Annotated in this window: 42 protein-coding genes and 2 pseudogenes (2 of these 44 only partly in view); 28 read left to right on the top strand and 16 right to left on the bottom strand. The window is 69.4% G+C overall.

Going from position 1 to position 57671, the window contains the following annotated elements:
* From pglW to NOSIN_RS11255, 5 genes are all read left to right on the top strand, one after another.
* A protein-coding gene (gene pglW, locus NOSIN_RS11275; protein ID WP_236743348.1) for a BREX system serine/threonine kinase PglW crosses the window boundary here: on the top strand, positions 1–1774 show its 3' portion. It extends 2573 nt beyond the left edge of the window; the window shows 1774 of its 4347 coding nt (coding positions 2574–4347); its start codon lies off the left edge, out of view; the stop codon is at positions 1772–1774.
* Positions 1775–2063: 289 nt separating this feature from the next.
* The gene (locus NOSIN_RS11270) at positions 2064–2561 is read left to right on the top strand and encodes a hypothetical protein (protein WP_143832922.1); all 498 of its coding nucleotides are present in this window, start codon (positions 2064–2066) and stop codon (positions 2559–2561) included.
* A gap of 759 nt (positions 2562–3320) precedes the next feature.
* A complete protein-coding gene (locus NOSIN_RS11265) occupies positions 3321–3578 on the top strand; it encodes a hypothetical protein (RefSeq protein ID WP_143832921.1) in 258 nt (85 codons plus the stop codon).
* 219 nt (positions 3579–3797) lie between these two features.
* Positions 3798–4187, top strand: a complete 390-nt coding sequence (locus NOSIN_RS11260; protein WP_077690689.1) for an effector-associated constant component EACC1 — start codon at positions 3798–3800, stop codon at positions 4185–4187.
* Positions 4184–6097, top strand: coding sequence for a caspase, EACC1-associated type (locus tag NOSIN_RS11255; protein ID WP_077690688.1), 1914 nt, complete (start codon positions 4184–4186; stop codon positions 6095–6097). Before NOSIN_RS11260 ends, NOSIN_RS11255 begins: the two co-directional genes overlap by 4 nt.
* A 171-nt stretch (positions 6098–6268) precedes the next feature.
* Here the strand turns inward: NOSIN_RS11255 and NOSIN_RS11250 are convergent, their stop codons facing one another.
* Positions 6269–8596, bottom strand: a complete 2328-nt coding sequence (locus NOSIN_RS11250) for an AAA family ATPase (RefSeq protein ID WP_077690687.1) — start codon at positions 8594–8596, stop codon at positions 6269–6271.
* A 396-nt stretch (positions 8597–8992) separates the two neighbouring features.
* On the opposite strand from NOSIN_RS11250, the gene NOSIN_RS11245 reads away from it, so the two are divergent.
* On the top strand, positions 8993–9559 hold the full coding sequence (locus NOSIN_RS11245) for a hypothetical protein (RefSeq protein WP_143832920.1): 567 nt from the start codon (positions 8993–8995) through the stop codon (positions 9557–9559).
* A gap of 88 nt (positions 9560–9647) precedes the next feature.
* On the opposite strand, the gene NOSIN_RS11240 is transcribed toward NOSIN_RS11245, so the two are convergent.
* Together NOSIN_RS11240 and NOSIN_RS11235 are read right to left on the bottom strand one after the other, a co-directional pair.
* Positions 9648–9818: a DUF397 domain-containing protein gene (locus tag NOSIN_RS11240; protein ID WP_236743464.1), complete on the bottom strand. Its 171-nt coding sequence runs from the start codon at positions 9816–9818 to the stop codon at positions 9648–9650.
* An 11-nt stretch (positions 9819–9829) separates the two neighbouring features.
* Positions 9830–10690 (bottom strand): helix-turn-helix domain-containing protein, encoded by an 861-nt coding sequence (locus NOSIN_RS11235; RefSeq protein WP_077690684.1) that lies wholly within the window; start codon positions 10688–10690, stop codon positions 9830–9832.
* Between the two features lie 232 nt (positions 10691–10922).
* On the opposite strand from NOSIN_RS11235, the pseudogene NOSIN_RS11230 reads away from it, so the two are divergent.
* From NOSIN_RS11230 to NOSIN_RS11190, 9 genes and pseudogenes are all read left to right on the top strand, one after another.
* A pseudogene (locus NOSIN_RS11230) lies at positions 10923–11485 on the top strand (ATP-binding protein).
* A 289-nt stretch (positions 11486–11774) separates the two neighbouring features.
* Complete coding sequence (locus tag NOSIN_RS28105) at positions 11775–11969, top strand: hypothetical protein (RefSeq protein ID WP_309232685.1); 195 nt, start codon at positions 11775–11777, stop codon at positions 11967–11969.
* Between the two features lie 178 nt (positions 11970–12147).
* Positions 12148–15843 (top strand): BREX-2 system adenine-specific DNA-methyltransferase PglX, encoded by a 3696-nt coding sequence (gene pglX / locus NOSIN_RS11220; RefSeq protein ID WP_077690682.1) that lies wholly within the window; start codon positions 12148–12150, stop codon positions 15841–15843.
* A gap of 300 nt (positions 15844–16143) precedes the next feature.
* Positions 16144–19962: a phage resistance protein gene (locus NOSIN_RS11215; protein ID WP_077690681.1), complete on the top strand. Its 3819-nt coding sequence runs from the start codon at positions 16144–16146 to the stop codon at positions 19960–19962.
* Between the two features lie 53 nt (positions 19963–20015).
* Positions 20016–22805 (top strand): BREX-2 system phosphatase PglZ, encoded by a 2790-nt coding sequence (gene pglZ, locus NOSIN_RS11210; RefSeq protein ID WP_077693541.1) that lies wholly within the window; start codon positions 20016–20018, stop codon positions 22803–22805.
* A 2-nt stretch (positions 22806–22807) separates the two neighbouring features.
* On the top strand, positions 22808–24133 hold the full coding sequence (gene brxD / locus NOSIN_RS11205) for a BREX system ATP-binding protein BrxD (RefSeq protein ID WP_077690680.1): 1326 nt from the start codon (positions 22808–22810) through the stop codon (positions 24131–24133).
* A complete protein-coding gene (locus tag NOSIN_RS11200) occupies positions 24130–26292 on the top strand; it encodes a DEAD/DEAH box helicase (protein ID WP_077690679.1) in 2163 nt (720 codons plus the stop codon). The genes brxD and NOSIN_RS11200 overlap by 4 nt, the downstream gene beginning before the upstream one ends.
* A 39-nt stretch (positions 26293–26331) precedes the next feature.
* On the top strand, positions 26332–28113 hold the full coding sequence (locus NOSIN_RS11195; RefSeq protein WP_077690678.1) for a GmrSD restriction endonuclease domain-containing protein: 1782 nt from the start codon (positions 26332–26334) through the stop codon (positions 28111–28113).
* A 49-nt stretch (positions 28114–28162) separates the two neighbouring features.
* Positions 28163–28762 (top strand): Shedu anti-phage system protein SduA domain-containing protein, encoded by a 600-nt coding sequence (locus NOSIN_RS11190; RefSeq protein WP_170293644.1) that lies wholly within the window; start codon positions 28163–28165, stop codon positions 28760–28762.
* 97 nt (positions 28763–28859) lie between these two features.
* Here NOSIN_RS11190 and NOSIN_RS11185 read toward each other — a convergent pair whose 3' ends face one another.
* Positions 28860–30167, bottom strand: a complete 1308-nt coding sequence (locus NOSIN_RS11185; RefSeq protein WP_077690676.1) for an ISL3 family transposase — start codon at positions 30165–30167, stop codon at positions 28860–28862.
* A gap of 163 nt (positions 30168–30330) precedes the next feature.
* Here NOSIN_RS11185 and NOSIN_RS11180 point away from each other — a divergent pair, with 163 nt between their 5' ends.
* Positions 30331–30840, top strand: coding sequence for a DinB family protein (locus NOSIN_RS11180; protein WP_077690675.1), 510 nt, complete (start codon positions 30331–30333; stop codon positions 30838–30840).
* 51 nt (positions 30841–30891) lie between these two features.
* Here NOSIN_RS11180 and NOSIN_RS11175 read toward each other — a convergent pair.
* A pseudogene (locus NOSIN_RS11175) lies at positions 30892–31032 on the bottom strand (ISL3 family transposase); the annotation flags it as partial.
* Between the two features lie 825 nt (positions 31033–31857).
* Between NOSIN_RS11175 and NOSIN_RS11170 the strand changes: the two are divergent.
* The gene (locus tag NOSIN_RS11170) at positions 31858–34380 is read left to right on the top strand and encodes an alpha-L-arabinofuranosidase C-terminal domain-containing protein (protein ID WP_227014380.1); all 2523 of its coding nucleotides are present in this window, start codon (positions 31858–31860) and stop codon (positions 34378–34380) included.
* A 282-nt stretch (positions 34381–34662) separates the two neighbouring features.
* On the opposite strand, the gene NOSIN_RS11165 is transcribed toward NOSIN_RS11170, so the two are convergent.
* Positions 34663–34881, bottom strand: a complete 219-nt coding sequence (locus NOSIN_RS11165; RefSeq protein WP_077690673.1) for a helix-hairpin-helix domain-containing protein — start codon at positions 34879–34881, stop codon at positions 34663–34665.
* Between the two features lie 286 nt (positions 34882–35167).
* Between NOSIN_RS11165 and NOSIN_RS11160 the strand changes: the two genes are divergently transcribed.
* Positions 35168–36376, top strand: coding sequence for a PLP-dependent cysteine synthase family protein (locus NOSIN_RS11160; protein ID WP_077690672.1), 1209 nt, complete (start codon positions 35168–35170; stop codon positions 36374–36376).
* An 84-nt stretch (positions 36377–36460) separates the two neighbouring features.
* Here NOSIN_RS11160 and NOSIN_RS28005 read toward each other — a convergent pair whose 3' ends face one another.
* Genes NOSIN_RS28005 through NOSIN_RS11140 form a run of 4 tightly spaced genes read right to left on the bottom strand, consistent with a single transcriptional unit; the run spans position 36461 to position 40492 of the window.
* The gene (locus NOSIN_RS28005; protein ID WP_077690671.1) at positions 36461–37129 is read right to left on the bottom strand and encodes an SWIM zinc finger family protein; all 669 of its coding nucleotides are present in this window, start codon (positions 37127–37129) and stop codon (positions 36461–36463) included.
* Between the two features lie 58 nt (positions 37130–37187).
* The gene (locus tag NOSIN_RS11150; protein WP_309232686.1) at positions 37188–39629 is read right to left on the bottom strand and encodes an ATP-binding protein; all 2442 of its coding nucleotides are present in this window, start codon (positions 39627–39629) and stop codon (positions 37188–37190) included.
* Positions 39622–40230: a DUF6879 family protein gene (locus NOSIN_RS11145; protein WP_077690670.1), complete on the bottom strand. Its 609-nt coding sequence runs from the start codon at positions 40228–40230 to the stop codon at positions 39622–39624. Before NOSIN_RS11145 ends, NOSIN_RS11150 begins: the two co-directional genes overlap by 8 nt.
* Entirely contained in the window at positions 40223–40492 is a 270-nt protein-coding gene (locus NOSIN_RS11140) for a hypothetical protein (RefSeq protein ID WP_077690669.1), read from the bottom strand. The genes NOSIN_RS11145 and NOSIN_RS11140 overlap by 8 nt, the downstream gene beginning before the upstream one ends.
* 455 nt (positions 40493–40947) lie before the next feature.
* On the opposite strand from NOSIN_RS11140, the gene NOSIN_RS11135 reads away from it, so the two are divergent.
* Entirely contained in the window at positions 40948–41637 is a 690-nt protein-coding gene (locus NOSIN_RS11135; RefSeq protein ID WP_077690668.1) for an SMI1/KNR4 family protein, read from the top strand.
* A 63-nt stretch (positions 41638–41700) separates the two neighbouring features.
* Here the strand turns inward: NOSIN_RS11135 and NOSIN_RS11130 are convergent, their stop codons facing one another.
* Positions 41701–42198 (bottom strand): hypothetical protein, encoded by a 498-nt coding sequence (locus NOSIN_RS11130; RefSeq protein ID WP_171986580.1) that lies wholly within the window; start codon positions 42196–42198, stop codon positions 41701–41703.
* Positions 42199–42366: 168 nt separating this feature from the next.
* Positions 42367–43335 (bottom strand): NAD(P)-dependent alcohol dehydrogenase, encoded by a 969-nt coding sequence (locus NOSIN_RS11125; protein WP_077693538.1) that lies wholly within the window; start codon positions 43333–43335, stop codon positions 42367–42369.
* Positions 43336–43454: 119 nt separating this feature from the next.
* Between NOSIN_RS11125 and NOSIN_RS11120 the strand changes: the two genes are divergently transcribed.
* From NOSIN_RS11120 to NOSIN_RS11110, 3 genes are all read left to right on the top strand, one after another.
* Positions 43455–44210, top strand: coding sequence for a TetR/AcrR family transcriptional regulator (locus NOSIN_RS11120; protein ID WP_227014381.1), 756 nt, complete (start codon positions 43455–43457; stop codon positions 44208–44210).
* A gap of 299 nt (positions 44211–44509) precedes the next feature.
* A complete protein-coding gene (locus NOSIN_RS11115) occupies positions 44510–45202 on the top strand; it encodes a DUF1028 domain-containing protein (RefSeq protein ID WP_077690666.1) in 693 nt (230 codons plus the stop codon).
* Between the two features lie 139 nt (positions 45203–45341).
* Positions 45342–46592 (top strand): DUF5685 family protein, encoded by a 1251-nt coding sequence (locus tag NOSIN_RS11110; protein ID WP_077690665.1) that lies wholly within the window; start codon positions 45342–45344, stop codon positions 46590–46592.
* Positions 46593–46628: 36 nt separating this feature from the next.
* On the opposite strand, the gene NOSIN_RS11105 is transcribed toward NOSIN_RS11110, so the two are convergent.
* Positions 46629–47549, bottom strand: a complete 921-nt coding sequence (locus NOSIN_RS11105) for an isocitrate lyase/PEP mutase family protein (protein WP_077690664.1) — start codon at positions 47547–47549, stop codon at positions 46629–46631.
* Positions 47550–48178: 629 nt separating this feature from the next.
* On the opposite strand from NOSIN_RS11105, the gene NOSIN_RS11100 reads away from it, so the two are divergent.
* From NOSIN_RS11100 to idi, 4 genes are all read left to right on the top strand, one after another.
* Complete coding sequence (locus NOSIN_RS11100) at positions 48179–49582, top strand: family 2B encapsulin nanocompartment shell protein (protein ID WP_077690663.1); 1404 nt, start codon at positions 48179–48181, stop codon at positions 49580–49582.
* A gap of 35 nt (positions 49583–49617) precedes the next feature.
* On the top strand, positions 49618–50961 hold the full coding sequence (locus tag NOSIN_RS11095) for a family 2 encapsulin nanocompartment cargo protein terpene cyclase (protein ID WP_375539645.1): 1344 nt from the start codon (positions 49618–49620) through the stop codon (positions 50959–50961).
* Positions 50962–51074: 113 nt separating this feature from the next.
* Complete coding sequence (locus NOSIN_RS11090) at positions 51075–51929, top strand: geranyl diphosphate 2-C-methyltransferase (protein ID WP_077690662.1); 855 nt, start codon at positions 51075–51077, stop codon at positions 51927–51929.
* Between the two features lie 77 nt (positions 51930–52006).
* Positions 52007–52624: an isopentenyl-diphosphate Delta-isomerase gene (gene idi / locus NOSIN_RS11085; RefSeq protein ID WP_077690661.1), complete on the top strand. Its 618-nt coding sequence runs from the start codon at positions 52007–52009 to the stop codon at positions 52622–52624.
* Positions 52625–52740: 116 nt separating this feature from the next.
* Here idi and NOSIN_RS11080 read toward each other — a convergent pair whose 3' ends face one another.
* Positions 52741–53835, bottom strand: coding sequence for an NADH:flavin oxidoreductase/NADH oxidase (locus tag NOSIN_RS11080; protein WP_077690660.1), 1095 nt, complete (start codon positions 53833–53835; stop codon positions 52741–52743).
* A gap of 139 nt (positions 53836–53974) precedes the next feature.
* Between NOSIN_RS11080 and NOSIN_RS11075 the strand changes: the two genes are divergently transcribed.
* On the top strand, positions 53975–54301 hold the full coding sequence (locus NOSIN_RS11075; RefSeq protein WP_077690659.1) for an ArsR/SmtB family transcription factor: 327 nt from the start codon (positions 53975–53977) through the stop codon (positions 54299–54301).
* Between the two features lie 164 nt (positions 54302–54465).
* On the opposite strand, the gene NOSIN_RS11070 is transcribed toward NOSIN_RS11075, so the two are convergent.
* The gene (locus tag NOSIN_RS11070; protein ID WP_077690658.1) at positions 54466–54801 is read right to left on the bottom strand and encodes a hypothetical protein; all 336 of its coding nucleotides are present in this window, start codon (positions 54799–54801) and stop codon (positions 54466–54468) included.
* A gap of 312 nt (positions 54802–55113) precedes the next feature.
* Between NOSIN_RS11070 and NOSIN_RS11065 the strand changes: the two genes are divergently transcribed.
* Positions 55114–55908: an SAM-dependent methyltransferase gene (locus NOSIN_RS11065; protein ID WP_143832918.1), complete on the top strand. Its 795-nt coding sequence runs from the start codon at positions 55114–55116 to the stop codon at positions 55906–55908.
* A gap of 717 nt (positions 55909–56625) precedes the next feature.
* Here NOSIN_RS11065 and NOSIN_RS11060 read toward each other — a convergent pair.
* Positions 56626–57671: the 3' portion of a hypothetical protein gene (locus NOSIN_RS11060; protein WP_077690656.1), read on the bottom strand. Its footprint extends 13 nt past the window's final position; 1046 of the gene's 1059 nt are visible here — the last part of the coding sequence; the start codon falls outside the window, past its right edge; its stop codon occupies positions 56626–56628.

The raw sequence follows: 57671 nt of genomic DNA, 5'->3' as shown, positions 1-57671 counted from the left end.
TGTCCTGGGCTGCCACACGGTCGGTGAACTGCTCACCCGGCCGGTCGCCGAACTGCGCCGACTACGCGGGGTCTCCTACACCACCCGGAACGAACTGGTGAAGGCGGTGACCGACTGGCGCAAGCGTCTGGACGTCGCCGAGCAGGCGGTCTCGGTCCGCGCCAAGCTCCCACGCGACGCGGGCGAGGACGAGAAGCGCACGGCCACGCTCGACCAGGTGATCCGCCAGTTCATCCCCGCCACCACCGAGGCCAACCGTGAGTGGGTACGGGTGGTGCGCGAACTGGTCGGCATCCCCGAGGACACCTCCGCGCGTACCGGTTGGTGGCCCACACACCGTGAGGTCGCCGCCCGCCTGGGTCTGCCCCAGACCCTCGTGGACCAGGCACTCGGCCGCGCTTTCGCCCACTGGGCCAAGAACGCCTCGCTCCTGGGGCCGGTCCGTGACGACGTCGTGGAGATCCTGGCCCGCAACGGACGCGTGCGCGAGGTCGGCCAGATCGCGGCCGAGCTGTTGAACCTGCGCGGCAGCAGCCTGGACGGCGATGCGCGGCGCGCCTACGCCCTGGCGGCCGTGCGGGTGGCCGTGGAGTGCGAGGAGCGCAGGAACACCGATCCGCGCTTCATCGTCCGCCGCTACGCCAGGTCCGTCCTGGCCGCGCAGATCGTCGACGGCGATCCCCTCGTGCCGGTGGAGGACGACCTCTTCGACCACGCCGCGCAGCTCGGCCGCAGGGCCGACGAGCTGGTGGACCTGGGGCCGCGTGACCCGCTGCCCACACCGGTGGCCGTGCGGGAGGCCTTGCGCTCGGTCGAGCCGCCGGTGGGCATGGATCCGTTCAGTGACACCGCTCTGGTGCACCTGGCCTCGGCGGCCTCGCGCAACGCGGAGGTCACCCCCCGGCTGGAGCTGTACCCGGTGGACCTGGACCTGGAGCGGGCCCTGCAGATCACCCAGGCCATCGGTTATCTGGGCAGGCCCGGAATCACTCCGAAACAGATCCGTGAGCGTGTACGGGCCCGTTTCCCCTCCCTGCCCAGCCCCAGTGACGACCGGCTCTGGAAGCTACTGGTCGACAAGCACCCCAAGCTGCGCAGGCACGAGGAACAGGGCTCCTGGTACTGGTTCCTGGAGCCGGAGCTCACCACGATCCGGCCCTCCACCCACACCGGGCACCAACACCGCCCGGGCCAGGTCGACACCGCCTTCGCCCAGGCGTGGACGCGGCTGGAGTCGGCGGTCGAGCGCGGCGGCTTCCGCGCCGTCAAGGCGTGGATGACCGACACCGAGCGCAGTGCCGAGGCGCTCGGACGCTTCCCGGGCGTGGTCCCCTTCGACGTCTCCGCCGAGTTCGTGGCGGTCGTGGACGAGTTGATCGACGCCTCCGGCGGACGTCCCTCCTGGGAGGTCGTACTCGAGGCCGACAACACCCGTCCGGTGTACTTCGACCGGATGCTGGACGAGGTGTTCAGGCGGCTGGGCGAGCGCGTGCGCGCCGCTGGGGCAGGGGACGCCACGGGTGACGGCGTGGTGCTGTTGTACCGGGCCACGCCCCTGGCCCGCTACACACCCGGCCGTGCGCTGCTGAGCACCCTGGTGCAGGAGGCACGCGAGGCGCACACCCGCCCGCGCGGGCTGTGGTTGCTGTGCCCCATGCGCGGCCCGCAGAGCCCGGCCACCCTGGACGGCCACCCGGCGGGGATCATCGCCGACTCCGAACAGGTCCTGCTGCCCCGCGGCTTCGCCGCCCCCGAGGCGGCGCTGGTCTCCTGAGGCGCCGGACTCCCCGGAGACATCGGATCACGGCCGGACCCGGCTGGACAGCCGTTCGGCAGTGCCCGTGCTTCTTCCGTGCGCGCCGCGCATACTCAGGTCCCCGAGTCGGTCAAGGCTCCCATCCGTGCCCAGCGGCACGGAGAACCAGGATCCCGGTGAGGGCGGGGAGGGAGGGGGTGGAGTGGTCGCCACGACAGGGACCGTGTTCGACCTTCGCCGTGCCGGGCCTTCGATGTCGTGAGGGGAAGAGTTCAGGGGTGACGGGTTGAGGCTAGAAGATGAGTTCTTGGGTTTCATCGAGCGTCGACGACGAGCAGTGCCCGATCTCCCCGGGTGGCAGTCCGGGCCGGAGCGGTTGCTCACGTTGCTCCAGCGCGCGACCCGTCTGCGCGCGATGGAGATCGCTCAGGGGCTTGACGCCGATGTGCCGTGGGAGTCGGTCCTTGCCTGGATCATCACGTGGCATCACGAGATTCCCGTGGGAGAGGGGCCTTGCGGGGACGAGGAAGCCATGGACATCTGTGTCGCGGCCCTGGAAGCGACCCGGCTCGACAACCTGCACGGCACCACCAGGGCCGGCGGTTACGAGGTCCGCCGCCGCGGTGACGCTTTCCGGGTTCGGCACCGCTGGAATCCCTCAGTCGAAGCGGCTGACGCGTTTCTGGAACACGCCACTCATCCAGCCGACGTCCCGGAACTCACCCCGGCTGAGAGCACTTGGATCCAGAGCCGACCGCGAGCGGCTCGAGAACTCCCCCGCCAGAGGTCCTCCAGGCTGCCGTGAAGCGTGCTAGAGCGGCTATCGATGCACACCGCCAGGCACTCCCGGAGGGCAGTCTTCCTGACACCTTCCAGCTCGATGGGGGCATAACGGTTGGTCATGCCGCCGAAGTGCTGTCGGTCGTCATGGGATTCGCCTCGTTGAGCGAGTTCACGGCGCATATGCTCAAGCGCACGGAAACGACCCTGGCACACATTCGGCGGCCCCGGTTGCTGGAGATGATCTCCGAACTGCTGCCGGCGGTTCCGCCAGCACACATCGACGCCATCATCGAACGCCTCACGTTCGCTGTCGGCCGCTCCTGTCGGACATCACCGTTGGCGGAAGTCGAGGGTGCCATCATCCTGTGCCCGCCGCTGACCACTCCGCGAGCCATCGACGCGATCGTCCTGCGCGGCGCCGCCTACGATCCCGGCCGCTACGGGCCCATCGGTCAGCGTCAGGGGCGCCGGGCGGTGAAATGGAAGGACTGGCTCGGCCGGATACCCGGTGTTCTCGTGGCCGAACGGATACGAGCCCGGCGGCCGGACCGTCGGCCTGCTGGGGACCTTGACGTGGTGGCCGTGGACCCGCGAACACGGCGAGGTGTCTGTTTCGAGATCAAGTGGCCGATCGACGCCTATTCACTCCCCGAAGTCTTCAAGACCGAAGACTGGGTCAGTTCGGCCGAACCGTCTCCGTGCAGAGTTGGACTCCGGCACCGCTGCCGTGAAAATGCCCGCGGGATGGCCCGCGTTCTCCGAGATCACGTGGACGTGGGCCGTGGCCACACCGCAGCAGCTCTGCCTGCGGCCGCTGCCCTTCAACGAGATCTATGCGACGTCCTTCCGGTACATGGTCGGCCTCGGGCAGCCCCGCTCGCTTGACGATGTCATCGACATGCTCAGCTCGCCAGTTCTGCCTGTCGAGGGTGTCCACTATCAGATCGAAGCTCTCAACCTGGTGTTCGGGCGGCAGAAGGTAGTGCTGGACGCGATCGCCCTTTTGCTGAGCGGTTGGAAACCCCGACCGTGGTGCTGAGCTGACATCGTCGAGCCGGTTACGTCAACAGGCGTGGAGTGTTCGCACTCCACGCCTGTGTGCTTCTGGACGGGGCCGTGGGTGTAGGTCCGTGCGGTACGCCCCGGTGGCCTTCTGTGGACAGTGGATTCACAAACAGCTTCAAGGGGAGCAGAATGGTACAAAACCGTCTTTCGTATGCGCGGTATCTCGCACCCGTCCCAGGGGAGGAGCGGTCCGGTGGATACGTCTCTGAAGGTTCTCCTCACCGAGGAGGAGACCGCTGCCGATCATCTGGACGAGATGGCCCACCAGCTCCGGCGCGAACTGCTCCAACTCGACGTGCACGATGTCGTTCCTCTTCGGGACGGCCAGACTCCTCCCGGCGCGCGCGGCTGGGGTATGGCCGAGGTCGGAGCCCTGCTGGTAACGCTCAACCAGTCCGCCACCGCCCTGGGTACGGTCATCGACGTCGTCCGGGGCTGGCGGGCTCGGTGTCGGGAGCGCCCGACCATCCGGTTGGTGATCGACGGAGACGTTCTGGAGATCTCCGAAGCCTCGCCCGAGCAGGCGGCCCGGTCTTTCGAGCTCTTCGTCGGCCGACACTCCGGCAGTGGTGAACAGCGGTGAACGGTGACCGCCACGCCCTGATCGTCGCCACTAACACCTACGAGCACGACGATCTCGAACACCTGCTCGCACCGGACGAGGACGCCGTCGCCTTGGCCGAGGTTCTCGGGAACCCGGAGATCGGCGGGTTCGGTGTGGACGTGGTGCGAAACGAGCCCGCGCACGTGGTGGCCAGGCGGGTGGAGGACTTCTTCGCCGATCGCCGGAGAAGTGACTCGCTGTTGCTGCACTTCTCCTGCCACGGACTGAAGGACGACTCCGGACGGCTCTTCTTCGCAGCCGCCGACACCCTGCCCCGGAGACTGTCCTCGACCGCCGTGTCCGCGGACTTCGTGCGCGGACATATGACCGGAAGCCGGGCCCGCAACGTCGTCCTCCTCCTCGACTGCTGCTACGGCGGCGCATTCATGGCGGGGATGGGTCCCCGTGCGGCCGGGGACGTCAACGTGTTCGACTCCTTCTCCGGGGAGGGTTTCGACAGTGGACGCGGCTGGGCGGTGATCACCGCGTCCAACGCCATGGAGTACGCCTTCGAGGGCTCCCACCTGAGGGCGGACAGGCAGGTGTGCCCGTCGGTGTTCACCCGGGCACTCACCTCCGGCCTGGCCTCGGGCGAGGCGGACCTGGACTCGGACGGACGCGTGTCCATCAACGAGTTGTACGACTACGTCTACGACCGGGTGCGCCAGGAGAACCCGCACCAGACACCCAGCCGCAGCATCCACCTGCAGGGCGATGTCTACCTCGCCCGGAGCAGGAGGCGGCGGACCGACGGCGAGGGCCTGCCGGAGGACCTCAGGTCGGCGGTCTCCAGCTCGGACCCGTTCAGCCGGCGCGGCTCGGTGCCAGAACTGCGCCGACGTCTGCAGAGCCAGGACCAGGAGACCGCGGAGGCGGCGTGCCGAGTCCTGCGCGGACTGGTCCGCAACGACATCAGGTCGATCGCCGACGAGGCGTCCCAAGCGCTGGCCGAGGTAGTGGTGCGCCCTTCACCGGGACGGCTGGACTTCGGCCGCATCGGTCAGTACGAGCCGGAACCGCACCGGCGGGTCCAGCTCCTGGGGCCCGCCCTGGCACACGACTGTGTGCCGCATCCCCGGAACGACTGGATCCATGCGGCGGTGGAGGCGGACGGCGTCGACGTGGCGGTGGACACGAGTCGGTCGGGCAACCTGGAGGGCGTGCTCACACTGGAGGGTAGAGCGGGGGAGACCGACCTCCCCGTGCGCGTGTACGTGGCCCCCGTGCGCACGCCCATCCCCGGGGCCCTCGGCCCGCGGCCTCCGGCACCGGACCTCAGAGGTATGGTCGTTCCGCCGGTCGCACCTCCGGTTCCGGGGCCGAGGCCCGCGCCTCCCACGGTTCGAAAGGCAGGACCCGCTTGGGCTCCTGCGCCCCAGCAGTTGGCGGGATCTGGGCCGAGACCGCCGCAGTCACCACCGTCCGGGCACCGGCCCGCGAGCCTTCGGGGAAGGATGGCCGCGCGAGTCATCGACTACGCGCTGGTGTTCCTCTTCGCGCTGGGAGCCGTCTTCGTCGCCGTCTTGGTGGCGTCGCTGTTCGCCGCTTCGGACGGCTTCATGCAGTTGCTGGCCAACATCGTTGCGGCCTTGTTCCTCTTCGGCTGGGGCGTCCTGCTGTTCCTCTACGACTGGCTGTTCCTCAGATACCGGGGCGCCACCTTCGGCAAGATGCTCCTGGGCCTCAGTGTCGTGAACGCAGGGGGAGGCGGGCCGCTCTCCCATCGGAGGGCAGCGGCCAGGGCGGCTTTCTTTGGATTACCGCAGACCATTCCCGTGCTGGGCCACCTCGCGGTGTTCCTCGAGTCCCTCGTGGCACGGACGGATCCGTGGAGCCGGACTCTGCACGACAGGAATGCGGGGACGCTGGTGATCCGGACCAGGGAGTGAGCCCGACGCGACATGGTCGGCTGCTCTCGCTATGACCGTGAGCGCTGGGCTCGTCGGCGTACTGCTCGACCGGTCTCCGGTCGCGAGCGAGAACGCGTGCACGCCCGGCGGGGAGCCGGTTCGGTGGGGCGGCCTCGCCGAACCGGCTCCCGAAGCGGCCGGGGCCGCTGGTCAGACGGAGACGAGCCGGTCCATGTACTCCGTGAGCCGCAGCCGGTGACACACGCCCTCGAAGTGGTTCCTGTCGTGCTCACGCATCAACGCGAACACGTCGGAGATGACCTCGCGGCCCCGGAAATCGAGGATCCGCCCGTCGCCCTCACCGAACGTGCCGTGGGAGTGATGGTTCAGGAACTTCATCAGGCGGTCGGCGCGAGCGGGATCCCCCCGCAGGACGTACTTGACCGCCTCCGTCAGATTCGTGGCCTGCCTGGGCGCCTTGAAGTGCAGGAAGTGCTCCAGGAGTTTGCGGGCGTCGTTGGGCGTGGACGTGGCGAGCCGGATGTCGGCGGTCACGCAGGTTCCCTGCGTGGCCTCCAGCAGATCCCAGGCGGCCCGGTGGAAGAGCAGGAGGTAGTCGGCGCCGAGGATCGTCGCGACCGGGCTCTCCAGGTCGACCGGGTCCAGGACGGGTTGACGCGTGGTCCGGCCCGAACCGTCCCGGTCGGGGCGCTCCACGGACTTCATGAAGTGGAGCGTGGCGTGGGACCGCCGAACATCCGGGGCGCCCCGCAGGAGATCGCGGGACCAGTGCCGAAGGAACTGGGTACTGTGCGTGAAGACGAACAGCTGACGGCAGAGCTTTCCCGGTTCCAACCGGGTGGCCAGTGTGGAGTAGACGCCGTACATCAGGTGGTCGTCGAGGCTGGAGACGGGGTCGTCCACCACGACGATGGTCTGCTTCAGGTCCCGCCCGCGTTCCGTCAGGCTCTGGAGGAAGTAGAGCAGTGCGATCGCGGTCTTCTCGCCCTCGCTGAGGTTGTGGGCGGGGCTACCGGAGCGCATGACCTGGTAGTGCCCGTCCTCGTAGCCGAAGGTGAGTTCCTCGTGTCGGAGGAGGCTACGGATGTCGAGGTTGAGCAGCGGGAGGAAGTGGTGGGGGTCAGGCCCTTCCTGCGGGGTTTCCAGGAGGACTCCCTGATACTTGGCCAGGGCTTCCTGGTGTTCTTCGATCTCCGTGTCGAGTGACTCCTGGTGGGAGCGGTGGTCCCGCCAGGTCTCCTCGATTCCGTGCAGCATCCGCTCGAACTCGCGCTCGGCCGCGCGGGAGCGGTCCAGCTCGCGTGTTCGCGTGCCCTGGTCGTGCTCTTCGAGGATCGAGTGCAGCTCGCCGAGGTCCACGGCGAGTGTCTCCACGTCGGTGGGTGCGGTGAGCGCGGTGAACATGGCGCCCTTCTTCTCCCCTAGGGCCCGATCGAACCGGTCCAGGCTCAGCAGGAGGTCGTCGATGTCGGACCGGGCCTTCTTCACCGCGTCGCCGTACCGCTCGCGCAGGTGCTCGAAGAGCTGCTCCCCGGTGGGCAGCCCGGCAGGAAGCCCGCCGAACCGCTGCCGGAGGCGGCCGACCTCCTGCTCCAGCGCGCCGATCTCGTCCTGGAGCCGCTTGTAGCTCTCGTCGAAGTGGTGCTCCAGCCTCCGCCTGCGCTCCTCCCCGACGGGGGACTCGCAGAACAGGCAGGTGTCGCGGTCGGCGTGCAGGGCCAGGCCGTCGCGAACCCAGTCACCGTGGGCCTGGTCGGACGCCAGGTCGGCGATCACCTCGGACGTCACCGTGCGCGCCAGTAGATCGGTGAGCCGGTTCCGCAGGTCGTGGACCGACGGCTCGGCCTGAGCCGTGACGCCCACGGGCGCCCACGCGGGACCGTGGATCAGAGCGCGGTCCTGGTCCTCGCACCGGTCGAGGTCCTCCAGCGTGGTGAGGGGGCCCTCCAGAGCCCTCTCGACGTGGCCGCGGTTGAAGGCGCGGCTGAAGCGGTCGTTCGCGGAGAAGAGCTCCTTGTTGGCCCGTCGGCCGAGATCGCGGCAGAGTTCCTCGCGCTTGCGCTGCTCCCGGTTCCTTCGCTTCTGGAGGTCCTTGATTCGCGGCCCGAGTTCCTCGATACGCCGCTGGGCCGCTTCCCGACGCTCCTTGAGTTCGATGCTGGGTTCGCCCAGATACATCAGTGCCGGGGCGCCGGTGCCCGCGTCCTCGGCATCGAAACGAAGATTCCGGCGAACGTAGTCGGCACTGAACAGCCGTACGTTGTCCCATGCCCAGTCACCGGCGGACTTGACCTTTTCCCGAGTGTTTCCCTCATGATCCGTCTGGATGACCGCTTTCATGCCATGTGACCATTCCGGGTCTTCCGGCACCCCGCTGAGCAGGGTGGCCAGGGTGCTCTTGCCTGTCCCGTTGGGGGCGTAGACCAGGTTGAGCCGCTGGAAGTCGACGGCGTTGGGATGCTCCTTCCATCCCTGGTAGCAACGGAAATTCGCGACATGTGTGATGCGCTTGATCAAAGGGGGCGTCCTGGGAAGTATGCGAACCTTGGGTTTTTCCAGGATGGCAGAGGCGGCCTTCTTCCGCACGGGAATTGTCCGCTGTCGTTGTGTGCGCGGTTCGAGCGAGGTCATTTCCGTACAAGGAGTCGAATATGGTCATCGAATTCGATCGCGAGTTCGAATGGCCGAGTGTTGAGGCGCCGTGATCCTTACCTGCCAGGGATGGTGGAGATTCGTGGCGCGGTGAGGTTGGCGTGCGGGCGGAGGGTGGTGGACGTCGGATGGCCATCGAGGTCCGGGAAACGGTCTCGACGCCGAGGTGGGGACGGGACACGTGAGTGTCGCTGCCACGCAGTAGGTTCGCGTCGTCACGATCTGTTAGATATGCCGAGCCGAGCAGAGTCAGGGGAGCGCGTGGAGCGATCGTTGTGGGACACGATGACCGGTGCGGTGAAAGGCGCGCACGAGTCCATCGGGGCCGAGGCCGGCGGGGTCCTCATGCCGTCCGTATATCCGTTCCTGAACGGAAAACCGATCGGGTTCGCCCAACTGCGGCCGGTCTACCAGGGGAAGGACGCGGCTCAGGGAATCGCCGAGCTGTCCTTCCTCGCGGCGGCCGTACCGGTGGACGAGGTCTTCGTCGCATGGGAGTCGCAGGACATCGCCGTGGCGTGTGAGCTGCCGCCGCTGTACCCCTCGTCCTGCCTGAACCTGCTCCGGGCGAGCCCGGAAGGCATGGTTCTGCGTCGCATGCCCTACGAGGAGAGGTTCCTCAACGGACGCACCGCTGAAGGGATGTCGCGGGTGGGGTTCGACTGGCTGCACCAGGAGCCGGACATCAGGGACCCGGAGCTCGAACCGGCGATCGATGCCCTGGTGGGCTTCTGCTGGGATCCGCTGGACCTGGACTCCGATGACCCGCTCCTAACCACCCATGCGTACATGCGGTCCCTGGGGTACACGGTCAACCTCTTCGCCTGAGCGGCCGGAACCGGGGGAGTGGGGGAGTGCGAGGTGGGGCGGGCGCAGCCGGCGCGCCCGCCCCACCTCAAAGCGGCTTCACGAGCTGCTATGACAGGTCCGACCGCGCGGCGGTGAGGAAGGCACCCCACTCGGCGGAGGGGAAGGGGAGGTGGCCGCGTTCTGGGCGCTTGGAGTCCCGAACGGCGGCCCCGCAGGGCAGGTCAGCGACCTCGACGCAGTCTTGGTCTTGGCCGCTGTAGCTGCTCTTCCGGAACACGAGGTTCGTCACTAGTCACTCTCTAGGGCTGCTGCCACGTCCTTGATGAAAGAGGCAGACTTGGCTGTACTCAGGGCGGAGGCCTGAACATCGCCGAAGGTTGCGCTGTACTGCGTGACCTGGTCAGCCTCTTCGATGAAGAGCGAGTCCGTCACCGTCCCTACGTAGACGATCGGCGTGTCCAACGGTTCAGAGAACTCAAGGATAGTAAACGGCGCCGCGAGTGCTGCATGAGCGCCTGCCGTGAACGGCAGTACCTGGATGTCGAGGTTGGGAAGCTGTGCCATGTACAGCAGATGGTCCATCTGAGTAGCCATGACCTTCTGGCCGCCAATCTGGCGCCGGAGGGCAGCTTCGTCGATGACCGCTCGCAGTTGCACCGGGCGAAACCGAGTGAGGACCTCTCGCCGTGCCATCCGGAAGTCGACCCGACGTTGGACCTCCTGCGGGCTGACGTACCGCCCTCCCTGGAAGATCGCTTCCGCGTAGCCAGGGGTCTGCAGCAGGCCAGGAACGGTTTGGGTTGAGAAGGTGCGTATGACGAAGGCTTCGGCTTCGAAGTCTGGCAGAGCCTGGTCGCCGAAGATCTCTCGGTACTTCGCCCACCAACCCCTGATCTTCGCATCCTTCGCGAGCGCCTGCATGGCGTCGCGCATCTCTGGATCCTCGATCTCGTAGAGATCCATCATCTTGTCGAGATCGCTGCTGGAGATGCGTTTGGTCTCGGTGTGCTCGATCTTGCTCAGCTTGCCAGCGCTCCACTTGAGTGCCTTCGCGGCCTGAGAACCGGTGAGGTTGGCTCGTTCGCGCGCACGACGAAGTTCAGCGGCAAGTCGCCGGAGGCGTAGGGAGGGGCTTCGCTCTATGGCCATGGCAGGATCCTAAGCGGAAAACTCTCAAATTTCCAATCTGTCGTTGACTGGAGTGTGATTGAGAGTATGGTGGGGAGCGTAGTCAGTGATCGGCATCTCACTGAGCGTTGAAGTGGTGCTGGTCAGACTACGCCGTGCCCCTTCCTGCTACGCGGGAAACGCGAAGGTCTCACTCCTGCGGGCACGCCGATCCACCCCGATGTCCTCCACGCATGCAAGGAGTCTGTTCGTCATGCCCGCAATAGCCCCGATGCCGGTGCTGCCCGAGGTGACCGTTCCGCTCAACGAGCTGGTGCCGCCCGCCTACCGGCACTACTTCAACGGCCAGCCCAGCCGGCCCCACTACAGCGTTCGCCGCTACGACTTCGGATCCTCGCCGCAGTACATGCCGCTTGTGCGCGCCTACCTCGACACCTGTGCCGCCCAGCAGAGCTCTGACTACCGGTACCTGTTCAAGCTGCTCGGTTCCGAACTCGCCAACAACGCCCTGCGCCACTCCAAGTCAGGGCTGCCTGGAGGCTCGTACTCGCTCCTGGTCGCACGGCACCGGGACGGGATGACGCTCACTTGTCGCGACCAGGGCGAACTGGCGGATCGGATGATCCGCCACGATCAGCGTGAGCACCTCGTTCCGTCCCCGGAGGGCTCGATCTCGTCGCCGAGAACGGGCGTGGCCTGGCGATGGTCGACGCCTTCGCCACCCGCTGGGGCGACAACGGTCAGCCCAGCTACCGCAAGGTCTGGTTCCACCTGGCCTACGACCTGACGGACAGCCTCTGGAACACCGAACTCTGACACGTGCAGCACGCGCCACATCGACGGCGTCAGTGCCGTTGAAGCGCGAAGGGCCCAGGAGAGCTTTGCCGCGCTCTACCCGGGCCCCAATCCGATCCCGGAATCCACCACTGCGAAATGAAGGAAAGCAGGATCAGTGACGCATCCTATCCCCGCGCCAAGGCCCTCCAGCGATCCGCTCTTCCGCAGGCGCCCGCCCCTGCCACGGCGTACTCCGCTGATCGGTCCGGTCTGCCCCTCCTGCACTCACCCTTCATGCCGTAGGCGTCGCGCCGAGCGCCTGCCGAGGTTGGGCGGACACCGTGCCGAGTATGCCCGCGAACACCTGCGCGCCGCCTCCGCCCAGGCCCACAACCCGCGCCTGGTGATCTGGTTCGGGGAGGCCACGCACTCCTACTGGGTCGCCACTCCTGCCGGTCTGACCGAGTCTCCCGACATCGGTGCGCTCCTCATCCTGCTGGACCCGGCACCTGACCTGGTCTGATCAGGAACCGCTGTGGCGGTGGTGGCCCAGGGTGATGGCTCGCCACCGCCACAGCCCTGTCGTCGGCGCAACGAAGCGAGAACAGCTCCGCCATCGTTAGCTCATTCCGGGTGCGTTCGAGCGCCCGGAAGCCTGACAATGGGAGAACCCAGCCCCTCTCGTCTGTCTTGGAGTCCCCGTGGTCGATCACGCCCTGCTGCTGAAGGACCTACAGAAGCAGGTTCGCTTGCTGGAGACGGACCTGCGTGAACGCAGCGAGGACCCCACCGCGATCAAGGGCATCGGTCCCACCGGGAAGTCCGAGACCTTCGACGAGTTCCTGAAGCGTGAGTACCAGCGTGCCCGGGATGCCGAGCGAACCGCCACCACAGAGGGCGCATGGCGCGAGGGCCAGGTGACCCAGGCCGCGGTGGCGTGGGTGCTGGCGACGGTGTTCGTCCGCTTCTGTGAGGACAATGGTCTTCTGGAACAGCCCTTCATCGCCGGGCCGAAGAACGAGGCCGACCGCTTCAGCATCGCGCAGGAGCTGAAGGACGCCTGGGTTCTCCAGGGGCGAAGCGAGAACCCGGACGCTCCCGAGCGCACCGACCGTGACTGGCTGGAGCACGCCTTCGAGCAGATGAGCGTGTCCTCGGTGATGGCTGGGCTCTTCGACAAGAAGCACAACCCGATGTGGGCGGTCACTCCGTCCCACCAGGCCGCCAAGGCTCTCATCGACTTCTGGCGGTCAGTGGGCGATGACGGACACCTGCTCCATGACTTCACTGATCCCGAGTGGAACACTCGCTTCCTCGGTGACCTCTACCAGGACCTGTCCGAGACCACTCGGAAGACCTACGCACTTTTGCAGACTCCGGAGTTCGTTGAGGAGTTCATTCTCGACTATACCCTTGAGCCAGCGGTGGAAGAGTTCGGACTCGACGGAAATCGGATCTATCGGGCTGAAAACACCGGATTTCGATTGATTGACCCCACATGCGGGTCCGGTCACTTCTTGCTCGGGGCGTTTCACCGCTTGCTTTCGAAGTGGCGTGAGTCTGAAACCGGAGCTTCGGACTGGGATCTGATCAACCGCAGCCTGCGTAGTGTTCACGGAGTTGATAAGAACCCCTTTGCTGTCGCGATTGCTCGCTTTCGACTCTTTCTTGCAGCTATGAAGGAAGCCGGAATCATCCGCTTGGGCTCGAGCAACCCTGAGTGGCCCATCGTGGTGGCTACGGGTGACTCGCTGCTTCATGGTCGAGGCGCACCGCAGCGGCAGGAGGACCTGTTTAGCGATAGTGGTATTCACCGATATTCGACAGAGGATGTTGGTGAATACGTAAACGAATTTGATCTTCTTGGAGTGGCTAGCTATCACGCTGTTGTGGGAAATCCGCCCTACATCACAGTTAAAGATAAGCAGGAAAACCTAAATTACCGGAATCGGTACTCCACCTGTTCGGGAACGTACGCCCTCTCGGTGCCGTTCGTTGAGCGCTTTTTTGACTTGGCGAAGCGAGCTGGAGGGGACAAGCTTGGTGCTGGATATGTCGGACAGATCACTTCTAACTCCTTCATGAAGCGGGAATTCGGCAAGAGACTAATCGAGGATTTCTTTCGGGGGAAGGTCCAGCTTAGCCACGTAATTGATTCCTCGGGTGCTTTTATTCCGGGCCATGGGACGCCAACTGTAATTATTTTTGGCAGGAACTTGCTTCCTTCTCGAGAAGAAAAAATCCGTGCGGTTCTCGGGGTTCGAGGAGAGCCAGCTCAGCCAGAGGTGGCCTCAGAAGGTCGGGTATGGTCAGCGATTGTTGAACAATTCCGATCTGCTGAATTCAGCGAATCTGAATGGGTTTCTGTGGGTGACTTCGATCGGCTTAGGTTTGCTGACCACCCCTGGAGCCTGTCGGGTGGCGGTGCTGTTGAGACTTATCGATTGATTGGCTCTGGAAAGCGAGCACTGGGGGAGGTTATTGAAAAGCCCATTGGTCGGGCAATTAGGGCTGGTTCTGACGAGGCCTACATTAGGCCGATGCGGTCGAGTTACTCTCATGTTGCAGATGGATTTGGCCTTCGCCCCTTGCTAGTTGGTGAGATCGTTAGAGACTGGAGTTCGTCTCCAGAAGAGCGCATTTGGTACCCGTATGAGCCTGGCCTCGACTTGTCTATCGTCAAGTCGGATCTCTGGTTTCTCCGCTCAATATTGGCTTCCCGGAGAACATTTAAAGGTGACATGTCCGATGCTGGCCTCGGCTGGTGGGACTATATGCAGCATACGTCATCTGCGTATTCTTCTCCTTTGTCAATTACTTTTGCCTTTGTGGCGACTCATAACCATTTCGTGCTAGATCGAGGTGGTAAGGTCTTCAATCGTTCGGCTCCCGTGATTAAGCTGCCAGATGAATCTACCGAGGATCAGCATCTAGATTTGATGGGCCTTCTTAACTCCTCGACTGCCTGCTTCTGGATGAAGCAAGTCTGTCATGACAAGGGTAATAGGGGAGAAGGTGGTGGTATTACGAGTGCTGCGTGGGAGAGGTTCTATGAGTTCACAGGAACGAAGCTCGGAGAATTTCCGATTCCCGGAAATTTCCCGCTTTCTCATTCTAGGGAGATCGACGCCCGAGCCCAGTTGATGTCGTCCGTGGAGCCCTCAATTATCGTCGAGGCAGAGATGCCAACGGCTGGCCGGCTCAAGGAAGCCCGTATAGAGCATGCGGCCGCCCGGCAGCGGATAATCGCGCTTCAGGAAGAACTTGACTGGGACGTTTACCACCGGTACGGGCTCATCGCTGATGACCAACTATCTGAACTTGTCATACCTGACACATCTAATGTTCCTTCTATTGACCTAGGGGAACGGGCCTTTGAGATCGTTCTCGCACGCAAGGTGGCAGAGGGAGAAATCTCCACCGAGTGGTTCAATCGGCACGGTTCCACTCCTGTTACAGAGATTCCGGACCATTGGCCGGACCTCTACAAGAAGGTCGTCGCAAAGCGCATCGAACTAATCGAGTCCGACAAGAACATCGGCCTGATCGAGCGTCCTGAGTACAAGCGCCGCTGGCAGTCCGAGACCTGGGAGAAGAAGCAGCAGGCCGCGCTCAAGTCCTGGCTCCTGGACAAGTGCGAGGACCGGCGTCTCTGGTTCAGTACCGACGACTACGGTGAGGAACGCGCCCGTCCGCTCTCCGTTCGCGCCCTGGCCAACCGAGTGCGTGACCTGTTCCCTGAGGTCGCCGAGGTCGCCGCCCTCTACGATTCCAGCAAGGACTTCGCTCAGGTCATCGCAGACATCGCCAAGACCGAGCACGTGCCCTACCTCGCAGCGCTGCGCTACAAGGACACCGGCATGCGCAAGCGCGCGGACTGGGAGCACGTATGGGACCTCCAGCGCCAGGAGGATGCCCTCAACGCAGAGCTGGCCGAGGGCGAGAAGGAGCGCCGTCTCGACATTCCCGTCCCGCCCAAGTACAGGTCCGGGGACTTTCGCAAGAACGAGTACTGGTCGAACCGGGGCAAACTCGATGTGCCCAAGGAACGCTTCATCTCCTACCTCGGCGCTGAGACCGACACCGACCCCACCCTCCTCCTGGGCTGGGCCGGGTGGGACCACGCCCAGCAGGCCGACGCCCTGGCCACCCTCGCCCACGAGCGGCTTGAACAGGACGGTTGGTCGGAGCATCGCGACCGTATGGTCCCGCTGCTCGCGGGACTGGCCGAACTCCTGCCCTGGGTGAAGCAGTGGCACAGCGAGAAGGACGAGTACGGCGACACCCCCGCCGACCACGCCGAAGAGGACCTCACTACCCTGCGGGACACCACCGGCATCACCGAGTCTGAGATGAAGGCGTGGCGGCCCGCAGCCCGGGGACGTAAGAAGGCCTGACCCCCGAAGCCCAGCCATCGGCACACCGAACCCCTGGTGGCGCACGGTGCGGCCCCGCGCAATCCCGTCGCGGGGCCGCACCCGGCACAAGGGTCTTTCAGCCCCTCTTCCACGGCCGGAACCGGCCACCGGGCGCACTCCGATCACCCCATGAACACGTGTGTCCAGCTCACAACAGCGACGTAGGCTGGGCACCTGGTCATATGCGGGATCGTGTACCAACGACCCCTTCCCCGAAGGCTCCCCGCCGGGTGGTACGCGTTCCCCACACAACAGCAGTCAGAAGGGCACACGGCGACGATGGCGACACCTCCCCCTGGACCGGGCGACGACGCCGGCGGCAGCCGGGTCATCAGCGACCTCATCGACATCCCCCAGGCCGTCCACGAAGGCGACCTGGTCGTCAAGCTCACCGAGAGCACCTCCAGCCGCCAGGCCCAGGCCCTCTCCGAGTACGTCGTCACCTCCCAGCTCGCCGAGTCCTTCGACCAGGCCCTGGAGACCATCCGTTCCTCCGTCGTGGACGGCAAGTCGCAGGCCAGCTACCTGCACGGCTCCTTCGGCGCGGGTAAGAGCCACTTCCTCGCCGTGCTCTCCGCGATCCTGGACCACCACCCCGACGCCCGCGGCAAGGCCGGTCTGGCCGACACCGTCGCCAAGCACGACGCCTGGTTGCAGGGCAAGAAGTTCATCGAGGTCAAGAGCCACCTCATCGGCGAGGAGTCCATCGAGTCGCACATCCTGGGCGGCTACGTGCGCCAGGTCCGCGCCGAGTACCCCGACGCGTCCGTGCCCGCCGTCTACCGAGCCGACGGGCTGCTCGCCGACGCCCGCGAGCTGCGCGCCCGCGAGGGCGACGCGGCCTTCATCGCCCAGTTGCCGCCCCGCGAGACCAAGGGCGAGAGCACCGGAACCGCCCAGGACGCCGGCGCTTGGGGCGACTTCGGTGGACCGGCGACCTGGACCACCGAGACCCTCGACCAGGCCTTCGCCGTGGTCCCCGAGACGGCTTCCCGAGCCGACCGCGCGCTGCGCGACGACCTCGTCAGCGCCCTCATCGCCGGACCCTTCAAACGCTTCACCGAGGCCGTCGGCGACTCCAGCAGCGCCTACGTCGGCATCGACGAGGGCCTGGCCGTCATCAGCCGGCACGCCAGTGAGCAACTCGGCTGCGACGCCGTCATCCTGCTCCTGGACGAGCTGATCCTGCGCTTCACCGCCTTCATCGGCGACGAGGGCCGCATCAACTCCGAGATCCAGAAGATCGCGAAGCTGGTCGAGTCCTCCCAGAGCCACCGGCCCGCGCCCATCATCAGCTTCGTGCCCCGCCAGCGCGACCTGCGCGACCTCGTCGGCCTGGGCGGCGGCACCGAGGGCGTCTCCCAGACCATCAACTACTGGGACGGGCGCTTCGGCCACATCAAGCTCGCCGACGCCAACCTCACCGAGGTGGTCCGCCACCGCCTGATCAAGCCGCGCGACGACCGGGCCGCCGCCGAGATCGACACGGCCTTCGAACGCATGAGCCGCACCCGGCCCGAGGTCCGCGACGCCCTCCTGGACAGCGAGGGCGGTGAGACCAGCACCTGGGAGGACTTCCGCAAGCTCTACCCCTTCAGCCCCGCCCTGCTGCACGTCATGGTGGACCTGTCCGCCGCTCTGCAGCGCCAGCGCAGTGCCCTCAAGCTCCTGCTCCAGCTGCTGGTCAAGCACCGCGACACCCTGCCCGTCGGGCAGATGGTGCCGCTCGGCGCGGTCTTCGACGTCCTCTTCGAGGGCGAGGACCGCCCCTTCACCGACCAGTTCAGCGCCGAGTACACCAAGATCCGCACCTTCTACCGCAACAAGGTCCGCCCCTGGCTGCTCAACCGCAACGGCACCAGCGAGGCCGAGGCCGCCGGGCTGGACGTGCGCGCCCCCTTCCGCCGTGAGGACCTGCTGGTCAAGACCCTGCTACTGAGCGCGCTCACGCCCTACGTGCCCGCGCTGAAGGACCTCACCGCAGGGCGAGCCATCGCCCTCAACCAGGGCATCGTCAAGGCCCGCCGCACCGGCCAGGACGTCGCCGCCGTCACCCAGTTCTTCAAGGACATGGCCGCCCAGTTCGGCGAGGTGCGGGTGGGTGCCCAGGCCACCGACCCCACCGTCTCCCTCAACCTGCTGCGGGTGGACACCGAGTCGCTGATGCGCACGGCCTACTCCGCGGCCAACGACCACGCCCTGCGCCACCTGTTCAAGCGCCTGCTGTGGAAGGAGATGGGCCTCGACGAGGGCGCAGCACGCACCAACGTCGTCTGGCGCGGCACCCAGCGCCTGGTCGAGGTCGCCTTCGGCAACGTGCGCTCGGAGGACATGGGCCGCGAGGAGTTCCAGCCCGAACACGCCCACGCGGTCAGGGTCGTCCTCGACTACCCCTTCGACGAGGACGGCAAGACACCGGCCGAGGACCGCCACCGGGTCCAGTCGCTGCGCGAGGAGTTCCCCACGCCACCCGCCACCCTGGTGTGGCTGCCCACCTTCCTGTCACCGCGCAGGCTCGAGGACGCCCGGCGCGTGCTGATGATGGAGTACCTCCTCCAGCCCGACGTCATCGAGGAGAAGGCCCCCGACTGGAGCAGTGACGACCGCCGCGAGGCCCGCGCCCAGCTCGACAACCAGCGCAACCAGCTCACCGCCCAGATCAGCGGGCTGATGCGGGGCGCCTACGGGCTGGTGGAGGCCGACCCGGACAGTACCGACTACGACGCGCACGCCGAGCGCCACATCGAGCCGCTGCCGCCGTCGCTGACCGTGCCGCTGGAGGCCGGCAGCCAGTTCCCCGCCGCGATGGAGCGCATCACCCGCAAGCTCCTGGACCACCTCTACCCCGAGCACCCCGACTTCTCCATCGGGGGAGGCAAGACCCCCGTACGCCGCGCCGACCTGTCCACGGTCCTGGGCGCCGTGGAGGCGGCCAAGGCCGAGAAACTGCACAACCACACCCCCGCCAAGACCGACCTGCCCGCGCTGCGCCGCATCGCCGACCCGCTGGAGATCGCCAAGGTCACCGAGGTCTTCGTTCTGCGCGACGAGTGGGTGCGCAGGCTCGACCACTACGCGCGGATCAACCAGGCCGAGACCACCGACATCCGGGTCAGGGATCTCAAGCGTTGGATCCGCGACCGCGAGGACGGCCGAGGCCTGCCCGAGGACGTCGTAGACCTGCTCGTGCAGGTCTACGCCATCCAGTCCGACCGGGCCTGGATCCGCGCGGGCAAGCGCTACACCGGCATCGGCTTCGGCCAGCTCAGCGACGACATCGTGCTGCGCCGCCAGGAACTGCCCACCCAGGAGGACTTCGACCGCGCCAACGAGCGGGCCGAGAAGGTCTTCGGACTGTCCCGCCAGCCCGTGCTCAACGCGCGCGCCGTCCAGCGCATGGCCGAGCAGCTCAAGGAACAGGCCACCCGGTGGCAGGCCTCCACCGAGCACCTGGTCAGGGAACTGGCCGCGCACGCAGACATCCTCGGGTTGGACGAGGACGCACCCCGGCTGCGGACCGCGCGCGCCACCGACGACCTGCTGGGGCGCATGCGCGGGCTCTCCGACGACACCGCGCTGGTCACCGTGCTCGGACAGGCTGACCTGCCCGAGGAAGCGGCCGTGTACAAGGCCAGCATGGCGGGTGCGGGCAACCTCGCCGACGCGCTGGCCGCCACCCAGTGGGACATGCTGCGCGCTCTGGAGCGGTTGGCGGGCGAAGGCGGTGACGACCATCAGCGGGCCGCGGACACCCTGGCCGACCTGCGCGAGGCCGCACGCCACAACGCGCACAGCAAGAATCTGGCCACCGTGCTCAGCTCCGCCAACAGCACCGTCGTCACCCTGCTGGTCAACAAGACCAGGACAGACGAACGGACCGTTATCACTGATCGGCGGCAGCCGGTGGCCCGGGACAAGACCACCGACCGGACGCCGCAGGACACGGGTACGGGCGACGACCGGACCCGCGCCGACAACGACACCTGGGTGCGCGTCGAGGCCGGTGAGGACGTCGCCGCCGCCGTCGAGCGGTTGCGCGAGAAGCGCGGCATCGACCCGGACGCCAAGATCGAGATCAGCATCCGGGTGGCCGAGTGAGCGCCGCCGCCCCGGCAGGGGGCACCGCCGTGTCCGGCCCGGCCCTGGGCCGAGTGAACGAGGAAGCCGTCGCCGGCGCCCTGCGCCGCGCGCTGGAGGCCGACCAGCAGCGGGTCGAAAAGGGCCGACCGGCCTCCGTGGCCCGCGCGCTGGCGCTGTCCGCCGACCCGCACTGGGACGGCCCCCACACCTTCACCATGTCCTTCGACGGAAACGACCTGCGCGTACGGGTGGTCGGCTCCGACAGCGTGCTGGGTGCCGTGCGCGAACTCAGCCGACCGCGCCAGGACACCGACTACCTGGTCATTCTCACTCCGCGCGAACCGGCCGAGTTCGGCGAGGCGCTGCTGGGCCGCTTCCTGGGCGAGGACGTGGTGCGCGTCAACAACTGGGAGCTGCTCGCCGTCGACCTGAAGGTCACCGGCATCGACCCGCGGCTGTACTCGCGCCGCTGGGGCTGGCTCGCCGACACGCTCCGAGAGATCCGCGCCACCCGGCAACTGCGCCTGGGCGCGGGCGTGCTCAAACTCGAGCAGGCCCTGTCCATCGCCGCCTCCGTGCGCTTCGGACGCGAACCCGGAGAGCAGATCGACGGGGCCGCGCTGCTGGAGTGGAGCCGCGACCCCGACGCCGTCTACGCCTTCAACCGCCTGCACGAGGACGAACGCGACGAGCTGCGCGCCGAGCTGGAGAACGGACTGGGCGCGGTGCCCCGGGTGCTCTTCCGGTTGCTGGACCGGGACCTGGTCCTGGACGCGGTACCCATCGGACTGGCGTTGTCCGAACTCGCCGACGCCGCCCGTGGGGATCAGACGGCCAACAACGCCTGGATCCGGGCACAGGAGCGCTACTTCGGTGTCCAGCAGCCCGGCGCCAAGGACGTGGAAGCCTTCGGACGCGCCTGCGCCGCTGCTCTCCTGCGACTCCTGGACGGCCACGACCAGGAGCAGGCCTCGGAGACCATCCGCAGGGCCGAGGAACTGCTCGGCCAGCTCGACGCCGCACCCGTCGCCCGGGCCAGCCGCCTCCTCGACGCCGGCCTGCACGCACGCCTGGCGGATCTGGGACAGCAGATCAACGCCGTCCTGGGTTCGTCCCAGGCCGACGGCCCGGGCGCCCCGCTCCTCCCGCAGGACCTGCGCGAGGTGGAGGCCGCGCTGGAACGGCTGCGCGGACACCGACGCCACGACGAGACCGAGGCCACCGGCCAGACGGCGCTCAACGCGGTCCGTCTCCTGCGTCGCCTGGCCCTGGGCACCGAGGACGGTCCCATGGGCGAGGACACGCCCACCACCGCCCGCGAGTGGATCCAGGCGCACGTGGACGACACCGGATGGGTGGACCGAGCGGCCTCCGCGCTGTGGCACTGCCACACCGCGGTCCCCGCGCTGGACCAGGCGGTGGGCCGCCTCTACGAGCACGCGCGCCGGTGGCGCGCGGACGTCGACGCGCGCTTCGCCGCCATCGTCAACACCTGGAACAGCGGCCACTCGGCCACCGACCACCAACCCCGTGCGGAGACACTGCTCGACCACTTCGCCCGGCCCCTGGCCGACGACCGCGCGCCCCTGACCATCGTTCTCGACGGGATGAGCGTCGAGGTGGCCGTCCAACTGGCCGAGGAGATCAACGCCCGCGGCCGCATGGCCGAGATCGGACGGGGGAGCCAGGACACCGCCGGACGCCGGGGCGTCCTGGCCACCGTCCCCTCCACCACCAACTGCTCGCGCGCCTCGCTGCTGTGCGGTCGGCTGACCACCGGAAAACAGGACACCGAACGCGCCGGGTTCAGCGCACTGTGGAACACACCGGCCTTCGGTCGGCGCAAGGCGGTCCTGTACCACCAGCGCGACCTGGAGACCGGCGCGGGACTGCACCTGCCCCTGAAGGTGCAGGAGAGCATCGACGAGACCGACACCGCCGTCGCCGTCGTCCTCAACACCATCGACGACGCCCTGGCCAAGGGACGCGAGAGCAACAGCCCCACCTGGCGCCTGGAGCAGATCGGCAAACTCGCCTCCCTGCTCGACGCGGCGGCCCGGGCGGGACGCTCCGTCCTGCTGACCTCCGACCACGGCCACGTGTGGGACCGCAGGGAATCGGTCAAGACCCAGGCGGGCGAGTCCGCCCGCTACCGCACCGGGGAAGCGGGGGACGGCGAGGTCGTGGCCACCGGGGAGCGGGTCCTGTTCGGCGACGGCCGCCTGGTCGTGCCCTACCGCGAGGACATCCGCTACACCGACCGCAAGGAGGGCTACCACGGCGGCTTCTCCGCGGCCGAGATGGTCATCCCCGTGCTGGCCTTCGTCCCCGTACCGGAGAGCACGCCCAAGGGGTGGGTCAGGCTCAGCCAGGCCCAGCTCGAACCCCTGTGGTGGTCCCAGGCCCTGGAAAGCGCCACCGCCCAGGCGCCCGCGCCCCCCGTGGAGCCCGCCACCACCGGTCGGCGCAAGACCGCCAAACGCGCCGCCGACCCTCAGGCGCCCGCCCTCTTCGGAGACGAGGCCCTGGTCCCGGACACACTCGGCACCAAGGTGGTCGCCTCATCCGCCTTCAAGGCCAGCGTGGCCCGCACACCCCGTGCCCCCGGCGCGCAGGAGGTCGCGGCGGTCATCGACGCCCTGGCCGCCGTGGGCGGGGCCAACCCCCGTCTGCCGGTCAGTACCGCCGCGCGGGCGGCGGGCAAGGCGGAGGCGCCGCAGCGGGCCGTGCGCTTCCTGAAGATGGTCGTCAAGGTCCTCAACGTCGAGGCCTACCCCGTGCTGACCCTGCCCGACGGTGAGCGCAGCGCCGAACTCAACACCGCCCTGCTCCAGCAGCAGTTCCTGAGCGAAGGAGCCTGACCGTGAACTCCGTCAGCCCCGTACGCCGCGAGGAGGTCGTCGGCGCGCTGCGCCGCGGCACCGTGCCCCACAGCGGCCTCGACCTGTTCGCCGTGGGACTGGAGCGTTTCGAGTCGGTCCTGGACAAGGAGCTGGGGACGGTCACCGCCGGAGGCGCGGGCTTCAAGGCCGTACGCGGAGAGTACGGCGCGGGCAAGACCTTCTTCGTGCGCTGGCTGGGGGAGCGCGCCAAACGCGCCAACTTCGCCGTCACCGAGATCCAGATCTCCGAGACCGAGACCCCGCTGCACCGGCTGGAGACCGTCTACCGGCGGCTGACCGAACGCCTCACCACCGCCACCCAGCCGCCCAGCGCCCTGCGTGAACTGGTCGACAACTGGGTCTACGCCCTGGAGGAGGACGTCCTGGCCGCCGGCGAGGTGGGCGAGGACGACGAGGACGCGCTCAACGCCGCCGTCACGACGCTGCTGGAGGGGCGGCTCTCCGAGGTCGCGGCCACCAATCCCGGGTTCGCCGCAGCGCTGCGCGGCTACCACCGCGCCCAGGCCGAGGGCGAACCGGCCATCGCCGAGGCGCTCATCGCCTGGCTGGGCGGGCAGCCCAACGTCGCCTCGGCCGCCAAACGCTACGCGGGGATCAAGGGCGACCTCGACCACTTCGGCGCCCTGTCCGCGCTCAAGGGCCTGCTCGTGCTGCTGCGCGACTGCGGCCATCCGGGCCTGCTCGTGGTCCTGGACGAGCTGGAAACCCTGCAACGGGCCCGTACCGACACCCGGGAGAAGGGCCTCAACGCGCTGCGCCAACTCCTGGACGAGATCGCCAACAACCAGTTCCCCGGGCTGTACCTGGTCATCACGGGCACCCCCGCCTTCTTCGACGGCCCCCAGGGCGTCCAGCGCCTGGCGCCGCTCGCCCAGCGGATGGCCACCGACTTCCTGCCGGACCCGCGCCACGACAACCTGCGCGCGGCCCAGGTGCGGCTGACCGGCTTCGACCTGGACAAGCTCCACGACCTGGGCGTGGCGGTCCGGGAGCTGTACGCCGAAGGGGCCGACCACTCCCAGCGGGTGCGAAGCCGGGTCGACGACAGCTACCTGCTGGCCTTCGCCGAAGCCGTGGCGGGGGAGCTGGGTGGCAAGATCGGCATCGCCCCCCGGCTCTACCTGCGCAAGCTCGTGGACGTCATGGACCGGGTCGACCAGAACGACGACTTCGATCCCCGGCGCCACTACAGCCTCACCGTCGGGGCGAGCGAGCTGACCGAGGTCGAACGCGGCGCCCACGTCCAGCGCGTCGCCAGCGCCGACGAGGTGGAACTGGACCTGTGAGCCCTACCTCGGGAGCAGCGGGCGAGACGGGCGCGGGCAGCCTCGACCTCCTCCATCCCACCCTGGCCCATCACGTGGTCAACACCCTGGGCTGGCCGGGACTGCGGCCCCTGCAACGTGAGGCGCTGGCGCCGATCATCGACGGCGACGACGCGGTCCTGCTCGCGCCCACCGCCGGGGGCAAGACCGAGGCCGCGCTGTTCCCCCTGCTGACCGCGATGGCCGGGCGGTCGGGGGAGGGGCTGTCGCTGCTGTACGTGTGCCCGATCAAGGCGCTGCTCAACAACCTGCTGCCGCGCGTGCAGGCCTACGCGGGGTGGCTGGGGCGCACGGCCGAACTGTGGCACGGGGACGTCTCACATGCGGGACGCCAGCGCATCCTGCGGCGGCGACCCGACATCCTGCTCACCACGCCGGAGTCGATCGAGTCGATGCTGGTGAGCACCAAGGTCGACCACCGTGAGTTCTTCCGGAACCTGCACGGCATCGTCGTGGACGAGGTGCACGCCTTCGCCGGAGACGACCGCGGCTGGCACCTGCTCGCCGTGCTGGAGCGGCTGAGCCGGGTGGCGGGGCGCCCCATCCAGCGGGTGGGGCTGTCTGCCACGGTCGGCAATCCCGAGGACCTGCTCACCTGGCTGCAGGGATCGATGGCGGGCAAGCGTCCCGGGCGGGTGATCGCCCCCGGCGTGCGCCTGCCGGAACCGGGCCGGGTCCCGGAGGAGCCACCGCCCGGGGAGGTCGAACTCGACTACGTGGGCTCACTGCACAACGCCGCCAAGGTCATCGCCTCCCTGCACCGGGGCGAGAAGCGCCTGGTGTTCTGCGACTCCCGCAAGTACGTGGAGGAACTGGGCCACGCGCTGCGCGAGCTGGGGGTGACCACCTTCCTGTCCCACGCCTCACTGTCCCTGGACGAGCGCCGCCGCGCCGAGGCGGCCTTCGGTGAGGCCAGGGACTGCGTCATCGTCGCCACCAGCACGCTGGAGCTGGGCATCGACGTCGGCGACCTGGACCGGGTCATCCAGATCAACGCGCCCGGCACCGTCGCCTCCTTCCTGCAACGGGTCGGCCGGACCGGACGCAGGACGGGGAGCCAGCGCAACTGCCTGTTCCTGGCCGTGGACAAGGCCGGGCTCCTGGACGCGGCCGGGCTCCTGCACCTGTGGGGGCAGCACTGGGTGGAGCCCGTGGTGCCCACGCCCGAACCCCGGCACATCGTCGCCCAGCAGCTCCTGGCGCTGTGCCTGCAGGAACCCGAGGTGGGGGAGCGGCTGTGGCCGGAGTGGTGGGGGGACCTGGAACCCTTCCACCAGGGCGCGCCGATCGCCGCCCACCTCATCCGCGAGGGATTCATCGACCTGGACGGCGGCCTGATGATGATCGGCCCCGAGGCCGAGAAGCGCTTCGGGCACCGCCACTTCATGGAACTCACCAGCGTCTTCACCGCACCCCCGCAGTTCACCGCTCTGCACGGGCGCACCGAGATCGGCCGCATCGATCCCGCGCTGCTGGCCGCCGACGAGGAGCAGACCGGACCGCGCCGGCTGCTGCTGGCCGGACGCACCTGGGTGGTCACCTGGGTGGACTGGCGCAGGCAGCGGTGCTTCGTCGAACCCGTCGAGGGCGGCGGAGGCAAGGCCAAGTGGGACTCGGGAGGACACCTCGGCTCCTTCTTCCACCTCACGCGCGCCGTACGCGAAGTGCTGCTGGGCGCCGACCCCCGAGTGAAACTCACCAGCAGGGCGGTCAACGCGCTGGCCGAAGCCAGAGAGGACCACACTGATCTCGTTCATCCGGGGGGATCGGTGATCCTCCGAGCGAGCAACGGCGACCTGCGCTGGTGGACCTGGGCCGGGGCCCGGGCCAACCTCACCCTGGCCGCGACCCTGGGGCGGGCGGCCGATCCCAAACAGCAGCCCAACGACGCCTGCCTCCGGCTCAACGCCGACCTGGATCCCCGGACGTGGGCGGCGGCCAAGGAATCCGCCCAAGAGCGTGTCACCCTGCCCGACGTGGGAGTGCGTGCCCTGGACGGACTCAAGTTCAACGCGGCGCTGCCCAAGCACCTGGCAGAGCGCACCCTCTCCGCCCGTCTGGCCGACGTGGACGGGGCGCGCGCCCTTCTCGCGGAACCGACTCGCTTCGTCCAGCTCTGACCCCGATCTCCCGACACGGCAACGACGACAGGACCCCCCATGGCGGTAGATACCTTCCACAGCACCAAGGAGTTCCTCGCCGAGCTGCTGCGCAGAGTCGGCGACGGCCGTATCCAGCTCCCCGACTTCCAGCGGGGGTGGGTCTGGTCCCAGTCGGGGATCGCCAGCCTGCTCGCCTCCATCTCGCAGGGCTATCCCGTGGGCACCCTCATGTTCCTGGGCGCGGGTGGGGAGACCCGGTTCCGGCAGCGTCCGGTCGAGGGGGTCTCCGAGGCGGAGAAGAAGGCCGAGTCGCTCATCCTCGACGGCCAGCAGCGCATGACCTCGCTCTACCAGGCGCTCTGCCTGGACGAGCCGGTACGCACGACCGATGAGCGCAAGAGGAAGGTGTCGGGGTGGTTCTATCTCGACATCGAGGCCGCGGTGGATCCCGCAGTGGACCGTGGACAGGCGATCAGGTTCCTGCCCAAGGACAAGGTCGTCCGCAACTTCCGCAAGGAGGTGGTGGTGGACTGCTCCACGCCGGAGAAGGAGTACGCCGCCGGGCTCTTCCCTCTCACCCAGGTCATGGACGCCAGCGACTGGGCGGACGGCTTCAGGGAGCACCACGACTACGCCAAACCGAAGCTGGAACTGTGGAAGCGCTTCGACAAGGACGTCGTGGACCGCTTCGAGAAGTACCAGTTCCCCATCATCGAACTGGACAAGGCCACGCCGCGCGAGGCCGTGTGCCAGGTCTTCGAGAAGGTCAACACGGGCGGTGAGCCGCTCACCGTCTTCGAACTCCTCACAGCTACCTTCGCCGCCGACGAGTTCGAGCTGCGCACGGACTGGGCCAAGCGCCACCAGGCATGGAGCGGCAACCCGATGTACCGGGCCCTGTGGGACGTGCGCGACACCGACTTCCTGCAGATCGTCACCCTGTTGGCGACCCAGGCCAGGCACCACCGGTGGATCGCCGATGGGCGTGATCCCGACAAGGCGCCGCGGATCGGCTGCCGACGCACTGAGATGCTCCGGCTCTCCCTGGAGGACTACCTGGAGTGGGCGGACAAAGCCGTCGACGCGCTCCTGACCGCGTCCGAGTTCCTCTACGGGCAATGTGTGTACGACACCCGGTTCCTGCCCTACGGGACCCAGATCATCCCTCTGGCGGCCGTTTTCGCCACCCTCGGTGAGGAAGCCAAGACGCATACAGCGCGCACGGCGATCTCTCGGTGGTTCTGGTGCGGCATCCTCGGCGAGATGTACGGGGGGAGCACGGAGTCGCGGTTCGCTCGAGACCTGCCGGAGGTCGTCGCCTGGGCCAAGGGAGGGGACACGCCGCCGCGGACCGTGGACGAGGCACAGTTCTCCGCTGGTCGGCTGGACACCCTGCGCACTCGCAACAGTGCGGCCTACAAGGGAATCTACGCGCTGCTGCTCCAGCGGAACGTCACCGATCTGCGCTCCGGGGAGAGCATCAAGGACAACACCTACTTCGATCACGCCGTCGACATCCACCACATCTTTCCCCAGAAGTGGTGCGCAGATCAGGGGCTGGACAAGGAGAGGTACGACAGCGTCGTCAACAAGACCCCGCTGTCGGCCAAGACCAACCGGCATATCAGCAGCCACGCCCCCAGCAAGTACCTGGGGAAGTTGGAGTCGGTGGCCAAGATCGACGCCCGGGAGATGGACTCCTACCTCGAACGGCACCTGATCGGCTCAGCGCACCTGCGCGCGGACGACTTCGACGCCTTCCACGCGGCCAGGTCCGAGCTTCTTCTCCAACTGGTCTCCAAGGCCATGGGCAAACCCGTTACTCCGGCGGAGGAGTAGGAGCCAGGACACGGCCCGCCGTACCCCACGAGAGGGCGGGCCGTGTTTGGTGGCGGCTGGGTGGTGGGAGGCCGGCACAGGGTCTCCGGCGGGGCCCTTTCGTGCTCCTCCGCCCGACCTGTTCGGGCCGAACGGCCCCAACCCCAACGCGGTCGAGGCCGACCTGCAACGGGCACGGGAGAAGAACCCGTGGATCCTCGGCGGCCGGTTCGTCGACCTGGCGACACGCCGCCTCCTCGCCCCCGGGACGGAGATCGACCTTCCGCTGCTGCGACCGGACGGCGTACTCCACGCCATCGAGATCAAACGGGCCAACACCAAGGTGGTGGCCCACCAACGCGGACGGCTGATTCCGAGCGCGGAGGTACACCGTGCGGTCGAGCAGGTCATGGACTACTTCGTGTCACTCGACGAGCGACGCGAGGAGACCCGGAAGACGTGGCGGATCGACGTCCGGCGGTGCCAGGCCACGGTGGTCATCGGGCATCCCCGGCGCACCGAGGAGGACCCGCGTGCGTTCCACGGGGCTCTGCGGGTCTACAACAGCCACCTCAGCCGTATCGAGGTGATCACCTATCAGGAGCTCATCGATACCGCCGAGCACGCGGTGGACTTCACCCGTAGCGCGCCCCCTCTCCCCGATGCGTAACGGTGACGGTAGGCCAGGGGCGACCCTCCCATGGTGCGCAGCAGCCGCCACACCCCTGATGGGTCGGCAGGGACCACACCGAAGGTTTCCTGGCTCTTCACAATCGAGGGTGTAGTTGGGGTCGGAAGCCGCCAGTCTCGAGTAGTGATCTGGCGATGTAGTTCGTCAGGTTGCGGAACCCGAGGGCGGAGCCGCGGAGGTGTTCGAGGCGGCCGTTGATCGCTTCGGTGGGGCCGTTGGATGTGCCGGGCCGGTCGAAGTAGGCGAGCACGTCGGCGGCGCGCTTGGTCAGGGTGCGGCCGAGCGTGATGATCTCGCTGAACGGGCTGGGGACGCCTCGGCTGATCGACTCGATCAACTGCCTCATCAGCTCGCGGCCCCGGGTTCGGTCGGGCTCACGGTAGGCGGCGATCATCCGCTGGTAGATGCCCCAGGTGGCTTCGACCTCGACGTGGGCGTCGGCCGCGAACAGCTCCGTCAGCCGGTGCTGCTGGGTCTCGGTGAGCAGGTCGGCGCCGGTGTGCAGGGTGCGTCGCGCGGCATATAGTGGATCGCCGGTGCGGCCTCGGTGCCCGTGGGTGGCTTGCTGGACCCGGCGCCGGCACTGATCCAGGGCGTCGCCTGCCAGACGGACGACGTGGAAGGGGTCCAGCACCGGCACAACCTCGGTTAGCTCTTCGGCGGTGGCGGTCTTGAACCCGGTGAACCCGTCCATCGCGACGACCTCGATATTGTCGCGCCAGGACTTGTCCCGTTCGGCGAGCCAGGCCTTGAACGCCTGTTTGGAGCGGCCGGCGACCACGTCCAGAAGCCGCGCCAGCCCGGTGCCGTCGCGGATCGGCGTCAGGTCGATGATCACGGTCACGTACTTGTCGCCACGCCGGTTGTGCCGCCAGACGTGCTCGTCCACGCCGATGACCTGCACGTCGTCGAAGCGGTGCGGATCGTCGATCAGGACCCGGCGGCCCTCGGCCAGGACCGCGTCGTTGGCGGTGTTCCACGAGACCCCCAGAGCGTCGGCGACGCAGGCGACACTCAGGTGTTGGCACACCAGGGCTTCCAGCGCCCACCACAGGCCACGTCGCGACAGCTTCGCCCGCGGCTCGGCGGCCCGCGACGTGTCCTGGCGCCACACGTGACCGCACCCGGTGCACCGGTATCGGCGGAGGCTGACCTCCAACACCGTGGGCCGCCACCCGAACGGCTCGTGCGCCAACCGCCGGACCACCGTGTCCCTGGCCGCGCCAGGGCATCCGCAGCGACGACACCATCTGTCGGGCTCGACAACCCGGCACCGGAGAATCGCCCGATCGGGCTCCAACTGCTGCGCGAGCACTTCGAGCCCGAGATCATCAAGACGAGCGAACGTGGTCAGGTCAGGGCGGGCGAAGGTAGCGTCAGACACGTCGAGGTCTTCCAGATGGGCGGCATAGTCACCTCCATCCTCGGGAGACCTCGACCCCTACCCGGCCACCGACGCGCCGACCGGACTACACCCTCAACTTCGACTGCGAAGAGCCCAAAAATAGCCCCGGTGCGAGGGTCGGCCCGCGTGCTATGTTCCGGCCATGACTAGACCCGGTGAGATCCTCGGCAGCGTGTTCGCCGCCAGCGAGCGCGAGCAGCTCGAGACGTTCCTGGATTACCTGCGCGACGCCGTCGTGCGCAAGGCCCGCGGGGTGTCGGAGGAGGACGCCCGGCGCAGCCCGGTGCCGACCGGCACCAACCTCGGCGGCCTGATCAAACACCTGCGGTGGGTGGAACTGGGCGGGTTCGCCGAGCAGATCGGGCAGATCCCCGCCGCGGAGCTGCCCACGCCGCCGTGGACCGACGCAGACCCGGAGGCCGACCTGCGGCTGGAGCCGAACGAGAAGCTCGACGACGTCATCGCCGCCTACCAGGCGGAGTGCGACCGCTCCCGCGAGATCGCCGCCCAGCACAGCCTCGACTACGCCGTCACCACACCGCGGGGCAGGGAGCTGACGTGGATGTACCTGCACGTGATCGTGGAGACCGCCCGGCACGCGGGCCACGCGGACATCCTGCGCGAGATGATCGACGGCAGCGTCGGCGACTGACGGCTCGCGGCGCGTCGTCGGTCCGTGTTCCGGGTCGTCGGAGGCGGCGTTACAACGGTATCGGCGGAGGCTGACCTCCAACACCGTGGGCCGCCACCCGAACGGCTCGTGCGCCAACCGCCGGACCACCGTGTCCCTGGCCGCGCCAGGGCATCCGCAGCGACGACACCATCTGTCGGGCTCGACAACCCGGCTGTCCGTTCGCAGTCGACCTGCGCACCGCGCGAGGCTGTGACCAGGGCGCTGAGCAGATCAAATGAGAACCCGGCGGCGGGGACTCGCAGATGACCTGCTCACTCCTGACGGTTCTCTCATTCGATCTGCTCGCGGATCGCCGGATGCGTGGGTGCCTGACCTGCGCGGGCGCTCTCCGGCGCGCAGATCGTCCGCGAATCTCGCCGAACGTGAGCAGAACGGATGCGAGTTGAGCAGGTCGCGTGCGACAGGACACCGGCACCGGAGAATCGCCCGATCGGGCTCCAACCGCTGCCCGAGCACTTCGAGCCCGAGATCATAGTCACCCCCATCCTCGGGAGACCTCGACCCCTACCCGGCCACCGACGCGTCGACCGGACTACACCCTCAACTGCGAAGAGCCGGTTTCCTCGATGGCTCGGCGGATGTGTACCAGGGATCAGACATCGGTGGTGAACCCGTGGTCCTCGGCGCCCGGAGCGGCGGAGGAGACGGAGTGGCCGCCGCCGCACACCGCGGTTTCCGTTCCCACGGCGAAACCGTTGTGCGGATTTCACCCGCGGAACACCCCTTGACACTCTCGTGGCCGCGGAGCTATACCTAGGAAAATACTTCAACCGGCCGAATTCGTTCGACGACACCCAGGGATGTTAGCGCTAACATACAAATAGCGAACACCGGGACAAGGACCGTGTAATACGTGCGCCCTGTCCTCTGTTAATGACGCCTATCGGCGCTGACATCCCTCATATCGCCGCGACCCGAAACATCCCGCAACCGCCGATCGGCCCCCCCGTCGGCGGCACACCCCCCGGAGAAGACTTGCGAGCGAACAGAAGGAAATCAGCGCGCGCCACGTGCGCGCTGCTCACCGGACTGCTGTGCGTCGTGTCCGCAGCGGCCCCCGCGTCGGCAGCGACCGACTACAGCATCGACATCGACCCCTCCGCCACCGGGCCGCGGATCAGCGACCAGATGTACGGCATATTCATGGAGGACATCAACCACGCGGCCGACGGCGGGCTGTACGCCGAACTGGTACAGAACCGCTCCTTCGAATACAGCACCGCGGACAACGAGAACTACACCTCCATGACCGCCTGGGAGGAGATCTCCACCGGAAAGGCCAACGTCCAGGCGGAAGTGGTGAACGACGACGGCCGTCTCAACGAGCGCAACCGCAACTACCTCCGGGTCGTACTGCCCGCCGACGGCGGCGAATACGGCGTGGCCAACAGCGGATACTCCACCGGGATCACCGTCACCGAGGGGGAGGAGTACGACTTCTCGGTGTGGGCGAAGTCCCCGGGCCGCGCCGCTCCGCTGACCGTGCGGTTGCACGACGCCCAGGGCGATCCGCTGGCCGAGCCGCTGGCCCTGGAAGTCCAGGGCGACTGGGCGCGGTACACCGGCACGCTGACCGCCACGGGCTCCAGCACCACCGGCCGGCTGTCGGTCACCGGGAGCGGTGGCGGCGTGCTGGGCCTGGACATGGTCTCGCTGTTCCCGCGTGAGACCTTCAAGGGCCGTGAGAACGGCCTGCGCACGGACATCGCCGAGAAGATCGCCGCACTCGACCCGGGCTTCGTCCGCTTCCCCGGCGGCTGCCTGGTCAACACCGGCAGCCACGAGGCCTACGAAGCCCCCGACTGGCCGCGCGAGCGCTCCTTCCAGTGGAAGGACACGGTCGGTCCGGTCGAGGAGCGTGCGACCAACCACAACTTCTGGGGCTACAACCAGTCCTACGGGCTGGGCTACTACGAGTACTTCCAGTTCGCCGACGACCTCGGCGCCATGCCGCTGCCGGTCGTGCCCGCCCTGGTCACCGGCTGCGGCGAGAACCGGGCCACCGACGATCCCGAGCTGCTGCGGCGACACATCCAGGACACCCTGGACCTGATCGAGTTCGCCAACGGCCCGGCCGACTCCGAGTGGGGCGGCGTGCGCGCCGAGATGGGCCACCCCGAGCCGTTCGGACTGACCCACGTGCAGGTCGGCAACGAGGAGAACCTACCCGAAGAGTTCTTCGAGCGCTTCCTGCGGTTCCGCGACGCCATCGAGGCCGAGTACCCCGACATCACCGTGGTCGGCAATTCCGGCCCGGCCTCCGGCGGCAGCGTCTTCGAGCGCGCCTGGGAGCTCAACCGCGAGCACGGCGTCGCCATGGTCGACGAGCACTACTACAACTCCCCGGCCTGGTTCCTGGCCAACAACGAGCGCTACGACTCCTACGACCGCGAGGGCCCCGACGTCTACCTGGGCGAGTTCGCCTCACAGGGCAACCAGTTCTCCAACGCCCTGGCCGAGGCCGCCTACATGACCGGGCTGGAGCGCAACGCCGACGTGGTGAAGATGGTCTCCTACGCCCCGCTGCTGGCCGCGGAGTGGAACACCCAGTGGACCCCCGACATGATCTGGTTCGACAACAGCACCAGTTGGGGTTCGGCCAACTACGAGGTGCAGCGGCTGTTCTCCACCAACACCGGAGACCGTGTGGTGCCCAGCACCGCCTCGGGCACCCCTGGTGTCGGCGGACCGATCACCGGCGCGGTGGGACTGTCCACCTGGAACACCAGCGCCGAGTACGACGACGTCCGCGTGACCTCCGCAGACGGTGAGGCACTGCTGACCGACGACTTCTCCTCCGGCGCCGACCAGTGGACCCACATCACCGGCGCCGGGAACTGGACCGTCGAGAACGGCGCCTACGTGCAGACCGAGACCTCCGGTGAGAACACGATGGTCACCGCCGGAGACCCCGGGTGGACCGACTACGACCTGGAGGTGACCGCCACCAAGCGCGAGGGCGCCGAGGGCTTCCTCGTCGGGTTCGGCGTCCAGGGCACCGGCGACTACTACTGGTGGAACCTGGGCGGGTGGAACAACACCCAGTCCGCGGTGGAGCGTGCCTCCGGAGGCGCGAAGAGCCTCATCGTCTCCGACGGCACCACCGTGGAGGCCGGCCGCGCCTACGACATCCGCGTCGAGGTGCGCGACCGCGACGTCACCCTCTACCTCGACGGCGAGGAGTGGGGCGGCTTCACCGCGCCCGAACCCGAGCCGTTCCGCCAGGTGGTCACGCGCGACGAGCAGACCGGCGAGTTCATCGTCAAGGTCGTCAACGCCCAGGGCGAGGCGGCCCGCACGTCGATCGACCTGGGCTCCGCGCAGGTGGAGCCCACCGCCGAGCTGACCGTCCTGCAGGCCGACCCGGCCGCCGAGAACACGGCGACCGACCGGCCCGTCAGCCCGGAGACCTCCACCGTCGACGGTGTGGACAGCACGTTCACCCACACCTTCCCGGCGCACTCGGTCACCTTCATGCGCATCACACCGGAGCGGTAACCCGCGACAGCACCGCGCCCGCCGGGCACCGCAGAGCCGGTGCCCGGCGGGCGCCTGCGTGTGAGGGGCGAGGACCGCGGGCCCCGGCAACGCCGTCGGTGAGCGCCCGCAGCGCCCCACGTGCGCCGGATACGGCCGTGCCCATCCCACTGAAGAGCCCGGTCCTTTGGTCGAGTGTGGCGATGCACCAGGCCACGGGCCGTGTTCCCCGCATCCGGTCAGGACACACTCCACCACGTTCCCACCCACCGAACGCGACGAAGAACGGTCGGCGCAGGCTGATCAGGACCTTTTGTACTCGAGGTCCTTCGCGGCCAGTGCGTCGCCGAGGATGGCGATCGCCTTGGGACCGACGCCGTGGATGGCCAGCAGTTCCTTCTTCGAGTGGTCGGCCACCTGCCGGAGGCTGGTGATGCCGTTGAACGAGAGTTCGCGAGCGGCCGTTTTGCCGATCTCGTCCGGGAGATCCCCGACCGGACGTATGTCGGGTGTGGCTGCCATGGCGCTTCCTTCTGGTCGGACCACTGTGAACGCCAGAGTAGCGGCGACGGGCGTTCGAGCAACCGGACGAGATCCGCGGCCGGTTTTCGCTTCGAGGACGGCCTGGAGTGCACATCGCATCGGCCGCCGCGGGGTGGCGGACCCTCCCGATCATGTGAAGGGGAGGAGCCGAAACCGTCCGCGTCGGCGCGGACCAAGACTCCGAAACAGGACGGAATCGGTAGCCTGACCAGCGATTTCATCCGCTGGATGGTCCCCGGAACCCGCGCGGGGGTAGCCCCGGCTCATGACCACGACACGCAGTGAACAGGACACGGGCACCGTCACGACACGGATCGTCGACTACTACAACGGGCGCGAGCGGGCCTGGGTGAAGGAGGCGGTCCGGCTGCTGCACGCCGACGCCACGCGCTCGGCGGACACGCACGTCTTCCAGTTCCCGCTTCCCGCGGAGTGGGGCATCGACCTCTACGTCAAGGACGAGTCCGTCCACCCCTCCGGCAGCCTGAAGCACCGCATGGCGCGCGCACTGTTCCTGCACGCGCTGTGCACCGGGTGGATCGAACCGGACACGCACGTGTTCGAGGCCTCCAGCGGCTCCACGGCGGTCTCCGAGGCCTACTTCGCGCACCTCCTGGGGCTGAAGTTCACAGCGGTGGTGCCCAAGAGCACCAGCCAGGAGAAAGTGGACCTCATCAAGTCCTACAAAGGAGAGGTCAGGAACCCCGGAGCCGACGGTGACATCGAGAAGGAGGCCGCACGGCTGGCCAAGGAGACCCCCAAGGGCCACTTCATGGACCAGTTCACCTACGCCGAGCGCGCCTACGACTACCGGGACGACCACAACGTGGCGGCGACGATCTTCCGGCAGATCGCCGAGGAGCGCCACCCCGACCCCAAGTGGATCGTGGTGGGAGCGGGCACCGGCGGTACGAGCGCGACCATCGGCCGGCACATCCGCTTCAGCCGCCGTGACACCCGGGTGTGCGTCGTCGACCCGCAGAACTCGGCGTTCTTCCCCAACTGGACGGCCAACCAGGGCCACCCCAAGAGCCAGTGGCCCGAGGACCCCTCGACCTGGGCCAAGGGCAAGCCCTCCCACATCGAGGGCATCGGGCGTCCCACGGTCGAGCCCTCGTTCCTGCCCGCCGTCGTCGACCGGATGATCTCGGTGCCCGACGCCGCCTCGATCGCGGCCATGCGCCTGCTCCTGTCCCGGCTGCGCCACCGCGCGGGCCCCTCCACGGGAACCAACCTGTGGGGAGCGATGCGGATCGTCGCCGAGATGCTCTCCGACGGGGAGCGGGGCAGCGTCGTCATGCTCATGTGCGACCAGGGCGAGCGGTACATGCACAACTACTACGACGACACGTGGGTCGAGCAGACGCTCAAGCTGGACCTGGCGCCCTACACCAAGGCGCTGGAGGACTTCCTCTCGACCGGCCGCTGGAACGAGCCTTCGGCCGCCGCCGTTCCCGCGGCCAGGGGCGCCTGAGGAGGAGTCCGTGCCAAGGGCGGAGCGGAGGGGCGCCGGGAACACGGCGTCCCTCTGACGGTTTGCCCGCGGCACCGATGGTCTCTACCCGTGCAGGCGCTCCAGCGCCGACAGGACCACGCCGTCGGGGTCCTCCACCATCTCCTCCGCCTCGCCGGTGAAGGCGAGCACGGCGTCGAGGAACTCCCCGGCGGCCCCGGCCTGGCCGGAGCGCTCCAGCTCTTCCACCGTGTCAGCGGCGCTGTGCACCGCCCGGGCGTACTCGGCCGCCTGCTCGTAGGGCACCGGTTCGGTGACGTGCAGCGCGCCCTCGAACAGGGCCCGCAGAGCCTCCGGGTCCCGGGCCGCCACCGCCGCCCGTGCCTCCAGGGCCAGGGTGAGCGCGGGGGAGCGGTCGGCCTCCTCCAACAGCAGACCCACCAGCCGTTCGCGGTCGAGGGTGTACAGGTAGGAGGCGATGTCGGGCACCGGCGGCGCGGCACTGCCGTGCTTGCGTTCGTATAGGTGCACCAGGCCCACGGCGACCACGTGCTTGCAGCAGTTCCCCTCCTCGGCCCAGGGGCAGTCGCAGTGCCAGGAGAAGGCTCCCTCGGTGGTGAGCCGCACCCGGTAGCGGCGCCGTCCGCCGACGGCGGCGTGCACCGCTCCTTCGCTCGCACGCAGCCCCGACACCCGTCCGAGGTAGTCCGGTCCGCGGTCGAAGGACTTCTGGCCGGCCAGCTCCAACAGGTGCTCGCGTGAGAGTTCGGGCATGGGCACAGTGAAGCAGAGCGGTGCGGAAGGCGGGCCCGAACACGGAACTCCTGTCCGCTCACGTCTTCGGATTCCGGACGAGGGCCTCGATCTCCTCCCGCAGGGCCACCGCGGCCGGGTCGTCGAACTCCGCCAGCAGCTCCAGGGCCTCGGTCCGGTGCTCCCGGGCCCGCCCGTCCCCGTCCTCGTCCAGGGAGTCCTGGACGGCGGCCAGGCGGCGCAGGCACACCGCCAGGCGCCAGCGGTCGCCGCACCCGCGGTACCCGGCCGCGGCCTGCCGGAGGAAGCGCGCCGACTCCTCCCGCAGGTCCAGGGACCGGTACACCTCGCCCACACCCTCGAAGGACTCGGCCTCACGGCGCCGGTCGGCGACCCTGCGGTGCAGGGCCGCGGCGTGGTGGTAGGCGGCCAGGGCCTCGTCGTGGTCGCCGAGCCCGGCCTGGACGTGGCCCAGTTGCAACAGGGCGTAGGCCTCCTGGACGAGGTTGCCCGGATCCCTGGCCACCTCCAGCGACTCCCGGACACTGCCCAGGGCACGCTCCCGCTCGCCCAGCTCCCGCCAGGCCATGCCCAGGCAGGCCAGGGTGGCGAACTCGGTGATCCGGTCGTCGGTCTCCCGGTGGATCGCCACCGCCCACTCGCACAGGGCGACCGCCTCGCGGGGGTCGCCCAGGCGCAGCGTCACCGCGGCCAGGTTGCCCAGGGCGATGCCCTCCCACCGGCGCTCGCCGAGCTCCCGGGTCAGGCGCAGGCACTCGTCGAAGAGCTCCCGCGCCCGGTCCAGCCGGTGGGCGCGCAGGTGCACCAGTCCCAGGGCGTTCAGGGACATCGCCGCGCCGAAGGAGTCGTCCAGCTCCCGGCGCAGGGCCAGGGCGCGCTCGTGGTGGTCGAGCCCCTCCTCGGTCCGGTTGGCCTGCACGTGGGCCATTCCCAGGCTCTCCAGCAGCTCCGCCTCGGCTGCCGGGCGTGCCTCGCTCCGGGCCGCGGCGAGCCCGGTCCGCCCGGTGGCCTCCCACGCGGTCATCGGGGCGTGGAAGAGGTGGAAGTGGCGCAGCACGGTGGCCAGCCGCCAGGCGGTCCCGGCCATCCCGGCGGAGGCCGCGGCCTCGACGCAGGCCATGAGGTTGGCGTGCTCGCGCTCGAACCAGTGGAGCGCCTGGGCGCCGTCCCGGAAGCTCCGGGCCGCCGAGTCGGGAAGGTCCACCGGGTCCAGGTGGCGCAGGTGGGAGCCGAAGGCGCGGGCGGCCGCGTCGGCGGTGTGCAGGTACCACCGCAGCAGCCTGTCGAGTGCCTCCTCCCGGTCCCGCCGGGACTCCTCCTGTCGCAGTTGGGCCTGGGCGTAGGAGCGCAGCAGGTCGTGGAACCGGAACCGGTCGGAACCGGTCTGCTCCACCAGGTGCGCCCCGACCAGCATGTCCAGGGTCTGGCGGGCCTCCCGCGCCGGGACGTCGGCCAGCAGCGCCGCCGCCGTCGCGTCGAAGTCCGCCCCCGGGTGCAGGCCCAGCAGCCGGAACAGGCGCGCCGCCCGGTGGTGGAGCACCCGGTAGGACCAGGCGAAGACCGAGCGGACCGCGTGGGCCTCCTCCTCGTCGTCGGTCGCGAGGGCGTCCCAGAGCCCGGACTCGTCCCGCAGGTCCTGGATGAGGTCGTGCAGGGGCATGTGCGGGCGGCTCGCCGCCCGTTCCGCGGCGATGCGCAGGGCCAGGGGCAGGCGCCCGCACAGCCGGGCGAGCTCGGTGACCTCGTGCGGGGTGTCGCCGCCGCGGTGGCCGCTGGTCGCGTGCGTGAGCAGGTCCACGGCCTGCGCGGAGCTGAGGGTGCGCACCGTCAGGCGCTGGGCGCCCTGGCCCGCGACCAGGCCGGACAGGCGGTCCCGGCTGGTCACCAGCACCACCGAGTCCGAGGCTCCGGGCAGCAGGGGACGCACCTGGGCGGCGGAGGCCGCGTTGTCGAGCATGACGAGCACCCTGCGCTCGGCGAGCAGCGACCGGTACAGGGCCGCCCTGCTGTCCGTGTCGGGCGGCACCGCGTCGGCGGGCACCCCGAGGGCGCGCAGGAAGCGGTCCAGGACCTGTTCGGAGGCGGCGGGCGGCCCGGAACCGTACCCCCTCAGGTCCACGTGGAGCTGGCCGTCGGGGAACCGCGAGCGGACCCGGTGCGCCCAGTGCAGGGCCAGGGCGGTCTTGCCGACCCCGGCGGTGCCGGTGATGAGGTGGAGGGCGACCTCGCGGTCGCGGCCTTCGGACTCCTCGCCGCGCAGGCGGGAGCTGAGTATCTCCAGCTCGCCCACGCGGTTGACGAAGCCGTGCACGTCGGCGGGCAGCTGGCGGGGCACCGGCCCCGACGCGGACTCCGGCCCGTGGAAGTGCACCCCGCCGTGCACCTGCTCCGCCTGGACGGCGCGGCCGGACACCTCGCTGATCCACGACGAACGGCCGCCTCGGGCACCGGGACCGGGCTCTCGCCCGGGGCCGGCCCCGGGGGCGTCGCGATCAGGCACGGGGCGCCTCCGAGAGGGCGACCTCGCGGGGGAAGTAGGACTCCAGGGGTTCGGCGCCTCGGTACAGGGCGGCGATCTCCTCGCGGCAGCGCGCCGTGATCCCGGGGTCGGTGTGGCGCACGCTCCCGGCCAGCACACCGCGTTCGTCGTAGCGGATGCGGTAGGTGACCTCGTCTCCGAGGGTCAGTACTTCGGGGACCGTTCCCCGTCCCTCCAGGTGTGCGACGGCCTCGGGGCCGACCACCCGGACGTGCTCGCCGCACTGGGCCCGGACGTGCAGCGAGTGCAGTTCCCAGTGCAGGTAGGGGGTCAGCGGCCACTCCACGACCCGCACCCTCAGCACGCGGGAGCCCCTCCGTTCCAGGCCGGAGAACATCTCCACCAGCCCGCTCCGGTCCTCCTCCAGCATGCGGAGGGACTCGTGGACCTCTCCGGCCCGGTACCTCGTCCAGCTCGGGTTCCCGGGCTCGTGGAAGGCCTGGATCCGCTCCAGCTTCCAGGCGTCCGCTCCGCGCAGCGCCCCGAAGCGGTGCGCGAAGTCCTCGTCGTAGGCGTCCAGGTCCAGGAGGTCGCCCCGGAGGCCGGTGAGGACGTCAAGCATCCGGGATGTCCGCCTTCGCCGAGATGAGTACGTTGCGCGGGATGACGACGAGTCGCTCGTCGTCGTCGATGGCGGCCTCCGAGGGAAGCAGGTCGGCGTAGTGGGCGGTCAGGTCGCGGCCGATGACGGCGATGTCACCGTTCTCCAGTTCCCAGATGTCGGGGCACCCCTGGACGTTGTTCGTGTTGCCGAGCGCCTGCGGTGACCGGCCCAGGCGGCGGATCATCCGTGCGTCGGGGTCTGCCTCCCACGGACGTGTCATTGCTGTCCTTTCCGCGCACACCGAATCGGGGGAAGGTGTACTGAGGAGAAAATAACATGGCGGTGAATCATGTCCGGTAACTATTATGTGTCTGTTGGATGCGGTCGTGTGTGCGATGCGGAGTGTGTTCATGGAGTTCCGGATTTCATGTGGAATGCATCCGTTGATACGTGTTGATCAGGCTCTGACCTGCTGTGCCGTGATGGCATGGAGTTGTCATGGGTGACGTGCATGGAATGTTCGGGATGATTTCCTGGTGCACGTGAATATGCACAGGAATACGCACATGAATCGGCGGTGCCGACCTGTGGAATCGGCGCCGCCGAATTGCGTGAGCCATGCCTTTTCCCGGAACGGTGGACCTCGGATCCGCCGGTGCGCGAAAGAGGCCGGTTCGCTTTCCCCGGCCGGTCCGCCGCCGCCGTACTGTCTCCGGCGGTTCCTACGATGCCGCCATGGACACGAGTACGGATGTGTGGGCGGGAGTCCGCGAGCAGGTGTTGGAGCTGGGGCGGGCGCCGGGCGCGGGGGAGGTGTTCGGAGCCCGCCACCACGGCTTCGAGCTGCTGGACCCGCTGACGCACGGAGAACTGGCCGAGCTGGAGGGACAGTTGGGGACGCGGCTGCCCGCCGGGTACCGGGAGTTCCTGCTCCGGGTGGGCGCGGGCGGTGCCGGACCCGCCTACGGCGTCTTTCCCGTGGTCAGGGGGGTGGACGGCCGGTGGCGGTGGTACGGCGACGGCGTGGACCTGGCCGCGCCGGCGCGGCTGTCGGAGCCGTTCCCGGTCACCGGGCCCGACCCGGAGTCCCTGGCCGCACTGCGGGCCCGGGAGCCATTGGAGGAGGACTTCGAGGACGTCGAGGAGTTCGACAGGGTCTACGAGGCCTGGGACGCGCGCATGGGCGACCTCCTGTGGGCCGAGGACCGGACGGCCGGCGCGCTCTGCCTGTGCCATCTGGGCTGCGCGCTACGGCAGTGGCTGGTCGTGTCCGGCCCCGAGGCCGGGCGTATGTGGAACGACGCCCGTGTCGACGACGAGGACCTCCGGCCGCTCACCGGTGAGGACGGAACGCCCCTGACCTTCGTGGACTGGTACCTGGAGTGGCTGCGGGAGGCCTCCCGCGCCGTGGCGGTCCGGTCCTGACGGACGGGCCGCGTACCGCCCGCTCCCACGGGCGGCGCCTCGCGGGCGACGGAACCGGCCGTCTCAGGCGGGCGGGGCCGGGTCGGGAGGCGGCAGCGTCCTGGGCATCGGCGGGATGGGGCTGTCCGAACGCCCGCTGCGTCCGGCCTGGCGCGGCTCGCGGCCCTCGGCGACACAGCACAGGGCCTCCCGAGCGGCCAGACGGCCCGCCATCCGGAAGCTCTGTGGATTGGAGTCGTTGTCGTGCCAGACAGCGTCGCGCAGCACCACGCGGGCGGCGAAGAGGGGCCGATCGCCGCCCGAGTTCTCCCAGACTTCCCGCGCACCCTCGGTGAAGGCGCGGACGAACTCCTTCGGGAGGGGCTCCCCAGGCTCACGGCACCGGTCGGGCAGATCGTCGACGAAGGCGAAGGCCTCGCCCGTACCGTCGTCCCGCAGTGGTTCGAAGTCGGCCCACACCATGGCGAAGTAACGGGGGCAGGCCGTATGCAGCAGGTGGCGGACGAAGACGCCGGTGATCGGCCGTGGCAGTGGGCGCGGGCGCTCGTGGTCGGTGGACACGGGCTCTCCTGGGCTCGGGGAGTCCACAGTGTCCCCCGCGTGGTCGCTCCGCACCACCCGGTTTTCCGGGGTGCGTGCGGACCGCGCGTTCCCCGGCGGTTGCTTCGGGGAACGCGCGACGACGCGGTCCGCGCAGGGCGCGCACCCATCTCTCAGGCGTCCGGTCTCTCAGGCGCCCGGGCCGGCCACGCTGACCACCACCTTGCCCCGGATCCCACCGGCCTCCAGCGCCCGGTGGGCCTCGGCGATCTCGGCCAGGGGCAGGATCCTGTCCACGACGGGACGGACGGCTCCGGACTCGGTCAGGCGGGTCAGTTCGGCGAAGAGCTCGTGCCCGGGGTCGCCGCTGAAGAAGCGGACACGGCGCGAGCCGAAGACGGCCGAGGCGGCGATGTAGGAGAGCGAGGCGAGCATGCGCCCGCTGTCGAAGGTGATCGCCACGATGCGCCCGTTCCCGGTCAGCCGCCTGCGGTAGGCCCGCAGCCCGGTCCCGACCGTGTCCAGGACCACGTCGAACGGCGGCAGGTCGGCGGCACCGGTGCCGGCGTAGTCGAAGGCCTCGTCGGCGCCCAGCTCCCGCACGAAGCCGAGGTGCTCGGCCCCGGCCAGCGCGGTGACGTGGGCGCCGTAGGCCCGGCCGAGCTGGACGGCGACGCTGCCCACCCCGCCGCTCGCGCCCCGCACCAGCAGCCGCTCGCCCGGGGCGAGGCGGGCCCTGTCCCGCAGCGCGGTGACGGCCGTCGTGCCGACGACGGGCAGGGCCGCGGCCTCGACCAGGTTCAGGTCGGCTGGTGCGAGGGCCAACTGCCGGGGCGCGACGGCCACGAACTCGGCCGCGCTGCCGAACGTCCGGGGCAGCGCGCCCCACACCCGGTCCCCCGGCGCGAACCCGGAGACGCCGGACCCGGTCTCGACCACCTCGCCCGCGAAGTCGTTTCCGGTCCGCTTGGGAAAGCCCCTGTCGAGCAGCCAGGTCGCCAGGCGAATCCCGCCGGCGCGGCCCAGGAGCTCGCCGCCGTTCACGCTGGCGGCGTGGACGCGCACCAGCACGTCCCCGGGCCCCGTGTCGGGTCTGGCCACCGTGCCCTCGTACAGCACCTCCGGACCGCCGTACCGGTCGTACAGGGCCGCGCGTATCCGATCCACCGTTCAGGTCCCCTTCGTCAGCCACCGCACGACCACCCGTGCGGGTTCCCGTTCGTGCACGCTACGCCGAAAACGGAAGGACCCGTCCACTTCTGGCTAATGTGAGAGGTATGGCTGCCGATTCCTCTCGGATGGACCCCGACTCCACCGCCTCCGACTCCACCGCCTCCGACTCCACCGCCTCCGACACCACTGCTCCCGACCCCGCCGGCCCCGACACCGCCGCCGGGCCGGAGCGGCTGCGCTCGGACGCGCGGCACAACCGCGCCCGCATCCTCGAAGCCGCACGGGAGGCGTTCGCGGCGCGCGGCCTCGACGTGCCCATGGCCGCGGTCGCCCGCCGCGCCGGTGTCGGCGTGGCCACGCTCTACCGGCGCTTTCCCACCAGGGAGTCGCTGGTCACGGAGGTCTTCGCCGACCGGCTCGCGGACTGTGTCGGCGTCGTCGACGAGGCCCTGGCGGATCCGGACCCGTGGCGCGGGTTCCGCACCGTCATCGAGAAGGTGTGCGCCATGCAGGTGGCCGACCGGGGGTTCACCGCCGCGTTCCTCACCGAGTTCCCCGGGGCCGTCGACTTCGAGCGTGAGCGCATGCGCGCCGAACGGGGCTTCGCCGCCCTGACACGGAGGGCGCAGGAGGCCGGGTACCTGCGCGCCGACTTCGCCCGGACCGACCTCACCCTCGTCATGAAGGCCAACGACGGCGTCGTCGCGGAGTCCTCCGAGGCCGCGGCGGCCGCCTCCCGCCGACTGGTCGCCTACTTCCTCCAGGCCTTCCGGAGCGACCACACCACCTCGGCACCGGACCTGCCGCCACCGGCCCCGATCGGCCTGTACCGCTTCGACCTCCTGACGGAGGGCCGCTAGCGGGCTGACCGGACACGTCGCCGGTGTGACTGGAACGCTCCGACCCCGGATGATCTTGTACTTATAGCGAGGTTGGGCGCCCAAATGCGCTATAAGTACAAGATCACGGCTCGTGGGGCGACTGCGGCCACCGCGCTGGGACCCGCCGGGCGGTGCCGTCCCGCACCGTCCCGCCTGAGGGCGCACGCACCGTCCCCGCGTCCGGTAGCATTCCCGGCGATCCGTCTGATCTCCCGGCCCCTGGCGAGGGCGCCGCACCGCACCGATCCAGGCGCCCGAACACCCGAGGGTGGTTCCGGTTGTACGCAGGCACCTTCTCGATCGTCGCCTACGACACCGCCGTCAGAACGTGCGGTGTCGCGGTCAGCAGCCGGATGCCCGCGATCGGCGCGCTGTCGGTGTTCGCCCACGCGGACGCGGGGGCGGTCGCGACACAGGCGCTGATCAACCCGCTGCTGGGCACGGACGCCCTGGAGCTGCTGCGGTCCCACACCGCCGAGGACGCGCTGCGCCGGGTCCTGGGCACCGACCCCGCCGCGGACTCGCGGCAGGTCGCCGTGGTCGACCGGGGAGGTCGCGCCGCCGCGCACACCGGATCGCAGACGCATCCGTGGTGCGGCCACAGGGTGGGGGCCGGATACGCGGTGGCGGGAAACATCCTGACCGGCGCCGACACCCTCGACGCGATGGCGGAGCGGTTCGAGGCCGGTGCCGGGGACCGCATGGACGAGCGCCTGCTGAGCGCCCTGGAGGCGGGGCAGGCGGCCGGCGGGGACAGGCGGGGCAGACAGAGCGCGGCGCTGTACGTGCACACCGGCCATCCCTATCCCTACCTGGACCTGAGGGTGGACGAGCACTCCGACCCGGTGGCCGAACTGCGCCGGGTCCACGGGGTCGCCAGGCGGGAGTTGCTGCCGTTCGTGGAGGCCATGCCCACGCGCGCGCGTCCCGCGGGGAACTTCGAGCGACTGCTGGACACGGGCGACCACTGAGTCCGCCCCGAGGCCGACAGCGCGCCTTCGACGCGTTCGCGCGGCCGTGAACTTCCCGTGCGCTCGGGGCGTCGTACCCTCCTGTCCAGCCCGCGACGCCGCCGCCGCGGCGGCGTCGGAAAGAGGAGGCCACCAGCCCGTGTTCGGAATCCTGCGTCCCTGTCGGCACACACTGTCCGACGGGCTGGCCGAGGAGTGGATGTCGCACATGTGCGGGCTGTGCCTGGCACTGCGCGACGACCACGGCCAGGCCTCCCGGATCGCCACCAACTACGACGGGCTGGTGGTGTCGGTCCTGACCGCGGCCCAGTCCGAGGAGTGCGCCGGCACACGCCGGGCGGGCCGCTGCCCCCTGCGCGGCATGCGCGGGGCCGAGGTCGCCGACGGCTCCGGCGCCCATCTGGCGGCGTCGGTGTCGCTGATGCTGGCCTCGGCCAAGATCGCCGACCACATCGAGGACGGCGACGGCCCCTACGCCCGCCGCGGCGTGCGCGCGCTCGCCGGGCGGGTGGCCGAGCGCTGGCGGCGCGAGGCCCGGGAGGCGGGCGCGGGGCTCGGGTTCGACGGAGCCGAGCTGGTCGCGGTGGTCGACCGGCAGCGGGAGGCCGAGCTGGCGGCGGGCCCGGGCACCGACGTCCTGACGGTGACCCGGCCGACCGAGGAGGCCACCGGTGAGGCGTTCGCGCACACCGCGGTCCTGGCGGGCCGCCCCGCCAACGTCGAACCGCTGCGCGAGGCGGGACGCCTGTTCGGCCGGGTCGCGCACCTGCTGGACGCGGTCGAGGACCGCGAGGAGGACCGGGAGAGGAACGCCTGGAACCCGCTCACGGCCACCGGCACCGGGATCGGCCGGGCCCGCGAGCTGTGCGACGACGCGGTCCTGGGCGTCCGGCCGGCGTTGGAGGAGGCCGAGTTCGCCGACGACCGCCTGGCCCGCGCGCTGCTGGTGGGGGAGCTGCACCGAGCCGTCGAGCGCGCCTTCGCCCACGGCGGGTATCCGAACCCGGGCCACCAACAGAACGAGCACTACCGGAATCACCCCCACCGCCCCCACCACCAGCAGCAGTTCCACCAGGAGCGACGGAACGGGGGCGGGAGCCACGATGCGCCGCACGGCGGCGGACACGGGGACGGCTCCGGTCCAGGCGGGAACGGAGGCAAGGGCAACTGCTGTGCCTCCTGTTCGTGCGACACCCCCGAACTCCGGAGTTCGCCCAAGCCGCGGGGCGTCCTGGCGGGCTGCGCGGCCGCGCTGTTCATGTGCTGCACCTGCCAGTTCTGCTGCCGCGACCCCCACCCGGGGCCGTGGACGGGTAGGCCGCGTGACGCCTGGTGCAACCTCTGCGAGTGCTGTAGCTGCTGCGAATGCTGTTCCTGCTGTGACTTCTGAGGGTCTCCCACGGAAGCGGCCCGAACGGACGATTCCCTACCCCGCCGCCGATCGTCCCCGAGGCGCCGCGAACCGTTCCGCGAGGGCCTGGACCTCGTCGTAGCCCGGAACGCCCTCGGGCAGGGGCAGTCCCGACGCCACCGCCTCGGCCGCGGCGAGGGCCCCGGCCAGGGCGGCGCGAAAGAGCAGCGAACCGCAGCTCACACGGCGCACACCCAACTCGGCGAGGACCCGCGGCGGGGGACCGGTGGGGGAGTGGAGGATGTTGAGCGGAACGCGCAGGGCACCGGACAGGGCGGCGATCTCCTCCTCGTCGCGCAGGCCGGGCACGAACACCCCGTCGGCACCGGCCTCCTCGTAGGCGGCGGCCCGGTCGGCCGTCTGCCCGGTGTGCCCGGGCAGCCACCACGTGTCGGTGCGGGCGTTGAGGAACAGCGACGGCGCCGCATCCCTCACCGCGCGGACGACCTCCTGCTGTCGCCCCACGTCGGCCAGCCCGCCGTCCGGGAGGCCGTCCTCCAGGTTGATCCCCGCGATCCCCGTCCGCTCCAGTTCGGCGGCCAGCGCGGCGACCTGTGCGGGCGACCCGCCGAAGCCTCCCTCGACGTCCACGCTGACCAGCACGTCCAGCCGGGACAGGCCGCGGGCCAGCCGCAGCGTCTCCTCGCGCGTGTGCCCCTGTCCGTCGGGAAGTCCGGCCGCCGCGGCCACCCCCAGGCTGGTGGTTCCCACCGCGCGGAACCCCGCCGCGGCCAGGGCGGCCGCCGACGCGTGGTCCCAGGCGTTGGGCAGGAGCAGTGGGTCGCCCTCCAGGTGCAGGGCGCGGAACCGCTCACCGGGGGCCGGCTCCTCCGGGGACCGGTCGGTCCGGGGGCGGCCCGGCGGGATGCGGCCGGAGTCGTGCCGGGCGGCGCGGACGCCGGTGTGCCCGCCTGCGCGTTCTGCTGGTGAGGTCATGGGGGGACGTTACGGCCGTGTCGCTTCGGTCCCCGCCGAAGTGACGCGGTCCGGACGGCCTCACCACGCACCCGCGGCCCGGTCGACGCGTTCGGCGGGGACCGCCGGGACCGGGCGAACGGAGCCCCGCCGCGGCTTCGGGCCGTCGCATCGGCTGACCGTAATCCTTTCCTTACGTGACCGTGAATCAGCTTATCGGGGCGCCCTTCATGAACAATTCACATCACGACATGTCCCGATTTCATGGAATTCATTCACGGGGGAGTTCCTGGAGTCGGTGCGCCCGGCGCGGGTGAGTGCGGGTTTGTTCCTCCTGGTCAGGGTCCCGATAAGAGAACAGGAGGTGCCTGCGGGCGCGAGGACACTCCTCCTGGTGGTCGATAAGGACCAACGTAGTTATGGGACATGCATTCCTCTCCCGATTCCAATGGGAATCGTGATTATCTTGCACGTCCCGAATGGCCGGTCCTAGGGTTGTCAACGGTTTACGGAGCGCTGCCTGGGCGTCAACGGCCCTGGTCAGCCCACGTATCCGAACAGGCGTGACCCCTTTTCCTCCCGATCCGCTCCGCGGAGTCCCCTCAGACCCGGCGGAGCGGGCACGCGACCACACAGGAGAGACCCGGCGGATGTCGATCGATTCAGCTCCCGAGATACGAAGCGGCAAGCAACAGAGCCTGGGGACCGCCGCCGCGCGCAACCTGGCGACCACGACCAAGTCCGTTCCGCAGATGCAGGGGATCAGCTCCCGCTGGCTGACCAGGATGCTCCCGTGGGTGCACACCGACGGCGGCGCCTACCGGGTCAACCGGCGGCTGACCTACACCATCGGCGACGGACGCATCGAGTTCTCGCAGACCGGTGCGCAGGTCCGGGTCATCCCCCAGGAGCTCGGCGAGCTGGCCCTGCTGCGCGGCTTCGACGACGTGGACGTGCTGACGGCCCTGGCCGACCGCTTCGTCCAGCGCGACTTCGAGCCCGGCCAGGTGCTGGCGGAGGAGGGCACCTCGGCCGACCACCTGTACCTGCTGGCGCACGGACGTGTGCACAAGACCAGCAGCGGCCACTACGGCGACACCAACTGGCTGGGCGTACTGGCCGACGGCGACAAGTTCGGCGACCGCTACCTGCTCGACGCCGAACCCCGGTGGGAGTTCACCGTCAAGGCCGCGACGGCGGGCACGCTGCTGGAGATGCCCCGGCGCGAGTTCATCGCGATCCTGGACGACTCGCCCACCCTCCAGGCCCACGTCCAGGAGTACCTGTCCCTGCCCGAGCAGCGGCAGAACAAGCACGGCGAGGCCGAGATCGCCCTGTCGTCGGGCCACGTCGGCGAGGCCGAACTCCCCGCCACCTTCGTCGACTACGACCTCAAACCGCGCGAGTACGAGCTGGACGTGGCCCAGACCGTGCTGCGGGTCCACAGCCGGGTCGCCGACCTCTACAACAAGCCGATGAACCAGACCGAGCAGCAGTTGCGACTGACCATCCAGGCCCTGCGCGAGCGCCAGGAGCACGAACTGGTCAACAACCGCGAGTTCGGCCTGCTGCACAACACCGAGTTCAAGCAGCGGATCCAGACCCACGAGGGGCCGCCCACGCCGGACGACCTGGACGACCTGCTGAGCATGCGCCGCAACACCCAGTACATGTTCGCGCACCCCAAGGCCATCGCGGCCTTCGGCAAGGAGTGCAACAAGCGGGGGCTGAACATCGGCACCGCGGAGGTCGGCGGCCACCACCTGCCCGCGTGGCGCGGCGTTCCGCTCCTGCCGTGCGGCAAGATCCCGGTCTCCGAGCACCAGACCTCGTCGATCATCGCGGTCCGCACCGGGGAGGACAACGAGGGCGTCATCGGCCTGTACCAGACCGGGCTGCCCGACGAGGTCGAGCCCGGCCTCAACGCGCGCTTCATGGGCATCGACGACAGGGCCGTCATCTCCTACCTCGTCAGCACCTACTACTCCGCCGCGGTGCTCGTCCCCGACGCCGTCGGGATCCTGGAGAACGCCGAGGTCCACCCGCGTGGCTGAGATCCGGGCACTGTCAGGGAAGGAGGTCTGAGACGGTGTCACCGCTGTCCACGACACCGGCCACCGCCGCCTCCCCGGAGGTGGTGGGCCTGGTGGAGGCCCTGCTCCGCGACCCGCGGCGCCCGGGGAGACGGGACCTGCTGGCGCCCGCGTCCGCACCGGCCCCGCGGACACCGCCCGCGCCCCGGCTGCCCGTCGGGCGCTCGGGGACCGGGACGTCGGCGCTCCGGCTCCGGCTGTCCTCGCCGCACCCGGCCGACCAGAGCCCGAGCACCGCCGCGGCGGGCATCGCACCGGGTATCCCCGCCCATCCCGTGGGAGCACGCCTTCCCGGAGCTCCCGCGACCGGCGCCGCCCGCCCGCGAGGCGGCACGAAGCGTCCGGAGGACGACGGCTCGCCGGGGGAGCGGGGAGGGGGCGAACAGGTCCCGGCGCTGTACTGCCCGCCCGCCATGCGCGACGACCCCGCCCTGGGGGACGAGGTCGACGGCCGGCTGGTCGAGTGGGCCGCGGAGGTGGGTGTCTACCCCGGCCAGCTCGACCGCGTCCGCGCGGCCGGGTTCGGGCGCCTCATCATGCTCGCCCACCCCGAGACCGACGACCCCGACCGGCTGCTGGCGGCGGCCAAGTGCGCCCTGGCCGAGTGGTCCGTGGACGACCACTACGTCGACGGCGAGGCGGAGGAGGCGCATCCGGAGCTGCTCGGACAGCGCCTGGCGATCGCGCACTCGGTCATCGACCAGGCCCACCTGCCGCGGCGCTACGCGCCCCAGTTGGAGGAGGTCGTCCGCGGGGACCCCGTGATGGTCGCCCTCCGCTCCAGCCTGGCCAACCTGGGCGCCTACGCCACGGCGGCGCAGGTGCGCAGGCTCCGCCACGAGCTGGCGATCATGTTCGTGGCCTACAACCAGGAGGCCGTCTGGCTGGCCACCGGGCACAGGCCGCCGGTGTGGGAGTTCCTCATGCACCGGCACGAGAACAGCTTCGTGCCGTGCATGGCGCTCATCGACCCGGTCGCCGGATACGAGCTCCCCTGGGCGGAGTTCGCCCAGCCGAGCGTGCGCCGCGTGTTCACCCTGGCGGGAAGCGCGAGCGTGATCGTGAACGACCTGTACTCGATGGGCAAGGAGGACGTCACCGACCTCAGCCTGCCCAGGCTGATCGCCTCGGAGGACGACTGCTCGCTGAGCGAGGCCGTCCAGCGCACCGTCGAGGTCCACGACGAGCTGATGCACGCCTTCGAGGCCGAGGCCGCCGCACTGGCGCTCAGCGGCTCACCGGAGCTGCGCCGCTTCCTGTGGGGCCTGTGGGCCTGGCTCGGCGGCAGCCGCGAATGGCACGCCCGCAGCCCCCGCTACCACGGCGCGAACGGCTCCTGAGCGGGGCGCGGTCCGCACGGCCCGCCCCGAACCGCCCGCCGCCCCGACGCGCCCCAACCCGCACTCCACCCGGCCCCGACCGGCCGGGACACCACGACAAGGAGCTCCCTCCCATGACAGAGACCATGGCCCCCAGCGTCCTGCGCACCGCCTACCAGAAGTCCGTGGCGGCGTACTGGAACGCCGAGAAGGACCCCGTCAACATCCGCCTCGGCGACGTCGACGGCCTGTACCACCACCACTACGGGATCGGCGACTACGACCACTCCGTGCTCGAGGGCCCTGAGGAGACCCGCGACGAGCGCGTCATCCGGGAGATGCACCGCCTGGAGACCGCGCAGGCGAACCTGCTCCTGGACCACCTGGGGCCGATCTCGCCCGACGACCGGATCATGGACACCGGCTCGGGGCGGGGCGGCACCAGCTTCATGGCCCACCAGCGCTTCGGCTGCCACGTGGACGGGGTGACGATCTCCGAGCAGCAGGTCGCCTTCGCCAACGGGCAGGCCGAGGAGAGGGGTGTGGCCGACCGGGTGCGGTTCCACTTCCGCAACATGCTCGACACCGGTTTCGAGGCGGGCTCCCTGCGCGCCAGCTGGAACAACGAGTCCACCATGTACGTGGACCTGTTCGACCTCTTCCGCGAGCACGCCCGCCTGCTGGAGTACGGCGGCCGCTACGTCACCATCACCGGCTGCTACAACGACGTCACCGGAGGCCGCTCCAAGGCCGTCAGCCGCATCGACGAGCACTACACCTGCAACATCCACCCCCGCAGCGCGTACTTCAGGGCGATGGCGGCCAACGGCCTCGTCCCGATCGAGGTCGTCGACCTCACCGAGAGCACGATCCCGTACTGGGAGCTGCGGGCGCGGTCCTCGGTGGCCACCGGGATCGAGGACCCCTTCCTCACCGCGTACCGGGAGGGAAGCTTCCACTACCTGCTCATCGCGGCCGACCGCGTCTGAGCCGTCGCGCGGCGGCGCGGCCCCGCGCCGCCGCGACCCCGCATCCGCCGTCGAACGTTCGAACGTGGAGGACGTCCATGCCCACCGGTCCAGCCGCCGACCACCGCTCCACCGCACCTTTGGCCGACCCGGAAGCCGCCTTCGCCCCCGGCCGCGCGCCGGTCATGCTCGAACTGGTCGACGAGGACGGGACGACGGTCGGCACCGCGGAGAAGATCTCCGCGCACCTGCCTCCCGGGAGGCTGCACCGGGCCTTCTCGGTCTTCCTCTTCGACGACCGCGGCCGCCTGCTGCTCCAGCGCCGCGCCCTGGGCAAGTACCACTCTCCGGGGGTGTGGTCCAACACCTGCTGCGGCCACCCGCACCCCGGGGAGCCGCCCTTCGTGGCCGCCGCCCGGCGCACCTGTGAGGAGCTGGGCACGGCCCCCGCGCTCATGCGTGAGGCCGGGACGGTGCGTTACAACCACCCGGACCCCGACTCCGGGCTGGTGGAGCAGGAGTACAACCACCTCTTCGTGGGCCTGGTGCGCGGCCGGCTCCGCCCCGATCCGGACGAGGTCGCCGAGACCGCGTTCGCCGACTCCGCGGAACTGGAGCGCATGTGCGGGGACCTGCCGTTCTCGGCGTGGTTCCCCACGGTGGTCGACGCAGTGCTGCCCGCGGTGCGCGAACTGACCGGGAGCCCCGAATGGTGACTCCGCCCCCGCGGACGGTGCGTCCCGTGCGGTGACGGCGGTGCGGGGCGCCCGGCCGAAACGGGCGGCCCCGCACCGGGCGGTCGATGGGCTGGTCGGTCCTACCCGCCGTGGACCTACACCGCGTAGCCGTACTGCTCGGGCCACGCGGGGCGCGCGCCCAGTTCGGCGGCGGCGCGGTGGGCCCAGTAGGGCTCGCGCAGCAGTTGGCGGCCGAGCATCACCGCGTCGGCGCGGCCCGAGGCGACGATCTCCTCGGCCTGGCGGGGGTCGGTGACCAGACCGACGGCGGAGGTGGGGACACCGGCCTCCTGGCGGGCGCGCGCGGCGAAGGGCACCTGGTAGTCGGGGCCGACGGGGATCCGGGCGTCGTGGACCACGCCGCCGGTGGAGACGTCGAGCAGGTCCACGCCCCGGGCCTGCAACTCCTTGGCCAGGAGGACGGTGTCGTCACCGGTCCAGCCCCGGCGGGTGTCCCCGGCGTCCTCGCTCAGCCAGTCGGTGGCCGAGACGCGGAAGAACACGGGCAGGTCCTCGGGCCAGACCTCGCGCACGGCCTCCACGACCCGCAGCGGGAAGCGCGTGCGGTTCTCGAAGCCGCCGCCGTAGGCGTCGGTGCGGTGGTTGGCCGCGGGGGAGAGGAAGGAGTGGAGCAGGTAGCCGTGCGCCCCGTGCACCTCGGCGACCTGGAAGCCGGCGGCCAGGGCGCGCTCGGCCGAGGCGGCGAAGTCCGCCACCAGCTGGTCGATCTCCGCCTCGGTCAGCTCGTGGGGGGTCGACAGCCCGGAGAAGGCCTCGGCGCTGGGGGAGACCGTCTCCCAGCCGCCCTCGGCCCCGGTCAGGTGGCCGCCGCCGAGCCAGGGCCTGTTCGTGGAGGCCTTGCGCCCGGCGTGGGCGAGCTGGACGGCCGCGACGGATCCGTGGGAGCGGATGGCGGCGGTGACACGGGAGAAGGCCTCCTGCTGCTGGTCGTTCCACAGTCCCAGGTCCCAGGGGCTGATGCGCCCGTCGGGGCGCACCCCGGTGGCCTCGGCCATCACCAGTCCCGCGCCTCCGAGGGCCCGGTCGGCCAGGTGCGCGAGGTGGAAGTCGGTGGGAGCTCCGGCCTGATCCCCCTCCGAAGCGGCCGAGTACATGCACATCGGGGACATCCACACGCGGTTGGGGATCGTCAGCGACCGCAGGGTCAACGGGGTGAACAAGGAGCTCACGGTGCGTCCTTCGTCTCGGCGTCGTCGGTGGCGGCCGTGGGGCCGACGCTCGTACGATACATGTCGTACTACGAAGCTTGTCAAACTACGGCAATGCTCGTACTTTGTGATGTGAGCCGCGCCGACGAAGGGTCAGAGCATGTCCAGGAACAAGGCCGTGCCCGAGCGGCGGCTCCACCACCCCGACCGCGACGAGATCCGTCTGGAGTCGGTGCTGAGCGCGCTGTCCGACCCGATACGCCTGCGGATCGTGCGCGAGTTGGCGCGGGGCCACGACGACATGGCCTGTATCGCCTTCGACCTCCCGGTGAGCAAGTCCACCTCCACCCACCACTTCCGGGTGCTGCGCGAGGCCGGGGTGATCCGCCAGTACTACGAGGGGACCTCGCGCATGAGCCGACTGCGCGAGGACGACCTGGAGGCGAGGATGCCCGGTCTGCTCAGCGCGGTCCTGGGCGCCGAGTAGGCCGTGGACGACCGGTGGGGTAGCCGGCCGCAAGCGGACGCGGGCGGCCCGAGGCATCCCGGGGCAGCCCCGGAACGCCGGGGGCGGTCCCCGGGCGGTGGGGCCGCACCCGGCAGGGGGCGTCGGCGGCGTGGAGCCGCCGGTCGCGGGTGGGACCCGTGCCCTCAGGCGTCGCAGCTCCGGCAGCGGCGTGTGGCGACGCGTTCGGTGTTGCCGTGCGTGGCCCGGGCCGGGGATCCCGCGCTGAGACGGCGCCACAACCGAGGGTCGGGATCGGTGATCCAGCCCCACAGCGGTGCCTTCACCTCGGACTCGGACTGGTGCAGGCAGCCGGGCCGGTGGGCCACGCCCCTCGGCGAGATGAGGATGGCCTTCCCCGGCAGGTGCGCGTCCCCCGTCGCGGCGCCGGCGCCCTGACCGCGGGTGCCCTGGCCGTCCCGGCCGAGCGAGCACGCGCATCCGCCGCCGACGGGGAGTTCACAGAAATCGCAGCGTTCCATGGGCCTCATGATGTACGGCCCCTGTGACCAACGGGGGTCGTGAACCCTCCCCGTTTCGCTCCGCCGGTGCAAGGCCAGGCCACGGCGCCCGATGGCCGGAAGCGGCCGTCTCCACGAGGGGGACGGCCGCCGCCGGGTACCGCCGACGGAGTGGAGGACCGGTGGACGCCCGGTGAACGACCGGGGACACCCGTCCCGGGACGCGTGCCCGCGTGCCGTCCTCGGAAGGACCAAAGGCCGGTGCGCGCGTTCTGTTCCGGCTCGTAGGTTGTGGGTGTTCGCCCCTCGCCCCCTGTTCACCCCTGGAGCACCGTGACCACCCCACCCCTCGTCGACACCACGGTGTCGCACTCGGCGCGCGTCTGGAACTACTGGCTGGGAGGTAAGGACCACTACCCAGTGGACCGGGAGGCGGGCGAGCAGATCGCCGCGGTCCTGCCCGAGATCGTGGACATCGCCCTGGCCACCCGCAGCTTCCTCATGCGCGTCGTCACCCACCTGGTGCGAAGCGAGGGCGTCGACCAGTTCCTGGACATCGGCACCGGTCTGCCCACCGCCAACAACACCCACGAGGTCGCCCAGGCCGCGAACCCCGCCGCACGGGTGGTCTACGTCGACAACGACCCGCTGGTGCTGGCCCACGCGCGCGCCCTGCTGAGCGGAGCGCCCGAGGGCGCCACCGACTACGTGCACGCCGACCTGCGCGATCCCGCGGCCATCCTGGCGGAGGCGGCGAGGACGCTGGACCTGGGGCGTCCGGTGGCGGTGACCCTGTTCGGCGTCCTGCCCTTCGTGGGCGAGGACACCGAGGCCAGGGCGATCCTGGACCACCTCATGGGCGCGCTGCCCCCGGGCAGCTTCCTGGCGATCGTGCACAGCACCAGCGCGGTGACGGGGGAGGCGATGGTCGAGGCGGTGCGCCGGTGGAACGAGGCCGGGTCGGCGGTGTACCACCTGCGCACCCCCGAGCGGCTCACCGCCCTGTTCGACGGCCTGGAGCTGGTGGAGCCGGGCGTGGTCTCCTGCCCGCTGTGGCGGCCCGAGCCCGCACAGGTGGGGTGGGCCAGGGAGATGGACGAGTACTGCGGCCTGGCCCGCAAGCCCTGAGCCTTCGCGGGCCCGAGCGCCCTCTCCTGGCCGAGCCGTGGGTGGCCGGCGGTACCGGTGATCCCCAAGGCGACGTCCGAACCGGCGTGAACGTGGCCGGGCTGCTCTCAGTGGCGACCATGGACGGGGTCGCCGTCGCGCCCGGAACAGCCACCGCGATCGCGAGAGCGGTTGAGCGGGGCCTGCCCCGAATCGGTCACCGGCCATCACGAATCGGAGTGGCCGGCCTTCTCGCGGGGTTCGTCCGAGTATGCGTTCGAGAGCGCACTCGGCGAACACCGAGGCTTTTCCATTCCCGGTCCGAGCATGTCGGGCAGGGGTGACGGGGCTGTTGACGCGGGTGATGAAGCAGCGAAGCCCGCGCAGAAGGCTTCGGGTTCCGCTGGTAAGAAATAGGATTCCCGCCGTGCATCCTTTTCAAACCTTCGTCCCAAGAACAATGGGATAAACAATATTGATCTGGCCGGGACTCTTGGAATGCGAGATGGATTTGGCTACCGTGTCTTGTGGACGGGCCGGTAGGCTGGCGAGGGCCCGCCCGGGGAAGGGGAACATGGACAACGGAGAGGGCTGAATCCGGGCATCCAGGCGCCCGGTCCGGTCAGGGATCCGGGCGCACAGAAAAGCACCGGTGGCGCCTAGGGCCACTCAGCGGCACTCAGCCATCGTTCTCCATTGACGTTCTCTCTTTTGCGGGTCTTTTGCGCGAAGCATGTACTATCCCGGCCACACCCATGATATTCCGTAACGCAGGTCGGGTGTGATGTCCTCGTTCTCGAATATCCTGTAGAGGTACCTCCCTTCGTCGAGGTGCTCCAGGTGCCGACCCTCGCTGGGCGGAGGCTCCAGTTCCCCTTCGACCTCCTGGGAACTGACGAACCACCACGCGCGGACCGGAAGATGCGGTTCTCCGAACCTGAGGTGGAACTCTATGCGCCTGGTGAAGGAAGTGCGAGGACGCCACACGATGACGGGCCTGCACGTGGCGTCGCTGTTCACACTGATCCGGGAGCCGAAGGAGTAGACGCCGTCCGTGGGGGCGAGGTCCTTGTGGATGCTGATCCTGGCGAGGAGGTCGCCGCTGACGGTCTCCGAGCGCTCGACCACACGGCAGCCGTAGAGGCTCTCGATATCCAACAGGCCGGTTTTGTTCTCGTTGAAGTACCGGTGGGTCACCGTCAGTTCGGGGCTGGTCTGCGGTGATGTCGCCCTCACCCACCGCGTGACGTCCTGGGTCCGCAGGACGCCGGTGTCGGAGAAGGCGCACGAGTAGGAGATCGCCTCCACCGCGAGCTCTCCCTGGGGCGCGATCGGGCGCAGCGGGAAATCACGCAGATGGGCCCTGTCGGACACCTGGAGGCCGTCGTCCAGGTAGCGGGCGACCTGTTCTGTCGCCTTGTTCTCGCGCCGTTCCATGGTGCGCAGGTTGTCCACGTGGAGGCGCCGCATCTCGGAGTCCGGTGAATTCCTCAGGTCGCGGTTGTAGTTCCTGCGGCGTTCCATCAGGGTGCGCTGCCGGTACCGCAGGTCCAGGCGCAGCGCCACAAGCAGGGACTCACGGAATTTGGGATCGCCGATGGAGTCTATGAGGTGGGTGAGTTCCATGATCAGGCGGTCGGCCGTGACCTCTTCCCCCCGGGACTCGATCCTCTCCCGAAGGGTGCGTTCGAGAAGGGTGCTCTCCGAAAGCCTGTCCGGCGTGCAGCCGATCCCCCGGCGCAGCTCTCTCAGGGCATGCCCGTACTCTCCCTGTGCATGGGGAA

Origin of the sequence: Nocardiopsis sinuspersici (assembly GCF_001998325.1) — a bacterium.
Classification (GTDB): Bacteria; Actinomycetota; Actinomycetes; order Streptosporangiales; family Streptosporangiaceae; genus Nocardiopsis; species Nocardiopsis sinuspersici.
The sequence above is the reverse complement of the archived record's forward strand: the minus strand, read 5'-3'. Positions and strand labels throughout refer to the sequence as shown.

What these genes read in the sequence shown, in the direction of transcription:
- NOSIN_RS11235 (WP_077690684.1), bottom strand. Translation starts at nt 10,690, where the DNA reads ATGGCCATAGAGCGAAGCCCCTCCCTACGCCTCCGGCGACTTGCCGCT.
- NOSIN_RS11215 (WP_077690681.1), top strand. Translation starts at nt 16,144, where the DNA reads ATGGCGACACCTCCCCCTGGACCGGGCGACGACGCCGGCGGCAGCCGG.
- NOSIN_RS11195 (WP_077690678.1), top strand. Translation starts at nt 26,332, where the DNA reads ATGGCGGTAGATACCTTCCACAGCACCAAGGAGTTCCTCGCCGAGCTG.
- NOSIN_RS11180 (WP_077690675.1), top strand. Translation starts at nt 30,331, where the DNA reads ATGACTAGACCCGGTGAGATCCTCGGCAGCGTGTTCGCCGCCAGCGAG.
- NOSIN_RS11165 (WP_077690673.1), bottom strand. Translation starts at nt 34,881, where the DNA reads ATGGCAGCCACACCCGACATACGTCCGGTCGGGGATCTCCCGGACGAG.
- NOSIN_RS11160 (WP_077690672.1), top strand. Translation starts at nt 35,168, where the DNA reads ATGACCACGACACGCAGTGAACAGGACACGGGCACCGTCACGACACGG.
- NOSIN_RS28005 (WP_077690671.1), bottom strand. Translation starts at nt 37,129, where the DNA reads ATGCCCGAACTCTCACGCGAGCACCTGTTGGAGCTGGCCGGCCAGAAG.
- NOSIN_RS11145 (WP_077690670.1), bottom strand. Translation starts at nt 40,230, where the DNA reads ATGCTTGACGTCCTCACCGGCCTCCGGGGCGACCTCCTGGACCTGGAC.
- NOSIN_RS11140 (WP_077690669.1), bottom strand. Translation starts at nt 40,492, where the DNA reads ATGACACGTCCGTGGGAGGCAGACCCCGACGCACGGATGATCCGCCGC.
- NOSIN_RS11135 (WP_077690668.1), top strand. Translation starts at nt 40,948, where the DNA reads ATGGACACGAGTACGGATGTGTGGGCGGGAGTCCGCGAGCAGGTGTTG.
- NOSIN_RS11120 (WP_227014381.1), top strand. Translation starts at nt 43,455, where the DNA reads ATGGCTGCCGATTCCTCTCGGATGGACCCCGACTCCACCGCCTCCGAC.
- NOSIN_RS11105 (WP_077690664.1), bottom strand. Translation starts at nt 47,549, where the DNA reads ATGACCTCACCAGCAGAACGCGCAGGCGGGCACACCGGCGTCCGCGCC.
- NOSIN_RS11100 (WP_077690663.1), top strand. Translation starts at nt 48,179, where the DNA reads ATGTCGATCGATTCAGCTCCCGAGATACGAAGCGGCAAGCAACAGAGC.
- NOSIN_RS11090 (WP_077690662.1), top strand. Translation starts at nt 51,075, where the DNA reads ATGACAGAGACCATGGCCCCCAGCGTCCTGCGCACCGCCTACCAGAAG.
- idi (WP_077690661.1), top strand. Translation starts at nt 52,007, where the DNA reads ATGCCCACCGGTCCAGCCGCCGACCACCGCTCCACCGCACCTTTGGCC.
- NOSIN_RS11075 (WP_077690659.1), top strand. Translation starts at nt 53,975, where the DNA reads ATGTCCAGGAACAAGGCCGTGCCCGAGCGGCGGCTCCACCACCCCGAC.
- NOSIN_RS11070 (WP_077690658.1), bottom strand. Translation starts at nt 54,801, where the DNA reads ATGGAACGCTGCGATTTCTGTGAACTCCCCGTCGGCGGCGGATGCGCG.